49 protein-coding genes and 1 tRNA gene (2 of these 50 running past the window's edge) are annotated in these 57671 nt (G+C 54.5%); 10 read left to right on the plus strand and 40 right to left on the minus strand.

What is annotated here, in order from left to right; all coding sequences use genetic code 11:
- The 3 genes from recJ to Q1A48_RS02520 all read right to left on the minus strand — a co-directional run.
- Positions 1-575: the beginning of a single-stranded-DNA-specific exonuclease RecJ gene (gene recJ, locus Q1A48_RS02510; protein WP_299940734.1), read on the minus strand. The gene continues 1153 nt to the left of window position 1, outside the view; 575 of the gene's 1728 nt are visible here — the first part of the coding sequence; the start codon lies at positions 573-575; its stop codon lies off the left edge, out of view.
- 49 nt (positions 576-624) lie between these two features.
- Positions 625-2025, minus strand: a complete 1401-nt coding sequence (gene thrC / locus Q1A48_RS02515) for a threonine synthase (protein WP_299940737.1) — start codon at positions 2023-2025, stop codon at positions 625-627.
- Between the two features lie 87 nt (positions 2026-2112).
- The gene (locus Q1A48_RS02520; RefSeq protein WP_299940907.1) at positions 2113-3417 is read right to left on the minus strand and encodes a homoserine dehydrogenase; all 1305 of its coding nucleotides are present in this window, start codon (positions 3415-3417) and stop codon (positions 2113-2115) included.
- A 404-nt stretch (positions 3418-3821) separates the two neighbouring features.
- Here Q1A48_RS02520 and Q1A48_RS02525 point away from each other — a divergent pair, with 404 nt between their 5' ends.
- Both Q1A48_RS02525 and aspA read left to right on the plus strand, forming a co-directional pair.
- The gene (locus Q1A48_RS02525) at positions 3822-4838 is read left to right on the plus strand and encodes a type I asparaginase (RefSeq protein ID WP_299940740.1); all 1017 of its coding nucleotides are present in this window, start codon (positions 3822-3824) and stop codon (positions 4836-4838) included.
- 160 nt (positions 4839-4998) lie between these two features.
- Entirely contained in the window at positions 4999-6465 is a 1467-nt protein-coding gene (gene aspA, locus Q1A48_RS02530) for an aspartate ammonia-lyase (RefSeq protein ID WP_299940743.1), read from the plus strand.
- A 44-nt stretch (positions 6466-6509) separates the two neighbouring features.
- Here aspA and Q1A48_RS02535 read toward each other — a convergent pair whose 3' ends face one another.
- The 7 genes from Q1A48_RS02535 to Q1A48_RS02565 form a co-directional block, all read right to left on the minus strand.
- Positions 6510-7262: a DsbC family protein gene (locus tag Q1A48_RS02535; RefSeq protein ID WP_299940746.1), complete on the minus strand. Its 753-nt coding sequence runs from the start codon at positions 7260-7262 to the stop codon at positions 6510-6512.
- Positions 7263-7578: 316 nt separating this feature from the next.
- Positions 7579-8850 carry a patatin-like phospholipase family protein gene (locus Q1A48_RS02540; protein ID WP_299940749.1) on the minus strand — a complete coding sequence of 424 codons (1272 nt, stop codon included), beginning with the start codon at positions 8848-8850 and terminating at the stop codon, positions 7579-7581.
- A 309-nt stretch (positions 8851-9159) separates the two neighbouring features.
- The gene (locus Q1A48_RS02545; protein ID WP_299940751.1) at positions 9160-10173 is read right to left on the minus strand and encodes a YhdH/YhfP family quinone oxidoreductase; all 1014 of its coding nucleotides are present in this window, start codon (positions 10171-10173) and stop codon (positions 9160-9162) included.
- 335 nt (positions 10174-10508) lie between these two features.
- Positions 10509-11660: a protease SohB gene (sohB, locus tag Q1A48_RS02550; protein ID WP_299940754.1), complete on the minus strand. Its 1152-nt coding sequence runs from the start codon at positions 11658-11660 to the stop codon at positions 10509-10511.
- 79 nt (positions 11661-11739) lie between these two features.
- Entirely contained in the window at positions 11740-12390 is a 651-nt protein-coding gene (locus Q1A48_RS02555; protein WP_299940756.1) for a cation/multidrug efflux pump, read from the minus strand.
- Between the two features lie 43 nt (positions 12391-12433).
- On the minus strand, positions 12434-13249 hold the full coding sequence (gene nudC / locus Q1A48_RS02560; RefSeq protein WP_299940758.1) for an NAD(+) diphosphatase: 816 nt from the start codon (positions 13247-13249) through the stop codon (positions 12434-12436).
- Between the two features lie 13 nt (positions 13250-13262).
- Complete coding sequence (locus Q1A48_RS02565; RefSeq protein ID WP_299940760.1) at positions 13263-14960, minus strand: hypothetical protein; 1698 nt, start codon at positions 14958-14960, stop codon at positions 13263-13265.
- Between the two features lie 386 nt (positions 14961-15346).
- Here Q1A48_RS02565 and nhaB point away from each other — a divergent pair, with 386 nt between their 5' ends.
- Positions 15347-16882: a sodium/proton antiporter NhaB gene (gene nhaB, locus Q1A48_RS02570; protein WP_299940762.1), complete on the plus strand. Its 1536-nt coding sequence runs from the start codon at positions 15347-15349 to the stop codon at positions 16880-16882.
- A 282-nt stretch (positions 16883-17164) separates the two neighbouring features.
- Here nhaB and dnaQ read toward each other — a convergent pair whose 3' ends face one another.
- Genes dnaQ through Q1A48_RS02585 form a run of 3 tightly spaced genes read right to left on the minus strand, consistent with a single transcriptional unit; the run spans position 17165 to position 19190 of the window.
- A complete protein-coding gene (gene dnaQ / locus Q1A48_RS02575; RefSeq protein ID WP_299940765.1) occupies positions 17165-17899 on the minus strand; it encodes a DNA polymerase III subunit epsilon in 735 nt (244 codons plus the stop codon).
- Between the two features lie 13 nt (positions 17900-17912).
- Positions 17913-18350, minus strand: coding sequence for a ribonuclease HI (rnhA, locus tag Q1A48_RS02580; RefSeq protein ID WP_299940767.1), 438 nt, complete (start codon positions 18348-18350; stop codon positions 17913-17915).
- Between the two features lie 51 nt (positions 18351-18401).
- Positions 18402-19190 carry a class I SAM-dependent methyltransferase gene (locus Q1A48_RS02585; RefSeq protein WP_299940769.1) on the minus strand — a complete coding sequence of 263 codons (789 nt, stop codon included), beginning with the start codon at positions 19188-19190 and terminating at the stop codon, positions 18402-18404.
- A gap of 216 nt (positions 19191-19406) precedes the next feature.
- On the opposite strand from Q1A48_RS02585, the gene gloB reads away from it, so the two are divergent.
- Both gloB and Q1A48_RS02595 read left to right on the plus strand, forming a co-directional pair.
- Complete coding sequence (gene gloB / locus Q1A48_RS02590; protein WP_299940772.1) at positions 19407-20189, plus strand: hydroxyacylglutathione hydrolase; 783 nt, start codon at positions 19407-19409, stop codon at positions 20187-20189.
- Positions 20190-20559: 370 nt separating this feature from the next.
- Positions 20560-22119, plus strand: coding sequence for a LysM peptidoglycan-binding domain-containing protein (locus tag Q1A48_RS02595; RefSeq protein ID WP_299940775.1), 1560 nt, complete (start codon positions 20560-20562; stop codon positions 22117-22119).
- A 97-nt stretch (positions 22120-22216) separates the two neighbouring features.
- Here Q1A48_RS02595 and Q1A48_RS02600 read toward each other — a convergent pair whose 3' ends face one another.
- From Q1A48_RS02600 to Q1A48_RS02650, 11 genes are all read right to left on the minus strand, one after another.
- Positions 22217-24100, minus strand: coding sequence for a SurA N-terminal domain-containing protein (locus Q1A48_RS02600; protein ID WP_299940778.1), 1884 nt, complete (start codon positions 24098-24100; stop codon positions 22217-22219).
- A gap of 121 nt (positions 24101-24221) precedes the next feature.
- Positions 24222-24494: an HU family DNA-binding protein gene (locus Q1A48_RS02605; protein ID WP_299940781.1), complete on the minus strand. Its 273-nt coding sequence runs from the start codon at positions 24492-24494 to the stop codon at positions 24222-24224.
- A gap of 259 nt (positions 24495-24753) precedes the next feature.
- Complete coding sequence (gene lon, locus Q1A48_RS02610) at positions 24754-27159, minus strand: endopeptidase La (RefSeq protein WP_299940783.1); 2406 nt, start codon at positions 27157-27159, stop codon at positions 24754-24756.
- 275 nt (positions 27160-27434) lie between these two features.
- Positions 27435-28724 (minus strand): ATP-dependent Clp protease ATP-binding subunit ClpX, encoded by a 1290-nt coding sequence (gene clpX, locus Q1A48_RS02615; protein ID WP_299940786.1) that lies wholly within the window; start codon positions 28722-28724, stop codon positions 27435-27437.
- 165 nt (positions 28725-28889) lie between these two features.
- Positions 28890-29531 carry an ATP-dependent Clp endopeptidase proteolytic subunit ClpP gene (clpP, locus tag Q1A48_RS02620; protein ID WP_299940789.1) on the minus strand — a complete coding sequence of 214 codons (642 nt, stop codon included), beginning with the start codon at positions 29529-29531 and terminating at the stop codon, positions 28890-28892.
- Between the two features lie 188 nt (positions 29532-29719).
- Entirely contained in the window at positions 29720-31030 is a 1311-nt protein-coding gene (tig, locus tag Q1A48_RS02625; RefSeq protein ID WP_299940791.1) for a trigger factor, read from the minus strand.
- Positions 31031-31221: 191 nt separating this feature from the next.
- A tRNA-Leu gene (locus Q1A48_RS02630) sits at positions 31222-31306 on the minus strand.
- Between the two features lie 179 nt (positions 31307-31485).
- Positions 31486-32661, minus strand: a complete 1176-nt coding sequence (fadA, locus tag Q1A48_RS02635) for an acetyl-CoA C-acyltransferase FadA (RefSeq protein ID WP_299940794.1) — start codon at positions 32659-32661, stop codon at positions 31486-31488.
- A gap of 11 nt (positions 32662-32672) precedes the next feature.
- Positions 32673-34829: a fatty acid oxidation complex subunit alpha FadB gene (fadB, locus tag Q1A48_RS02640; protein WP_299940796.1), complete on the minus strand. Its 2157-nt coding sequence runs from the start codon at positions 34827-34829 to the stop codon at positions 32673-32675.
- A 255-nt stretch (positions 34830-35084) separates the two neighbouring features.
- Positions 35085-35735, minus strand: a complete 651-nt coding sequence (locus Q1A48_RS02645) for a helix-turn-helix domain-containing protein (RefSeq protein WP_299940798.1) — start codon at positions 35733-35735, stop codon at positions 35085-35087.
- 87 nt (positions 35736-35822) lie between these two features.
- Complete coding sequence (locus Q1A48_RS02650; protein ID WP_299940801.1) at positions 35823-37679, minus strand: beta-ketoacyl synthase; 1857 nt, start codon at positions 37677-37679, stop codon at positions 35823-35825.
- Positions 37680-37819: 140 nt separating this feature from the next.
- Between Q1A48_RS02650 and Q1A48_RS02655 the strand changes: the two genes are divergently transcribed.
- Entirely contained in the window at positions 37820-38806 is a 987-nt protein-coding gene (locus Q1A48_RS02655; protein ID WP_299940805.1) for a helix-turn-helix domain-containing protein, read from the plus strand.
- Here the strand turns inward: Q1A48_RS02655 and Q1A48_RS02660 are convergent.
- Positions 38786-39439, minus strand: coding sequence for a class I SAM-dependent methyltransferase (locus tag Q1A48_RS02660; RefSeq protein WP_299940807.1), 654 nt, complete (start codon positions 39437-39439; stop codon positions 38786-38788). The genes Q1A48_RS02655 and Q1A48_RS02660 overlap by 21 nt on opposite strands.
- A gap of 9 nt (positions 39440-39448) precedes the next feature.
- Positions 39449-39916 (minus strand): Hsp20 family protein, encoded by a 468-nt coding sequence (locus Q1A48_RS02665; RefSeq protein WP_299940810.1) that lies wholly within the window; start codon positions 39914-39916, stop codon positions 39449-39451.
- A gap of 171 nt (positions 39917-40087) precedes the next feature.
- Between Q1A48_RS02665 and thpR the strand changes: the two genes are divergently transcribed.
- The gene (gene thpR, locus Q1A48_RS02670; protein WP_299940813.1) at positions 40088-40657 is read left to right on the plus strand and encodes an RNA 2',3'-cyclic phosphodiesterase; all 570 of its coding nucleotides are present in this window, start codon (positions 40088-40090) and stop codon (positions 40655-40657) included.
- A gap of 16 nt (positions 40658-40673) precedes the next feature.
- Here the strand turns inward: thpR and Q1A48_RS02675 are convergent, their stop codons facing one another.
- A complete protein-coding gene (locus tag Q1A48_RS02675) occupies positions 40674-41663 on the minus strand; it encodes a hypothetical protein (RefSeq protein ID WP_299940816.1) in 990 nt (329 codons plus the stop codon).
- Positions 41664-42140: 477 nt separating this feature from the next.
- On the opposite strand from Q1A48_RS02675, the gene Q1A48_RS02680 reads away from it, so the two are divergent.
- Positions 42141-42491: an HPF/RaiA family ribosome-associated protein gene (locus Q1A48_RS02680; RefSeq protein WP_299940819.1), complete on the plus strand. Its 351-nt coding sequence runs from the start codon at positions 42141-42143 to the stop codon at positions 42489-42491.
- A gap of 284 nt (positions 42492-42775) precedes the next feature.
- Here the strand turns inward: Q1A48_RS02680 and gorA are convergent, their stop codons facing one another.
- Entirely contained in the window at positions 42776-44134 is a 1359-nt protein-coding gene (gene gorA / locus Q1A48_RS02685; protein ID WP_299940821.1) for a glutathione-disulfide reductase, read from the minus strand.
- 248 nt (positions 44135-44382) lie between these two features.
- Here gorA and Q1A48_RS02690 point away from each other — a divergent pair, with 248 nt between their 5' ends.
- Positions 44383-44883 (plus strand): hypothetical protein, encoded by a 501-nt coding sequence (locus Q1A48_RS02690; RefSeq protein WP_299940823.1) that lies wholly within the window; start codon positions 44383-44385, stop codon positions 44881-44883.
- 147 nt (positions 44884-45030) lie between these two features.
- Here Q1A48_RS02690 and Q1A48_RS02695 read toward each other — a convergent pair whose 3' ends face one another.
- The 4 genes from Q1A48_RS02695 to Q1A48_RS02710 form a co-directional block, all read right to left on the minus strand.
- The gene (locus Q1A48_RS02695) at positions 45031-46182 is read right to left on the minus strand and encodes a YcjF family protein (protein ID WP_299940825.1); all 1152 of its coding nucleotides are present in this window, start codon (positions 46180-46182) and stop codon (positions 45031-45033) included.
- Positions 46179-47609, minus strand: a complete 1431-nt coding sequence (locus tag Q1A48_RS02700; protein WP_299940827.1) for a YcjX family protein — start codon at positions 47607-47609, stop codon at positions 46179-46181. The genes Q1A48_RS02695 and Q1A48_RS02700 overlap by 4 nt, the downstream gene beginning before the upstream one ends.
- Before the next feature lie 143 nt (positions 47610-47752).
- Positions 47753-48565 (minus strand): DUF2807 domain-containing protein, encoded by an 813-nt coding sequence (locus Q1A48_RS02705; RefSeq protein WP_299940829.1) that lies wholly within the window; start codon positions 48563-48565, stop codon positions 47753-47755.
- Between the two features lie 311 nt (positions 48566-48876).
- Positions 48877-49299 carry an HIT family protein gene (locus tag Q1A48_RS02710; RefSeq protein WP_299940832.1) on the minus strand — a complete coding sequence of 141 codons (423 nt, stop codon included), beginning with the start codon at positions 49297-49299 and terminating at the stop codon, positions 48877-48879.
- 336 nt (positions 49300-49635) lie between these two features.
- On the opposite strand from Q1A48_RS02710, the gene Q1A48_RS02715 reads away from it, so the two are divergent.
- Entirely contained in the window at positions 49636-49995 is a 360-nt protein-coding gene (locus Q1A48_RS02715) for a hypothetical protein (RefSeq protein ID WP_299940834.1), read from the plus strand.
- A 92-nt stretch (positions 49996-50087) separates the two neighbouring features.
- Here the strand turns inward: Q1A48_RS02715 and Q1A48_RS02720 are convergent, their stop codons facing one another.
- The 8 genes from Q1A48_RS02720 to Q1A48_RS02755 form a co-directional block, all read right to left on the minus strand.
- The gene (locus tag Q1A48_RS02720) at positions 50088-50996 is read right to left on the minus strand and encodes a DegV family protein (RefSeq protein WP_299940836.1); all 909 of its coding nucleotides are present in this window, start codon (positions 50994-50996) and stop codon (positions 50088-50090) included.
- Between the two features lie 695 nt (positions 50997-51691).
- The gene (locus tag Q1A48_RS02725) at positions 51692-53050 is read right to left on the minus strand and encodes an ATP-binding protein (RefSeq protein ID WP_299940838.1); all 1359 of its coding nucleotides are present in this window, start codon (positions 53048-53050) and stop codon (positions 51692-51694) included.
- A 6-nt stretch (positions 53051-53056) separates the two neighbouring features.
- Positions 53057-53731 carry a response regulator transcription factor gene (locus Q1A48_RS02730; protein WP_299940839.1) on the minus strand — a complete coding sequence of 225 codons (675 nt, stop codon included), beginning with the start codon at positions 53729-53731 and terminating at the stop codon, positions 53057-53059.
- A gap of 46 nt (positions 53732-53777) precedes the next feature.
- On the minus strand, positions 53778-54095 hold the full coding sequence (locus tag Q1A48_RS02735) for a PepSY domain-containing protein (protein ID WP_299940841.1): 318 nt from the start codon (positions 54093-54095) through the stop codon (positions 53778-53780).
- A gap of 64 nt (positions 54096-54159) precedes the next feature.
- The gene (locus Q1A48_RS02740; protein ID WP_299940842.1) at positions 54160-54717 is read right to left on the minus strand and encodes a glycine zipper 2TM domain-containing protein; all 558 of its coding nucleotides are present in this window, start codon (positions 54715-54717) and stop codon (positions 54160-54162) included.
- Positions 54718-54908: 191 nt separating this feature from the next.
- The gene (locus Q1A48_RS02745; RefSeq protein WP_299940845.1) at positions 54909-56273 is read right to left on the minus strand and encodes a cation:dicarboxylase symporter family transporter; all 1365 of its coding nucleotides are present in this window, start codon (positions 56271-56273) and stop codon (positions 54909-54911) included.
- Positions 56274-56390: 117 nt separating this feature from the next.
- A complete protein-coding gene (locus tag Q1A48_RS02750) occupies positions 56391-56753 on the minus strand; it encodes a TlpA disulfide reductase family protein (protein ID WP_299940847.1) in 363 nt (120 codons plus the stop codon).
- A gap of 13 nt (positions 56754-56766) precedes the next feature.
- Positions 56767-57671, minus strand: the 3' portion of a protein-coding gene (locus tag Q1A48_RS02755; protein ID WP_299940850.1) for a YihY family inner membrane protein. It continues 484 nt past the right edge of the window; only the last 905 of its 1389 coding nucleotides appear in the window; the start codon falls outside the window, past its right edge — the gene reads right to left on this strand; it ends in the stop codon at positions 56767-56769.

A 57671-nucleotide genomic window follows, 5' to 3' on the forward strand; every position in this document is an offset into this window, starting at 1 on the left:
CCGACGCCGGCCAGGTTTTTACTGGGAAAATCGCAACCCGGCTGGTTCGGATTGACGATGGCATCGGCTTCCGGCAGCTCGCTACCCGGCAGATGGTGATCGGTCACTATGACCGTTATACCCGCCGCCTTGGCCGCCGCCACCCCGTCGATACTGCTGATACCGTTGTCCACGGTAATCAGCATATCCGGGGCATAGTCTTTGGCCACCTCGACAATTTCCGGGGTCAGACCGTAACCAAAATCGAAGCGGTTGGGCACCAGAAACTCCACACCCTGCGCGCCCATGGCACCGAGCGCGAGCATCGCGACCGTGCAACTGGTGGCCCCATCGGCATCGAAGTCCCCCACAATCACAATCTTCTGCTGGGCCCGGACGGCCTCCATCAGCAGTGTCACGGCGACATTCAGGCCGCGCATTGTCTCGGGTTTCTGTAATCTGGAGAGGCTGTGATCCAGGGCCTCTTCGCTGGCGATGCCGCGACCGAGCAGTACTCTCTGCAGGATTTTCGGTGTACCAGAAGCAAAACGGCCAGTGGAAAAATCCACTGGCCGGCGCTGAATTTTTGTACTCATTGTTTCTCAGCTACATTCAAATCCAGCAAACAGGGCCGGAGTCCGGTGACTAATTCCCGCCGGACAGCATGGCCGCCATATAGCCCTGCACCTGGGACAGGTTGTTGGGCAGCACCTCGAGTCGCTCCTCGCGCTGCCACAGGTCCTGCATATGGGCCGGCAGGGGAATTGCGGTTTGTGGCAGCGCCTGCGCCACCGCATCGGGGAATTTTGCCGGGTGCGCGGTGGATAAGCAAACCATGGGCTGTTCGGCGGAGTGACGCACCCGCCGCGCAGCCTCGACACCGATTGCAGTGTGGGGATCGAGCAGGTACCCACTGGCCGCAAACTGCTCGCGGATCACCGCCATTGTGCGCGCATCGTCGACCCGATGGCTGGAAAACACCTGCCGCGCTCGTGCCAGGGCCTGCTCACTCAAATGCAGAGGGGCACTGCGATCCGCCAGCAGCGCCGCCACAGTGGCGCCATCGTGCGCGTACAGATCGAACAGCAAACGCTCAAAATTGCTCGACACCATGATATCCATACTGGGTGACAAACTGTGTACCAGCGGCTTGAGTGTGTGGTCATTACCACTGAGGCAGCGGTGCAGAATATCGTTGGCATTTGTGGCGATCACCAGTTGATCAATAGGCAGTCCCATCTGTCGCGCCAGGTAGCCCGCAAAAATATCGCCGAAATTCCCGGTGGGCACGGAAAAATTCACCGTTGTGTGCGGCGCGCCCAGGCGCAGTGCCGCATAAAAGTAGTAAACGATCTGCGCCATAATGCGCGCCCAGTTGATGGAGTTCACCGCGACCAGGCGGCGTCCGTCGGGCAGGAAGGACTGGCTGGCAAAGCTGGACTTCACCATGTTCTGGCAATCGTCGAAATTGCCCTCCAGGGCAATATTGAACACATTGTCCGACAGTACCGTGGTCATCTGTCGGCGCTGCACTTCGGAAACCCGGTTGTGGGGGTGCAGGATAAAAATATCGATATTGTCGCAGTGACGGCAGCCCTCAATCGCCGCCGAGCCGGTATCCCCCGAGGTGGCCCCCATCACCACCACGCGCTCACCGCGCTTCTTTAGCAGATAGTCGAACAGCTGACCGAGGAACTGCAGGGCAAAATCCTTGAAGGCCAGTGTCGGACCGTGGAAAAGCTCCAGTATCCACTCATTGGTATCCGTCTGCACCAGCGGCGCTACCGCTCGGTGACGAAACGGCCGGTAAGCGCGCCCGATGATCTCCCGCAGCACTCGGTCACTGAGATCCCCGCTCACAAAAGGCTGGACAATACGAAATGCCAACTGTTGATAGTCCAACATCGCCATAGCGGCAATATCTGCGCGGGAAAACTGCGGCAACGCTTCGGGCATATAGAGACCGCCGTCAGTGGCGAGGCCCGTGAGCACGGTATCAACAAAAGAAAGCGACGGCGCGCGGCCGCGGGTGCTGACATATTTCACAATCGTATTTAGCCCCAGAAGCTAGCGGGAATTACACAACACATGCCATCCTCAAGGGCTGGCGTGACTTGGCCATACTAGCCGGGATCAGCCGAGACTTTCCACACGGATTCGCACCACCTCTCCATGGACGGTATCCAGGGCCTGAATCTGTGCGACCGCCCCACACAGGCTGGCCTCCCTGGCGCGACTGGTAAGAATGACCACGGGCACAAGCCGTTCTCCCTCTTCCGGTTCATGCTGGATCAAGGCTTCGATACTGATGCCCCAGTCACTGCAGATGGTAGCGAGTTCCGACATGACACCGGGCTTGTCGTACGCGGAAATCCGCAGGTAGTAGCTGGTGACCACCTCTTCGGGTGGCAATACCCGGGTACCTGCCTGTGCTGTGAGCGCAACACCGGCCGCCGGCACCCGCTGGTCCGGCCTGACTTCAAGCGCGCGCGCCACATCCACAATATCGGCAATCACTGCAGAGGCCGTCGCTTCGCCACCCGCACCGGCACCGTAATAGAGGGTGGGCCCAACCGCATCGCCACTCACCAGGACGGCATTCATAACACCGTTCACATTGGCGATGAGCCGGCGCTGCGGAATCAGGGTCGGGTGCACCCGCAGCTCCACCCCCTGACCCCTGCGCCGGGCGATCCCCAGATGCTTGATGCGATAACCCAATTCATCCGCGTAGCGAATATCTTCCCTGGAAATCCGGCTGATGCCCTCGGTATAGACCTTGTCAAAAGTCAGCGGCATGGCAAATGCCAGGGAGGCCATAATGACCAGTTTATGCGCAGCGTCTATACCCTCAACATCAAAGGTGGGGTCTGCTTCCGCGTAGCCCAGGGCCTGTGCCTGGCCCAAGGCCTCGGTAAAACTGCGCCCTTTTTCGCGCATTTCGGTGAGGATATAGTTGCCGGTACCATTGATAATTCCAGCGATCCACTGAACCCGGTTGCCCACAAGGCCCTCGCGCAGGGACTTGATAATGGGTACCCCCCCCGCCACAGCGGCCTCATAGGCGATCGTCACCCCTTTTCGGGCAGCAAGCGCAAACAGCGCATCGCCGTGCTCAGCAATCAGTGCCTTGTTGGCGGTGACGACATGCTTGCCATTATCAATCGCAGTCAATACCAGTTCCCGCGCCACGCCTGTGCCGCCAATCAGCTCCACCAGAATATCCACGTCGGGATTGTTGGCAACGGCAAAGATATCCGGGGTGATTTTCAGCCGGCTGGTATCACAATCGGGGTTATTGCGGCGCGCACCGACCTGTTCAACGATCACCGCACGTCCACAGCGTGCGGCGATCTCTTCCCCATTGCGCGCCAGGACATTGATGGTAGCCCCCCCCACAGTGCCCAGACCGCACACGCCGATACGCACCGCGCGCAGGGGCTTCCCCGCAATCTCTTGGCCTCCCGCCTGTGCAGCTTTTTCAACTGTTGCGCTCACAAATTTCCTCCCGTGCTCACGATCCCGACACACTGCAATCACACCCCAAATACCCTGTCAGCGGTCGGTGCAATAAATGCCACTAAAACCTACAGAATATCGTCCACCTTACCGAGCGAAAAGAGAAAAAGTCAATAAAATTGCGTGTCCATACAGCCGGACAGGGGGAGGGCCTGCCGAGATTTTTATCATTTTAAAACCCCTCTTGAAACAGGTACCATCCTCTGCAGATGCTATAAAAGCATCTCCTGGCACCAGATACCAACAACCAGCGAAATTGCATCCACCGCGCCTGTTTCTGAAAATGGGCGCACCTGGCATGAAACCCTGATAGCGGCCGAGTGATGAAGAAAACCCTTATCCTGTATACTGGCGGAACCCTGGGAATGCGCCGCAGCGCCTCCGGTTATGTGCCCGATGCCGACTTGGGGAGCGCATTGCAACGCCTCCTGGAGGACGCCGTTGACAGGCTCCCGCGCTATCATTTTCAAACCCTCGAACCGCTGCTGGACAGCGCCGATATGCAACCGCAGGACTGGTACCGCATCGCTACCCAAATATGCGACAACTATAGCCAGTATACCGGTTTTGTCGTGCTGCACGGCACGGATACCATGGCCTACACCGCTTCCGCATTGTCTTTTGCCCTGCAGGGGCTGGACAAGCCGGTATTGGTAACCGGCTCACAAATTCCCCTGAGGGAGATGCGCAGCGATGCCTACAACAATCTGATCGCGGCCCTGTTGCTGAGCGGTTCGGAAGATATCAAGGAAGTCTGCCTCTACTTCAGCGGCAAATTACTGCGTGGCAACCGCGCTGTAAAAGTGAGTGCCGGCTCACTGGATGCTTTCGCCAGCCCCAACTATCCCAGCTTGGGAGAGGTGGGTATTCAGGTCAACGTTGACCCCAATGTGCTATTGAACCCCGGCGACAGCCCGCAATTTCAAATGCCCGAGTTTGCCGATGGCGGCGTGGCTCTTGTGAAATTGTTTCCGGGTATCTCTCCCTTTTTCCTCAGTAAAATTCTCGAGTATCACCCCCGCGGGCTGGTGATCGAAACCTACGGGACTGGCAATGCCCCGACTAATAACGCCGCCTTTACCGCGCAACTGGAAAAGGCGGCAGAAGCCGGCATTATTTGTGTGGCTGTTTCCCAATGCCTGGAAAACCAGGTGGATCTGGGCAAGTATGCGACGGGCTCCGCCCTGCTGCGCAGCGGTGTTGTCAGTGGTCTGGATATGACCAGCATCGCCTGCTATGCGAAACTCAATCACCTGTTGGCCATGCACTACAGCGCAGCTGAAATCAAGGTGCTAGTGGGAACCTCACTGTGTGGGGAGTGCACTCCCCTGCACCGCTAAATCGGCAGCGGACTTTTCTGGTGGGCGACAATTGTATCCCATACCACACAATCCTCCGGCCTGTTTGGTTGTCAGGTTTTAAAATAACCCTCCTATTTATGCATCTTTTATACATCTATGAACATGTCCGTGTGCAATCGCAGAAAAGACAGGAAGCCGCATGAAAAATAATTTCCACACCCTAAAATCCACACCCATATTTAGCACTGACAGCGAGATGCGCCGGGAGCGGGATTTACTGGGGGAGCGCAATGTACCTGCCGATGTGTACTTCGGCATTCAGACCCTGCGCGCACTGGAAAACTTCCAGATCACCGGGATCACCCTCAACCACTTCCCCTGCCTGGTCAAAGCTCTGGCGATGGTCAAAAAAGCGGCCGCTCTGGCCAATGGTACATTGGGCTACCTGGAGCCCGCTGTGCAAGATGCCATTGCCGGAGCCTGCGATGAGATTATCGAAGGCAAGCTGCATGACCAGTTTCTGGTGGACATGATTCAGGGCGGCGCGGGCACCTCCACCAATATGAATGCCAATGAAGTCGTCGCCAATCGCGCCCTGGAATTGCTCGGCCATCAAAAGGGCACATACAAAGTGGTCCACCCCAACAACCACGTCAACCTGTCGCAGTCTACCAACGATGTCTATCCCACCTCTATCAATTTGGCCATATTGCTCAGCTACAACGGTCTGGTGCAGTCCATGGAAGCGCTCTGTATTGAGTTCGATAAGAAGGCCGAGGCTTTCACCCGAATCATAAAGATGGGGCGTACCCAACTGCAGGATGCCGTTCCCATGACACTGGGACAAGAGTTCGCCGCCTTTGCCGCCACCATTCGCGAAGATGTTGCCAGAGTCAAAGAACTGGTAACACTCTTTAAGGAAATCAATATGGGCGGCACCGCAATAGGCACGGGTATCAATACCGATCCGCGCTATCGCCAGCTTGTCGTCAAGGCGCTATCGGACATATCCTCGATCGACTTTGTTTGTGCGGAGAACCTGGTTGAAGCCACTTCCGACACCGGTGCCTTTGTCATATTTTCTGGCGTGATGAAACGTATCGCGGTAAAAATTTCAAAAATCTGTAACGACCTGCGCCTACTGTCCAGCGGTCCCCGCGCCGGCCTGAACGAAATAAACCTGCCACCCATGCAGCCCGGCTCGTCGATTATGCCCGGCAAAGTGAACCCGGTGATCCCCGAAGTGGTCAACCAGGTGGCCTATCAGGTCATCGGCAACGACCTGACCATCACCATGGCAGCGGAATCCGGCCAGCTACAACTGAATGTGATGGAACCTGTGATCGCCTTCAATCTGCTCCAGTCGATACGCCTGATGACACAGGCCATGCATACCCTCGCCCAGCGCTGTGTCAGCGACATTAGCGCAAATGAGGAGCACTGCCGGCAGATGGTGGAAAACAGTATCGGCCTGATCACGGCCGTCAATCCGTTTATCGGTTATGAAAATGCCACTCGTATCGCCAGGCAGGCACTGATGACCGGCGCGAGCGTCAAGCAGCTGATTCTTGAAGAAGGGTTGCTCAGTGAAGAGGAACTCAGTGATATCCTCGCACCGGAGAAAATGACCCAGCCGAGAAAGGTATCCTCTACAAGCCAGGCCTGAGTGAGACTGCCGACAGCCCCAAGGCTGTCGGCGCTTTAGACAATCTAGATACCCATCTCTTTCACCAAAGTTGCCGGGGGCAGGTAACCGGGCGCCACTCTGCCATCTTCCAACACGATAGTGGGTGTACCGCGCACACCAAAGGTCTCGTTACCCAGTTTGAATTGCGCCGCAACCGGATTGTCTTTGCACACATTCAGGGGCACATTTTCGCGATTTTTCAACGCCGTCAGGGTTTTGTTACTATCATCCGCACACCAGGCTGTGGCCAGCTTGCGGTAACCCAGAGATTGCAGGCCCGCGCGGGGAAAGGCCAGGTATCGCACTTCAATGCCGCGCCTGTTCAGCTCGGGCATATCCTGGTGCAGCTTGCGGCAGTAACCACAATCCACATCGGTAAAGACATAGATACGCGCCTTTGTCTTCCCTTTCGGCGAAAAGACGATCATATCCTCGACGTTTTGGGCACCCAGGGCTTCTACCCGGTGGGAAGCTCTGCGCGCCTCGGATAGATTGGTGAACTCTCCGTCACTTTTCACCTGAATCAAGTCCCCACCAAAAATGAAATGACTGCCATCTGCGGTGACAAACAGGCTGTTGTTGTTACCATCAACAACTTCATAAAGGCCTTTGATTGGGCTCTCGCGCACTTCACCGTAAGAGGACATGGGATTGCCAGCCTGGAGACGAGCCTTGATGGTTTTTGCAACCTCCGCATCTACCTCTGCCAGGGCTGCGGACCCCAGCAGGCTGAGCAGCGCACCAGCGAGGGCCAGTGGCTTCTTGATAAGCATCATTACCGATTGCTCCTTACATTCTCAATGGGCTTCGACTCACAGGTCGGCATTCAGTTCCAGCCAGTATGGCAGCTCTCTAGCACAACCGGCCTAGATGACGCTTTTTTAACATATTCAAGCGCAGGGAACCACGCTCAGGTACACCCGTTGTGCGGTGGGCAGAACAATTTTGCGACAGGGCAGCCACAAGCTTCCCCAAGCCCGATGGATTTCCTGTCTGGTAGGTTGATACAACCCCATCGTGCTGCCTGTGGACAGAGGGCCCACCCCGGTCGTCGCCGGCGTCCCTCAGAAGCACTGCCGGGGCATGCCACCGTCACGGGTCAACAGGCCCGGAGCCGCTATCAGAGGCCTCTTCAGAGGTCCTCCCACGGACCCCAAACAACCCTTTTCGCTCCTCTGGCGCCTCAGGCAAAGGTTGCAGGAAATGGCGCAGCTTATCCTTCTCCCACATGGCATCCTGATATCCAAGTTCAATCAACTCTTCGATGTAGGGTTTTTCAAAAAGCAGATAACTGGCCGCAGAAACGCCCCCGCCAGCATTTGTTGCGCCGGTGGAGCGGAATAACCAACGCAGCGCGGAAGGCAAGTATCGAAGCTTTCGGCCACTCAGTCGACCGAGACTTTGCGAGGGTTCTATCACCACTGACTCAACCGGACGCAGGGGCGCCAACTGGGTATAGTGCTCCTTATCAACAGAACCCAGCAGTGTGTTTACCCGGTCCAGGTGTTCCAAGTCCCCCTCCAGGCTATCAATAAATGCGGCATTGAACAATTGAGCGACTATTTGCGCCATCGAGGGGGAGTGCTGCTGGACACTGCTGCGGCGACTGCCCCAGTGTACTGGTGAGCGATTGTCTGATACGCCGACGATGAATACGCGCCCAGCGCCAAGGTGTAACGCGGAGCTGATCGGCGCCATCTGACGGATAGCACCATCGCAAAAATAAACATCGTCAATTTTCACTGCGGGGAAGATTGCGGGAATAGCAGCCGATGCCAACAGGTGGTCTGTTGTCAGCCGGGTTGGGATCCCAAAGCGTCGAAAACGCTGCCAGCCCTCTACCCCTTCTGCGGCTTGAAAAAAGCTGACAGATTCGCCTTCGCTGTAGGAGAGGGCATTCACACAAGCCGCGTGCAAGTGACCAGCATCAATATTTTTTTGGATATTCCCAAGGGCAATCTCCTCCTCAAGCAATTTGCGCAATGGCGTGTTGTCGAGGAGTGCCAGAGGCTTCTGCCGCCCCACGCCTTGGTTAAACAGCGAGCGGCTGATCGAAATCAAATTACCCAGTAGACTGTGCCAACTGGTTCGGTAAACCCGCTCCACACATAAATCCATCCAAAGCGCACACATTGAGTCAACCGCCTCTTTGAATGACCCTTGGTGGGAAGCGAGCATCATCGCATTCATGGCGCCAGCAGAGGTTCCACAAATGATTTTAAATGGCCTTGGGTTATCCTCGGGCACGAGTTCTGCCAGAGCTTTGAGCACCCCGGCCTGGTAAGCTGCGCGGGCGCCCCCACCGGAAAGTACCAGTGCACTGTTCTGACCGGGAGATATTGATTCGCTGTTACCTTTAGACAATGGACTCTTCCGGGAAAAACAGGCTGCAAGCAGCAATACCTGCTACAGGGCTATTGAAAAAAAAACGCACAGACAAACACCGTCTTTAACTTTGGTTGTTGTACCTCTTGCGCCAAACAGATCCCTGGGGCAGTACGGTGCAGCCAAGAACTCCAGCCAGCCGGTACAGCGCCTTGAAATACAAACAGCTCTGCGTTGTTTCAGCGGCGCCGGTAGATCAGCTCGTGATAGAGGCATTCTGCCACCGGGAAATAATCAATACGAGACTCAGAGAGCGTATAGTATATTCCAAAACATTCCGTCGCCTCGTTAGAGAGCCATATCCACAACATAGCGACCAATGCCATGTCCCCTGTGAAGACGCGCCAGATATTCCGGCACCTGCGCCAAAGAAATATCTTCGGCAATACGATTCAACTGGTCACCGATATACCATTGGTCCGCGAACAAGTGCCAGACATCGGCCTTCTTCTCAATAGGCAACGCTACACTGTCCACACCGAGAAGGCTGATACCGCGCCGGATAAATGGAAAAACGCTGGCATGAAACTGGGCACCGGAGACCATACCGCAGGCGGCGACGCCGCCGCCATAAGCCAGGGACTTGATAACATTAAAGAGGGTCTCCCCGCCCACTGTATCCACCGCCCAAGCCCAAGCTGGCTTTGTCATGGCTTTGCTGGCAAATGGGGCCAAAGCCTCTCGATCAATGACCTTCCAGGCACCCAGTGTGGCAAGAAAGTCAGCCGACTCCAGCTTACCGGTCACGGCGGCGACCCGAAAACCGAGCTTGGCCAGAAGCGCAACAGCAATTGACCCTACCCCGCCTGTGGCCCCAGTCACCAACACTTCACCATCCGGCGGAGTGGCACCGGAGTCGAGAAGCTTCTCCACACACAGTGCAGCAGTTAAACCCGCTGTGCCCAGAGCCATAGCCTCTCTGGTATTCAGCCCCTGTGGCAAAGCCAAGGCCCAGCCCAGGGGGATCGCGATCCGTTCAGCTAGGCCTCCGGGTGTATGCATCCCCAGGCCGTAGCCGGTTACCAATAGCTCATCCCCAGGGGTAAAGGTACCACTGTGGTCTACAACCACTTTGCCGATAGCATCTATTCCAGGCGTATGGGGATATTCGCAGCCAAAGCTACTGTTGCCAAATGCACAAAGCGCATCTTTGTAGTTCAGCGAAGAGTGGGAAACCGCCAAAATCAGAGGGTTGTCCGGTAGGTCAGAAAGATGCCGCTGGACCAGCAACTGGTCAAATTTACCAGCCGCAACTTCCTCGATCTGAATGGCCCTGAACACCGCATCTGCGCTATTTTCCATGTACCGGTCTCCATACCTTCTCTATTTTATGCCCAAAAAGCACCCTTCCGGGACAGGCTGAGCAAAAATCCCGGGAGGCTCGAAAACGGCATCTGTGCCTTATCGGTCTGTAAGACGGGCGTCTTCTTTTCTGTCACCCCATGCGCAGCCAGCAATCAGACATGTCTTCCAGGACTCCCGTCTTTGAAATACTGCCGCACACTTGTAGCGTCACTAGTGGTTCAAGGATTCACACCCGGCAGCATCCTCCGATCACACGTATCAGGCAACTTGCCTGGTGACCGGAATGAAGATTGAACAATCCGTGTGCCATCCCCTCCGGCGCCATGCACGTTCTACTGCGCTTGATGACGCCATGCGGCCAATTTGGAAAAAAGGCGGGTCAGTGCAGACTCCATTCCTGCCTCCGCTGCCAATCCCATTTTCTTGGCAAAGTTTTTCTTCTCCTTGTACTCCACTTGATAGAGGTCGGCACTCTCGGCACAGTGGGTCAGGTATTCGTCAGAGGTTTTCAACGCATCCACAAGCCCCAGGGAGAGGGCATTCTGACCAAACCAGACTTCACCGGTAGCCACCTTGGTAATATCCAGTTTCGGGCGATATTCGCTCACGAAATGCTGAAACAGCACATGAATATCCTCCAGATCGCTCTGAAATTTCTCCCGTCCTTCCGGGGTATTCTCCCCAAACATGGTTACCGTGCGCTTGTATTCACCCGCAGTAAACAGCTCGAAATCCACATCGTGGCGCTTGAGCAGCCGGTTAAAGTTGGGAAGCTGAGCCAGCACACCAATAGAACCCAGCATTGCAAATGGCGCCGCAAGGATACGGTCGGCCACACAAGCCATCATATAACCACCGCTGGCGGCCACCTTGTCCACTGCGACAGTGAGCTGTATCCCCGCACTGCGCACCCGTGCCAGCTGGCTTGCCGCGAGACCGTAATTGGCCACCATTCCGCCGGGGCTCTCCAGACAGAGCAGGACTTCATCACCGGATTCTGCCACCTGCAAAATCGCCGTGACCTCTTCGCGTAACCGGGAGAGCGCACTCGCTTTGATATCTCCACTAAAGTGCGTGACAAATATGCGTCTGCGCTCACAGGCTAATTCGGAAGAGGCTTTCTGTCCGCCCAGTGAATCCATTTCAGATTTCTCAGACACCACTTTGTCAGTATCCGCCTTATCCGCAGCCTTCTTTTTGGATTCAGCCTTGTGCTTTTTGGCCAGGGCTTTTTCCTGGGCTTTTTTCTCTTTGATAATTTGTTTTTTACGCCGGGAAAACTCGTGCTTTTCCATGACCGCTTCGAGCAGCGTTTCTTTAAACTGCTCATAGCGGTCATTCAAATGAGTAACACTGATATGTCCTTGAAGGCGCTCCCTAAGCTGCTCCCGGTTGGCAAAGACAAAGCCAATTAACACCATGAGGGCCACAATAACAGTGATGATTTTTGCCAGAAACAGGCCGTATTCAATTAGAAATTCCACTTAAGCTCCAGGTTGCTGCTTTGCGATTGAGAGGTGTATGGGCCGGCAATCAACATTACCGGGTCAGCAGCGCTTCATTCTACTGCCAATGATCCAGCGCAGAAACTGCCCGCTGGTTCAGCGGCCGCGCAAGCAGTCCGCTATGACTGATGCGAACATCAAACACCGCGCCATCCTCCATGGGTAGAAAGGTTGCGCTTCCATAGACCGCATCGACAAATGGAAGGCGGTTGTTCAGGCCACGTACAAAGTGCCACACATCGATCCCATAATGACTGCCGCTGATCTGGTGTACCGAACGCGCCTGGGTCCGCTCATCCCGCAGGGTCAGATAGCGGCCACTGAGGCGGTCCAGCCGGTAGGCCGGCTGTACACCCCAGCGGGCCAGGGAGTCCTGCCATTTCAGCACACGCGCATCCAGTTGCCACTGGTCTCCATGGAGTTCAAACGTTTGCGCAATACCATCCGCATCGGAAAATTTGACTTCAAACTGCTGCTCCGCAATTTTCCGAAACGATACCGTGCCGACGCTGTGTTCCCGCGCAAGATTGCGGTAACTGAACACATCGGCTGCCACCAACATAGTCCCCAGGGCCAACCCCAAAAAGGACAATCCAACCAAACCCCGGATAAACCCCGGCAGCCAACGACCACTGAGCAATACCCGCCCACCCCAAAATACCAGCAGCAATGCCAATATGATGGTAAAGAGGGCCAGTGCAATAGACATATTTGTCAACTCCTTGTATTCCATCCAGCACCGCTTCGGGAATCTAGGGGTGCTCCCCGACAGCTACCTGCTTTGTAAAAGTGCGGATCAGCTGCCCAGACAGGGTTTGTTCCGGTGGTATGCCCGGCAGTGATCGATAGTGAAACCACTGTGCCTCCTCTATCTCCCTGGGGTCGGGGCAGACTTTCCCCCCCGCCCACTCGGCCAGATAGCCCAGCATCAACTGCCCGGGAAATGGCCAGGGCTGGCTGCCGGCATAGTGCATATTGCCCACCTCGAGTCCCACTTCCTCGCGGACTCCACGCACCAGCGCCTGCTCGGCACTTTCCCCCGGCTCGATAAATCCCGCCAGTGCCGTGTAAGTACTATTGTGCCGATTGGCATGGCGAGCGAGCAAACATTGATCACCGCGGGTAACGAGCATAATGACACAGGGACTAATGCGCGGATACATTGTCAGCTGACAGTTTGGGCAAGTCCGCGCACGCTCACTTGGATGATACTGGGTAGCCTTGCCACAGCGGCCACAATAGCGATGGTCTCGATCCCAGTGCGCGACTTGCAGGGCGCGTCCGGCCAGCGCAAAAAGCGGTTCTTCCGCAGATGTCAGCAAACTGCGCAGATTGCGCCAGTCGTACCCGCTAATCTTCAGCTGACTGGGCAACACATGCACACCACAGCTGCGCCCCCCCAACTCACCCAGATAGTGACTCGAAATGACCGCCCCGGCCAGGCACAGATCGGTTGTGTGAACAAAACGGTTGCCACAACACAGTATCAATCCCTCCGCAACGACAATACACCGGGAAAATTCCGGCACTGCCCACACATTGGCCGCGGGCGCAAAGGTTTCAACCAAAAAAATCTCCTGTTTATGCCGCCTCAACGGGATAGCCAAGTGCTGCCAGACTCTCAACTGCGAGATTCAATGACTGGGCATCAGCTTGGCGGTGCAGTTTTACCTCGTTGAGATAATACTCGAGACTGATAATGGCATCCGCAAAAGTATCCAGCAGTTGCTCAACATCCGGGGGGGCACTGTGCCGGTCGACCACGGTTTCAACAAAGTTGAGCAGGCCCTCCACAACCCCAGCCGCGCGTCTGAGGTTGAGCACTATCAGCCCGCCGCGCACAGCGTTGAGTGTGGTGGACACATTGCGGATATGGCCGTGATCGAAGTCCGAACCGGCATAAGCGGCGAGCGCCCGCTTGATCAGCGCGAGCCCCGCCTCAGCCTCTTTCAGCACGGCAACCTCGGCCTCGGCCAGCTGACTGTGCTCGAAGGCAATATCCGCGTGGCCGTATTCATCCAGATCAATAGAGCCACTCTGCTTCAGGGCACGCACCGTGTTATCTACCATTAGTACCTGGCCGGTCAACTTTTGCAGGGCAGAATACGCAACCGAACCGCCGGCACCCGCGGCACTCTGGTATTCAGCTAAGGCGGTGCGCAAGCTTTCACCCACGCGCTTGAAGTTGAGCAGTTGCAGGGTTCCCGCGACTCTTTGCAAGGTGACGGCCAGGCCATTATTCTCGTCGACTGTGGAATCACCAATCACTTCAATATCATCCAGCATCCTGCGCACACCGGAAAGTTCTTCATCCAGGGCACTGGCCACCGCTGAAATCGCGGTGGCGGCCGGGCCGCCCAGGCTCACACGCTCCCGCTCAAGCTCCTCTTCTGTGTATTCAAGCGGTTCTGTTGCAAAGGCTTTAAGAAGCTTTGCACCGCTACCCTCAGGCTTCGAGAGTGCGAGCCAGTAAATACATTCTTTCAACAGAATCGGGGGCGCGGGTTGGTCCAGGGCGGTGTCGGACTCTTTTTGCAGGGCGCGCAACCAGCGGTCGAACAAACTGAACACCATCACCCGGGAACGGCTAAAACGCATTTCGCGGGCCGCCATACCGGTGAGAGCCGCCCCTGCCACCAGCCACAAGCGCCCGTTGGGGCGCCCCATGGTAATACTCGCAATGCGTTCCAGTGCGCGGGCCATCATAGTATAAGCCGGGCCGCGGGGCTTGCCGCGCAACAGCGCCAGTAAACCAACCTGGTACATATGGCGAAACCGGCGTACAAAGCTGCGTAAGTCCTCCGACATTACCGCCGAGGTATCCATACCCGGTACTGGCGCATTCACCTTGCAGCGAAAGAAATGACTTTCGGGCACAGGAGGCTGCGAGCGCGCCGCACGCAATTGATTAATATAAGGAATCAGTAGCTCCTGCCGGGCTATAGCACGATTCTGTACAAAGTCGAGATACCGATTCAGAACATAGAAACCGGTACCCAGGGCTTCCATCAACTCCTCGTTGGCCTGTCGGCGCCCTTCGAGAACCTCCGACAGGGCGGTAATTTGCTCCTGAGCCAGCAGCTCCCCGGCGCGCAGCTGTACCATCTGCAGCACACCGCTCACCTGTTTAAGGTCGGCAAGACACTGCTCCAGTGGCAACTTCCGGGTGGTATCTGCTACAAATTTGTCCAGGTGGGAAGCGGCGTTATCAAGCGCAACAGCCAGTTCCTCTTTGACCACATTGACAGAAGTGATATTGATCGTATGCAATTCAGTCATTGCCACACCGCTGAATTTTTCCTGTAACCGAATAAAAAACCACCAAACCACACAGGATTTGGCTTGGTAAAAAGCAATTTATACCAATAGCAGAAAGAGTCCACCTTTCCACAGACAATTTCCATCGAATGCTCGACAAATCCTCCGACACGACCGCGTCCCGTCTAAATAACTTGAATTTTCCCGCAAACCCGTTAGCGTTTGCTACTTTCCAGTTTGCCGCGGTACGTCTATCCTTGCGTTTATGTGCAAAAAGTGACCAATTCGTGCGGTTTGAATGCAGGGCGTGTGAACGACGTGGCTGAGGTCTCGCCCCTTGCTACGCGGGCAAAATACCCAGCACTCCAATTTTTCTCATACCCATGGGTTTACCAGGGAAGCCATTGATGAACACATACAACAATACACTCACCGCCTCCGGCAACGGGTTTGGCCGGGCTTTTGCCAGTAACTTTCTCGGTGAAGCGCCGGACTGGTACAAGCTGACCATCGCCCTCTTTCTTCTTTTAAACCCCCTGGTGCTCTATGTCAGCGGCCCCTTTATCACCGGTTGGGTACTGATTGGCGAATTTATTTTTACCCTGGCCATGGCCCTGAAATGCTATCCATTGCAGCCGGGGGGGCTGCTCGCCATCGAGGCAGTCCTGATGGGGATGACCACCACCGATGCGGTTTATAACGAGGTGATAGAAAACATCGAGGTGATTCTCCTGCTGATGTTTATGGTGGCCGGCATTTATTTTATGAAAAGCCTGCTGCTGTTTGTTTTCACCAAGATCTTAATCCATGTGAAATCAAAGACAATCCTGTCGTTGCTATTTTGTGCAGTGTCTGCGGTGCTGTCTGCGTTTCTCGATGCCCTGACGGTCACTGCGGTTTTAATCGCGGTAGCAGTCGGATTCTACGCAGTCTATCACAGGGTCGCATCCCAACAGCCACACCATCACCACGACCACGACCACTCCAATGACGAACACGTAGTCGAGTATCACCGGGAGGATCTCGACCAGTTCCGCGCATACCTGCGCAGCCTGATTATGCACGGTGCCGTGGGTACGGCCCTGGGGGGAGTATGCACCCTGGTGGGCGAGCCCCAGAATCTGCTGATCGCAGAGAAAGCTGGCTGGGAGTTTGTGCAGTTTTTCCTGAAAATGGCACCGATCACTATTCCCACTTTTTTTGCCGGATTAATGACCTGTGTTCTTCTGGAAAAAACCAAGCGGTTTGGATACGGTGCCCAGTTGCCTCAGGCCGTGCGGGAGGTGATAGTGCAATTCTCCCAGGAAGAGGAAAAAAAACGCACCTCTTTTCAGGTGGCTGAACTCTGGGCACAAGGTAGCGTGGCGGTATTGCTGGTGCTGGCACTGGCGTTTCACGTAGCCGAGGTCGGCATTATCGGCCTGATGATTATCGTGCTCCTAACCTCGTTTAACGGCATTGTGCAAGAGGCGCGTATCGGCCACGCGTTTGAGGAAGCACTGCCTTTTACCGCCCTCTTGGTGGTCTTTTTTGCCATCGTGGCAGTTATTCACCAGCAACACCTGTTCGAGCCCGTAACGCATTTTGTCCTATCGCAGAAACCCGAACAACAGCCTGCATTGCTGTTTCTTGCCAACGGCCTGCTGTCAATGATCAGTGACAATGTTTTCGTGGCAACGGTATACATCAACGAAGTGAAAGCGGCCCTTACGGCAGGCGATATCACCCGAGAGCACTTTGACAAACTGACTATCGCCATCAACACAGGCACCAACCTACCCAGTGTCGCGACCCCCAACGGCCAGGCGGCATTCCTGTTCCTTCTGACATCCGCTCTGGCGCCACTAATCCGGCTTTCCTATGGCCGCATGGTATTGATGGCGCTGCCCTACACCATTGTACTCAGCACTGTGGCACTGCTTGCTGTGATATACGTTCTCTAACAGGCTGTTGAAATTCGAAGAATTTCGACGCCTGGTACCGAGATATGGATATTTCGGCAAAATCGGCGAAGCCTAAGTCGTTGATTTTGGAAGAAAAGTGAAAATCACATTTTTCGCTTTTCGTGTTTTGAAAAAGGCAGGATGCCTTTTTCAACAACCTGCTAAGAGAAGGCTTGAGTGGAGGAGAATCGGATTAAGTACGGGCAGTGGGCTTGCTGCCCGTAGTGAGGGGGATAAAAGAACATCGGCGATCACAGGGAGGCCCTTTCATCAGCCTCCCATTTACCAGAAGTGTTTGCCGGCAGCCTTTTGCAACAACGCCAGCATGGCTTGGTGGGCCTCAACCTCCTGAGCCGTAGCCTGGACCACGGAAAGTGACACCCGATCCCGCGGTAACCTGCGGATGGCAGGGGAAGGCGCATCGCTCTGCCCCCGCTTCCTTTCTTCGGCATCGGGGTTGCGGGCATCGCCCCCCTGGGCCAGAACCAGGTCCGTCTGGCCGCCGGTCATCAGTAGGTAAACATCGGCGAGAATCTCTGCATCCAGCAGAGCACCGTGCAGATCCCGTTGGGAGTTATCGACAAAATAGCGTTTGCACAATGCATCCAGATTATTTTTCTGGCCAGGATGCTTTTCCCGGGCCAACGCCAGAGTATCCAGTACACTGCAGTGAGCACTCACATTCTGCCAGCGCGGGTTGCCCAGCAGAGCCAGTTCGGCGTCAATAAACCCTACATCAAAGGGTGCGTTATGAATAACCAGTTGGGCGCCTTCACAAAAACCCATAAACTCATCGGCAACCTGTGCAAAGACTGGTTTGTCCACGAGAAACTCATTGGTGATCCCGTGGACTTCAACAGCCCCATCATCCACCCGCCGCTGCGGGTTGATATATTGATGGTAGTGACGCCCTGTAAGTTTGCGGTTAACCAACTCCACGCAGCCAATCTCAATGATTCGATGACCGCTTTTGGGATCAAGACCAGTAGTTTCGGTATCCAGGACAACCTGACGCATTTCCTATTCCTTATCAGGATTTCAGTTTATCGGCACCGCGATTGGCCAACTGGTCCGCCCGCTCATTACCGGGATGACCTGCATGGCCTTTCACCCAGTGCCACCGCACTTGGTGCCGGGACACCCGTGCATCCAACTGCTGCCAGAGATCGGCATTCTTGACAGGCTTCTTACTGGCGGTTTTCCAGCCGTTTTTCTTCCAGTTGTTGATCCAGTCGGTAATGCCCTGGCGCAAATATTGGGAGTCGGTATGAAGATCGACCTTACAGGGTTGTTTCAACGCCTCTAGAGCCTTGATTGCAGCCAGTAACTCCATTCGATTATTGGTCGTATGGGCATCTCCGCCAAACAGCTCTTTTTCCCGCTCCCCATAAACCAGCAGCGCACCCCAGCCACCAGGCCCCGGATTACCGCGACAGGCACCATCGGTATAGATCGTAATTTGTTTCAAAATCAATGCCAAAACAGGAATGCGACCGAGTTGCAGGGCAATCCCGCAAGCTCAGTGCTTTTGATGTTTTCCTCGCGCCGCGACGCGGGGGCTTGTCGGTGTCGCCGCCAGTGTGGGCTTTCGTTTTGTATGCCAGTTCATCTTTATAGTGCGCACACGGGCCACTTCTCTGCGCGCGACTATGATGTAAAAGCCGCCCCAAGGCAAGCGCCAACGGGAGCCCAGATGTTCCATCCAGGCCGTTTTGTCAAGGAGGTCACGCTGCTGAAGGGGGAGCCGAAAAAAGCCCCTTTCGACCCGCTCTGCCTGCAGATCGAGCAAATTCATCCAGTCGGCCACCCGCGCCGCACGCAACCGATTACCCTGCTGATAAGCCCCGCGGGAGAACAACAGGCGGGACAGACCCAACAGAGAGAAAGGGTTAAAACCCATTAGCAGCATGCGTCCACCGGGTATCAATACCCGAGCGGCTTCGCGCAGTACCTGGTGGGGATGATGAGAGAAGTCCAGCAGGTGGTGCAGTAGAACTATATCAATGGATTCTGAGGGAAGGGGCAACTGCTCAAACTCCACCAGGGCGGCGCCGGACTGCTCCGGGCAAGTAGCCAGACGAAAGCGGTGATTGATGCGGCTGCATGCAGCAAAATCCACTGCATCAGTGACACCCGCCTGCATCAGATGGTAGCCGAACAGCCCCTCCACCAGTGGCTGCGTCAGAGCCAGCTGCTGGGACAGGATTTCCTGCCCCAGCGCACTGGAAAACCAGTGGGACAGCGCTGGGCAGCTATTGGCCAGTGACGCCAACTCCGACTGGCTGCGCGGCCTCGATTCCTCTGTCATTGAGCCTCCTTTTGAACCTCGACAGGACCTGCGCTTGTGCCACTCCCGCTGCCGATCCCACTACCCAATCGGGCACCATTGAGTGTAACCCTTAGACTATTCTCGATCATCTGGTAACAACATATTCATTTTCATCCCCTACCGGTGTCTTAATTGTGCGCCAATCCCTATCCTACATGGTATCGTTTCACTATCCACTTGGCAGGCAGGGCCGAAATGCTCTCAATATCCCCTATACCCGCATTCAGCGACAACTATATATGGCATCTCCAACAAGGCGATGAACACTGGGTTGTGGACCCCGGAGAGGCCGATCCGGTTATTAAAGCCCTCCAGGGCGCTTCGCTAAACGGTATTCTCATTACCCATCATCACCCGGATCATACCGGCGGTATTGCCCCACTGGTTAAAAAGTATCAATGCCCGGTCCTTGGCCCCGCATCCATTGCGGGAGTGACAACCCCACTGACAGGAGGCGGTGTAGTAACCGTGCTGGGCATGCCCCTTGGAGTCTGCGATATACCGGGCCACACTTTGGACCACCTGGCACTGATCCTGCGGGAACCTGTATCCGGCAGCTCTGTGCAGACCCATCTGTTTTGCGGTGATACACTGTTTGCCGCTGGTTGTGGCCGCCTGTTTGAAGGCACCCCGGAACAGATGTTCCATTCCCTGGCGAAACTGAGTGCGCTGGACGCCACTACCCGGGTCTACTGCGCTCATGAATACACACTGGACAATCTGCATTTCGCCAATACCGTCGAGCCGGGAAACACAGCCATAGCTCAGCGGCTCGCCAGCTGCCAGGCGCTCAGGGATGCGAACGAGCCCACACTCCCCTCCACCATCGCCCTGGAACTGGCGACCAACCCCTTTCTGCGCTGTAAAGTGCCCGAGGTAATGAAAAGCGCAGCGCGCCACGCGGGGCACCCTAATCCCTCAACTCTGGATCAAGTCGCCCTATTTGCACTCTTGCGCGAATGGAAAGACCACTTCTAGAGAAATAGTCATCGGCTAGACTTTTATCGCTCATTCTACTTCTAGGCGAAGCTTTCAATTGCCGGGGGAACACGGCTCAGAAAGGCTCATCATCGGCGTAATCGGGTATAAACCCCAGCAATACAGCTCCGCACACGGACACTGATACTTCAAGGACGACCATCAAATGGCCATTTCAATACCCGCTTACTTGTCAGTTAGAAAGTACCACAAAGCACCTGTATATTTTATGGTCACCCTCATTGACCGAAACTATTTAGGCTATTTAGAATCACATGGATATGATCAAATGCTCAGTATCACCAAAAAATAAGTGCCCCGGCGCAATCTTGGCGGGGAATTAAAAGCAGTACGCACGGATATACCAAACATGGTTCACAAGAATTTTGCCATGGCATTGCTGGCAGCCACGGTCGGGGCCTGTTCGCAAATACCAAATAAAGATACCCCTCCCGAACGCGAAAGCATTCCGGCACAAGAAACCTCTAATGCACTGAACACGGATACGCCCACCTTGGTAGCCACTGAAGAGCCACTGCCACTGGAGGATATGTGGGATCGCCTGCGTAGGGGATTTCAGCTCAACCACCATACTGGCGACCCCAAGGTACAGGACTACATCGCTTATTTTTCCCGCAACGAAGGCTATATGGCGCGTGTTACCCAACGCGCCCGCCGTTATATTTTCCATGTTACCGAGGCATTGGATCAGGCAAATATGCCGCTGGAACTGGCTCTGTTGCCAATCGTTGAGAGCGCCTACGATCCCTTTGCCTATTCCCACGCCCGAGCCTCCGGTATGTGGCAGTTTATTCCCTCTACCGGCCGTTCGTTGGGCCTGCAACAGAACTGGTGGTACGACGGGCGCCGCGATATCCACGAATCCACCCACGCTGCGGTCAAATACTTTAATTACCTGTCCGAGCGTTTCGACGGCGATTGGGAGTTGGTTTTGGCGGCCTACAATTCCGGCGAGGGCACTGTGCGCAGGGCCATTGAACGCAACCGGCGCAAGGGGCTGGGTACCAGCTTCTGGGAACTCAAACTGCCGCGGGAAACCAGGCACTATATCCCCCAGCTTCTGGCCCTGGCAGAGGTTGTATCGCGCCCGGAGCATTATAAGGTGCCATTGCACGACGTAGCAGACCAACCCTACTATGCCCGTGTAGATGTCGGCAGCCAGATCGACCTGGCCCAGGCTGCGGATCTGGCCGAGATCGAAATCGAGGAGTTGTACCTGCTCAATCCCGGCTACAATCGCTGGGCAACAGACCCCAACGGCAATCACCAGTTACTGATTCCCATCGACAAACAGGAGCAGTTTGAAAGCGCCCTGAAGCTGCTGCCGGAGGATCAACGGGTAACCTGGCAACAGTACACCATCGTTCGGGGCGATACGCTCTCCACCATTGCACGGGATTACCAGACGACCGTATCGGCGATTCGCGAGGCCAACAAGCTTCGCAACAACAAGATCCGTGCTGGCAAAACCCTGCTGATCCCCAGCGCATCCGGCCCTGCCGGGCACTATGCCTATGCCCTTGACCAGCGTGTGAGGCACCGCCAGTCCCAGGGGCACGGACAAAAGACCCACTATACTGTTAAACCCGGCGACAGTCTCTGGGCCATTGCCCGCAGGTTGAAGGTAAGCGTAAAAACACTGGCCAGTTGGAACAACATGGCCCCCAGCGATACCCTGCGTCCCGGGCGCGTACTGGTTTCTTATGACAGCACTCCGGACAAGAACAACCGCACCACCCGCAAGGTCTCCTATAAAGTGAGAAGCGGTGACTCCCTCTATCGGATAGCCAGCAAATTCAGCCTGCGAATCGATGATATTTTGCGCTGGAACAAGCTGACCAAATCAAAATATTTGCAACCCGGCCAGCGATTGACCCTGTTTGTGGATAGCGCCGGTCAAACGCGCTGAAAACCTTTCTGAGCCAACCGCTTGAATGGTTTAGGCGGCTCCTGATAACAAAAAACCCGACAAAATGCCGGGTTTTTTACTGCCTATTACAACCCGGTTACTCACCGCTATCGAAAAGCTCGACCTTGGCCTGATCCGAAAGGTAGCGCTGCACTGCCGCCAATTCAGCACCGCCATTGACCGAGGCCAACTGCTGCATCAGTGCCTGACGCTGCTCTTTGTTTTGCTGTGACAAACTGCCTGGGCGGACAGCGCGCAGCTTGAGAACCACCTGGTCTCCATTGTCGGTGGCAAATACCGCTAAGGCACCCTCGCCCGCCGAAGGTGCTGAGAGTGAGAAGGCTTTGTTGTTAATTTCGCCGCGCTCACCGAAGCCCCCGCGGCGGGTCTTATCACTGGTCTCAAAGGTCAGCTCCTGCTCTTGGGCAAGCTTTGCAAAGTCTTCTCCCCCGCTCAGCTTTTCTTTCAGCACTTGTGCCTGCTGCACAAGCTGCGCGCTGGCTTTGTCGCGCTTCAGGCGCTCAACGATTTGCTCGCGAACTTCTTCCAGCGGGTAAGTACCGGCTGCCTTGGACTCGGTCACACGCAGCACTAACGAGTGCTCATTGGTCAGGTTCAGCACATCGGAGGTATTGCCGTCTTCCTTCACCTCAGGAGAGAAAGCGGCATCGATCACTTGGCTGTTTGCCAGTACACCGGTGCCGCCGGTGCGGGAAAAGAGATCACTGCTTTGTAAGGACACACCCAACTCCTCGGCCGGGCCAGAGAGTTCGTCGGCGTTATAGACCAGATCGGCCAACCGGCTCAGGGCATCAACAAACTCCCGCTCTGCAGCGGCACTGCGCAGTTGGCTTTCAATCGCACCTTTACGCTCTACAAAAGTAGGGGGTTCGCTCTCTTCAACTTCCAGCAGCTTGATAAAGTGGGTGCCGCTATCGGTAGTTACCGGAGACGATACCTGCCCCACTTCCAGAGAGGCTAGTGCCTCCTCGAAAGTCTTGGGAAAGACATCGCCGGTGGTGAAACCGAGATCACCGCCCTCTTCCCGGGAACCGATATCATCGGAATAAGCCTTTGCCAACTGGGCAAAGTCCTCACCGGCGTTCAGCTTGCCCTGGATCTCAGCTATTTTCTCCTGGCTGGCATCTTCCAGCAGGATATGGGCAGCATGGCGGCGACGCTCAGCGCCAAAACTGGCTACCTCCTGATCATATTGAGCACGCACATCCTCTTCGGAGATATCGATATTGGCGGCAAATACGCTAGGCGTCAGCTCGATATACTCAACAGCCACCTGCTCGGGACGCTGGTACTGACCCTGATTCTCCTGATAGTACTGCGCCACCTCCCCGTCACTGATCTCAATCCCAGTCAACAGCGCTTGTACAGGCATCACCACGTAATCGAAGTCGCGCTCCTCCATAGAAGCCGCAACAATTTGCTTGGCATCCGCCTCTGTAGTAAAAGCGCTTCCGGTGACGCTGTCTGCATACTGCTGCAAGGCCAGATCGCTTTCGATAACCTGGGGGAAGTTCGCCGTGCTATAACCCATGCGGCGCAAAGCGTCACGATAGAGTTGCGGGTCAAAATTACCGTTCACCTGAAACGCAGGGATATCTGTAATGGCTTTGTTCACAGCTGTCGTGCTCATCACCATGCCGCTACTCTGGGCAGCTTGGCGCAGTACAGCGCTGGAAACCAATTGGCGCAACACAGGTTCGCGCAACTGTTGATCGCTAATAAGATCCGCAGGCACATTTTCGCCATATTGGCTCATGATCATATTACGGCGATTTTGGATTGCGCGTTGCAAATCCAGATTGGTAATCTTCTCGCCATTGACCTCGGCAACCGCATCGGCAGCACCGCCACTGGCCCCGGCGAAAAAGTCGATGCCACCAATAACCATAATAAAACCGAAAAAGGCCGCAAGGATAATTGCCGCTGTACCTTTCAGGTTGTCGCGCATGGACTGAAGCATGCTCAGCTCCAAAAGTTGAGTCTGTTATTTGACTGTGCAGATAGAAAAAAGGCGCATCCGAGCTGACACGCCTGTTGGAAGCTCCGATGCTTTTACAAAGCCCGGAAGATCACTGACACACTCAGTTTACGGCGTCCTTCAGGGCTTTACCGGCCTTGAAGCTGGGAATTTTTGCCGCAGCAATTTCAATTGGATCCCCCGTGCGCGGATTGCGACCGGTACGGGCCGCGCGCTCTTTAACCGCGAAGGTACCAAAGCCCACCAAGGCAACCTGATCGCCCTTCTTAAGCGCATCAGTAATGCTATCGACCATTGCCTCCAAAGCACGACCTGCAGCTGCTTTTGGAATATCTGCAGATGCGGCAATTGCTTCAATCAATTCGGACTTGTTCACGCTTAATCCCTCTGTTCTTTTCAATATGCTTCGGATACCCTCAGGTTGGGCACCCTTAGTTGTAACTTTTTGACCACCAACCACTCACATGTCGGGCAGCAAGCCTTGTTTTATACCAACTGCCCGGTAACGGGTCAAGGAACCATGGGGGTTTCCAGTTGACCGGGTAATCCCCAGCCAGCTGAATCTCACTTACCGGTTATATTTTGGTCTTAAAAATTGTTTCGAGGTGACAAAAGCCACCCCGCACAACAGTGGTTTAGTGGGTCTGGAATGAGCGCTGAGAGCGCTCCTCAGCCTGCTTTTGTAAGGCAGAGTATTCCTCATCCGATAGGGATTCCGGTTTGTGCTCAAGTGCCAGCTCGAGTACCCGATCGATCCATTTAACGGGTTTCACCACCAGATCCTGAAGGATATTGTCGGGAATATCTTTTAGGTCCCGCTCGTTATCCGCAGGAATCAGTACAGTTTTGATACCGCCTCTGTGTGCCGCCAACAACTTTTCCTTGAGACCACCGATGCGCAGCACCTCTCCGCGCAAAGTGATTTCACCCGTCATCGCAACCTCTGAGCGTACCGGGATATTAGTCAGCACAGAAACCAGTGCAGTGCACATGGCAATACCTGCCGATGGGCCGTCTTTAGGCGTAGCGCCTTCCGGTACATGGATATGGATATCCCGTGTCTCGTGGAAGTCGGGCCCTATTCCAAGTGCCTGAGCACGCGAGCGAACCACCGTCAGAGCGGCCTGGATCGACTCCTGCATCACATCGCCAAGGGAACCGGTTTTGATCATGCGCCCCTTACCGGGTACCGCGGATGCCTCAATATTGAGTAGCTCACCACCCACCTCGGTCCAGGCAAGGCCGGTAACAATACCGATTTTGTTTTCCTCTTCTGCACGACCAAAGTCAAACTTGCGCACACCCAGTAACTCTTCCAGTTCCTTGGGTTTCACCACCGCCTTTCTATCCGACGGATTGCGCACATGTTCAGTGACAATCTTGCGGCAAATCTTGGCGATTTCCCGATCCAACCCGCGCACTCCTGCTTCACGGGTGTAGTAGCGGACTATGTCTCGGATCGTATCATCGGACAGTGCCAGCTCATCCTCTTTGAGGCCATTCGCTTTGCGCTGCTTGGGTACCAGATAGCGCTGGGCAATATTGAGCTTTTCATCTTCGGTGTAACCGGGTAAACGTATTACCTCCATGCGGTCGAGCAGGGGACCCGGAATATGCATGGAGTTTGAGGTACACACAAACATCACATCGGAGAGGTCATAGTCCACCTCCAGATAATGGTCGTTAAAGCTCTTGTTCTGTTCCGGGTCCAGCACTTCCAGCAGTGCCGATGCGGGATCTCCGCGCTGGTCCATACCCATTTTGTCTACTTCATCGAGCAGAAACAGGGGGTTCTTCACACCAGCTTTGGAGATTTTCTGTATCAGCTTACCCGGTAGTGAGCCAATGTAAGTGCGACGGTGTCCACGAATTTCTGCCTCGTCACGCACCCCGCCCAAGGCCATACGCACATACCGGCGGTTGGTGGCGCGGGCGATAGATTGTCCCAGGGAGGTTTTACCAACCCCGGGCGGACCCACCAGACACAGGATCGGGCCTTTCACTTTTTTAACGCGCTTCTGCACCGCAAGATATTCGAGTATGCGTTCTTTAACTTCCTCCAGTCCGTAGTGATCTCTCTCCAGGATCTCTTCGGCCTTCTTCAGGTCATGCCGTACCCGACTGCCTTTTTTCCAGGGCAGGCTCAGCATCCAATCGATATAGCTGCGCAGCACCGATGCCTCCGCAGACATCGGCGACATCATTTTCATTTTGGCCAACTCTGCGCGGGTTTTCTTTTCCGCTTCAGCGCTCATGCCAGCATCGCTGATTTTATTTTCCAGCTCTTCAATTTCATTGGGCTCTTCACTAATTTCACCCAACTCTTTTTGAATGGCTTTCATCTGCTCATTCAGATAATACTCGCGCTGGCTTTTCTCCATCTGTTTTTTCACGCGGCCACGAATTCGCTTCTCAACCTGAATCAAGTCAATTTCAGAATCCATCAAACCGAGCAAGTGTTCAAGGCGCTCTTTGACACTGGCCGTTTCCAAAAGCTCCTGCTTCTGCGCGAGCTCCAGAGACATATGGGCTGAAATGGTGTCCGCCAGCCGACCCGGCTCATCAATCCCCGCCAGCGATGTAATCACCTCATTGGGTACTTTCTTGCTGACAGAAACGTACTGCTCAAACTGAGCCATCACCGAGCGCACCAGGGCTTCCGCTTCTCCCTCCGGCAGTTCCAGCGTCTCCATGGGCTCTATGCGAGCCTCAAAGTGGTTTTCAAGCGTCTCAACACCGAGGATATTGACTCTCTCCCCTCCCTCCACGAGCACTTTTACAGTGCCGTCGGGAAGTTTGAGAAGCTGTAGAACACTGGCGATTGTGCCTATCCGGTAGATGTCCTCAGCGCCGGGATCATCTTCCGATGCCTTTCTCTGCGCTACGAGCAGCACTTGCTTATCCCTGCGCATAGCCTCTTCAAGGGCTTTTATGGACTTCTCCCGGCCGACAAACAGCGGGATTACCATATGCGGGTAAACAACGACATCCCGCAATGGCAACAATGGATATGCAAGTGTAGTGTCGGATGACTGATCCATAGAACTCCTCTCAGCCCTATCACTGGGTATTTGCCACAGCACCATGCTGCTGCAAAGAATGGCAGCTTGAGTTGGAGTGCCGCCTTTCAGTTACAAGAAATGGGGGGGAATCGCCCCGAATACAAGTCTAATCTCGCCTTCAATCTGTGCCGACTTCAAATGCACCGCAGAAAACTATTCTCTATATGCTTTGAAAAAAGGGCTACAATCCTGTCATTGATAAAAAATAGCTATAAAAAAACCCCGCTATGGGGTTTTACCTGGCACATTGAGCGCTATTCTTCCGGCACCGCCTTTTGTTGCGGCTTGGTTTCGTTCTCGTAAACCAGCAGGGGCGCCGACTCCCCTCTGATGACCGGCTCATCAATAACCACCTTGGCGACGTTATCCGCAGAGGGAATATCGTACATGGTTTCCAGCAATACCGATTCCATGATAGAGCGCAATCCGCGCGCACCGGTCTTGCGCTCCATGGCCTTGGTCGCCACTGCATCCAAGGCGTCCGGACGGAAGTCCAACTCCACATTTTCCATCTCGAAGAGCTTTGCGTACTGTTTGGTCAATGCATTGCGGGGCTCGGTGAGAATCTGCACCAGAGCCTCCCGATCGAGTTCTTCAAGTGTGGCCGTCACCGGCAGGCGGCCTACAAACTCGGGGATCAAACCGTAACGAACCAGATCTTCCGGCTCCAGGCCCTTTACTATTTCCCCAAAATTACTCTTGTCATCGCTTGACTTCACTTCGGCACTGAATCCGATTCCGCCCTTCTCTGAACGATCACGGATCACCTTGTCCAGACCCGCAAAGGCACCGCCACAAATGAACAGGATGTTGGCGGTGTCCACCTGGAGAAATTCCTGCTGGGGATGCTTGCGCCCGCCCTGGGGGGGCACTGAAGCCACGGTTCCCTCAATCAACTTCAGCAGTGCCTGTTGCACGCCTTCACCGGATACGTCACGGGTGATAGAGGGGTTGTCAGATTTACGGGAAATCTTGTCGATTTCATCAATATAAACGATACCCTGCTGGGCCTTTTCGACATCGTAGTCGCATTTCTGCAACAGTTTCTGGATAATATTTTCGACATCTTCACCCACATAGCCAGCTTCAGTGAGCGTAGTCGCATCCGCGATGGTAAAAGGCACGTTGAGCAGCCGCGCGAGCGTCTCGGCCAATAGGGTTTTACCACTGCCAGTGGGACCTACCAGCAGGATATTCGACTTGCTGAGTTCGACTTCATCCTTGCCCTTCACACCAGTTTTGCTGCGCAGGCGCTTATAATGATTGTAAACTGCCACCGCCAACACGCGTTTGGCCCTCTCCTGCCCTACCACATACTGATCAAGGATTTCGGTGATTTCACGTGGAGTGGGCAGGCGCCCTTCCGGGCCTTCCGCAGTTTCCTGGACCTCTTCGCGAATAATGTCAGTGCACAGTTCGACACATTCATCACAGATAAAGACGGACGGCCCGGCGATTAATTTCCGCACTTCCTGTTGGCTCTTGCCACAGAAGGAGCAGTACAACAACTTGCCACTGTCTTCACCGCTGCTTTTGTCGGTCATCAAAATACTCCGTGGTCACTGCCCGGCCAGGGCCCTCTCAGATATAAGTATTCCAGCAAGGTGCTCCCTTTTGGCGTCATTTTCAAGCCCTTTTACCGAGGTATACGACTCGAAAGAATGCACCAATGAAAGATAACGCCTCTGACAAATTTCCAGTTGCAATCACTATTTATCCAGTGCCTGACGACGTGACAATACTTCGTCTACCAGGCCATACTCTCTGGCTTCATCAGCGCTGAGGAAATGATCGCGCTCCGTATCCCGTTCAATATCGCTGACTGGGCGTCCCGAATGATGTGCCATCAACTCATTCAAACGGTGGCGAATTTTCAGGATTTCCTGGGCTTGAATATGAATATCACTGGCCTGCCCCTGAGCACCGCCACTCGGCTGGTGAATCATCACGCGAGAATTAGGAGTCACAAATCGCTTGCCAACAGCCCCGGAGGTCAAGAGAAAAGCTCCCATGCTACAGGCTTGGCCAATACACATGGTGCTCACATCCGGCTTGATAAACTGCATTGTATCGTAAATTGACATACCCGCAGTCACAGAACCACCGGGAGAATTAATATAGAGATGGATATCCTTGTCAGGATTTTCAGCCTCCAGGAACAACAGCTGAGCAACCACCAGATTGGCCATATGGTCTTCAACCGGCCCAACGAGGAAAATAACCCGCTCCTTGAGCAAGCGGGAGTAGATGTCAAACGATCGCTCCCCCCTGGCAGTTTGCTCCACCACTACGGGCACCAAACCAGTTGCTGAAGGGTCAATAGAGGCTTGGGGAAAATCAATTCGTGCCATAGGTACCATTGCTTCCTTTTGTGGCGTATTCCACGGGTCAGCATACAGGTGACTGTCACCGATGCTGAAAAATTCGGTTTTCAGAGCTTAACCGGTCAGGCGGGATAAAGCCAGCCGGCACAAGGGGAAGGAGATGCAACAGTGCCCCACCGAAGCAGGGCCGCGTATCCCTGTGGAGGAGTTAAAATTTAGCTCTTTTGCGGCTTGATGACCTCATCGTAGCTACTTTCAACATCCTCCAGTTTGGCAGAAACCAGTATGAAATCGACTACCTGGTCTTCCAAAGCGACAGACTCTACACCCGTCAACAGTTCGCGGTTGCTGTAATAGTAGTCAACCACCTCTTCCGGCTGCTGGTAAGTGGAGGCCAATTCCTCGACTTTCGCTTTCACGCGCTCTGCGTCCACAGTCAGGTCATTTTGCTTGACAATCTCACCCACCACGAGCCCAAGGACCACCCGACGCCTGGCCTGTTCTTCAAACATGGTGTCCGGCAACATACGCTCAGCATCCTCGACCTTAACCTGACCACCGAATTGCTGGATCATTTGGGCGCGGAGGGTTTTGATTTCACCAGTCACCAACGCGGCAGGCAGCTCTAGTTGATGTTTTTCGAACAACTGATCCATGACCTGGGTCTTCACTTTGTTCAATGCAGCGTTCTTAAGCTCCCGCTCCATATTGCTGCACACTTCCTCACGGAACTTCTCTTCCCCGCCGCCCTCCACGCCGTACGCTTCGAAAAACGCATCATCCAATTCAGGCAATTCAGGCAATTCAGCGGAGTTCACTTTGATGTGAAACGTTACCGCAGCACTGCGCAGCGCTTCATCCTGGTAGTCTGCGGGAAAGGTCAAATCGACATCCCTCTCTTCCCCCGGCTTCATTCCCAGGATGCCATCTTCAAAACCTGGGATCATCTGCCCTGAACCCAACACCAACTGCTCACCTTTGGCTTCACCACCCTCAAACACTTCACCGTCCTTTCGACCAATGAAATCGATGCTGACACGGTCTCCCATTTGGGCTTTACGCTTGGTATCTTTCCAGGTGGACTGTTGCTTTCGCAATACGTCAATCATATTGTCGATGTCAGCGCTGGAAACTGCTGCAATCGGCCGCTCAATGCTAATCTCAGCGAGGTCGGTCAAGGCTACTTGGGGATAAACCTCAAAAGTGGCAACATATTCGAGATTTTTCCCCGCGGCAGTTTCCTTTGCCTCAATACTCGGCTGACCGGCAGGCTTCAATTGTTCTTTCTCAACAGCCTCCTGGAAAGAGCGACTCATCACCTCGCCTAGCACCTCCTGGCGAACACCGGCGCCAAAGCGCTGGCGCACCAGCTTCAAAGGCACCTTGCCTTTGCGAAAACCGTTTACGCGAACAGTTTTGGCGGCCTGCTGGAGACGCTTGTCCACCTCTCTATCGACGATTTCCGCCGGTAAATTAACCGTTAAACGGCGCTCCAGACCAGAAGTAGTTTCGATGGAAACCTGCATGTTTATCCTCGTGAGACTCTCTCTTTATATCGCGCCACAGCGCCAACGAATACCGGGCGCCGGAGACTCAACCGGCCACCTCGCATGGCATCTCCAGTGAACTTACAAAGCAAATTCCCACCCATGCCAGATGCAAGAAGCCCGCACCCACCCATTCGGAGCAGATCCGGCGGACTTCAGGACTCTTGATTTGGTGGGGACGGGGAGACTCGAACTCCCACACCTCTCGGCACCAGAACCTAAATCTGGCGTGTCTACCAATTTCACCACGTCCCCGGAATAGCTTCGTTGCTAACCCTTTGATATTTATAAACTTTCGCACTAAAACAAAAGGCTAACGCAGCAAGGAGCGAGATTGTGCCACAGCGGTTTAAAGGCTTCAACAACTTGCCGGATACTAAGCCCACAAAATTAAAAAAGGCGTCTTGACGACGCCTTTTCAGAGCAGAAGGGGTTTATACCCGCTCTAGAATCGTGGTAATACCCTGTCCCAGCCCGATACACATGGTTGAAACACCGAGGTTTCCACCCTCGTTCTGCAAAACGGATAGCAGGGTGCCGGTGATACGCACGCCGGAACAGCCAAAAGGGTGGCCCAGAGCGATAGCACCGCCGTACAGATTGACCTTTTCGTCCATTTTTTTGAGCAGGCCAAGATCCTTCAACACCGGCAGCGCCTGGGCTGCAAATGCCTCATTCAGCTCAACCTTGTCGATATCATTGATACTGAGGCCAGCACGCTTCAGTGCCTTGTTGGTGGAAGGCACAGGGCCATACCCCATGATGGAAGGGTCAACGCCAGCCAGGGCCATCTCCTTCACACGGGCAATCGGGATCATACCCAGAGCCTCCGCACGCTCTGCCGACATGACCAGCATTACGGAGGCGCCGTCGGTGATCTGGGACGAAGTCCCCGCTGTCACCTGGCCGTGCTTGGGATCGAACGCCGGCTTCAACTGTGCGAGACCTTCCACGGTGGTGTCCGGCCGAATGGTCTGATCGGTCTCCACCATAGAAGGTACGCCGTCATCGTCATGACCTTCAATGGCAATAATCTCGCGATTGAACTTGCCGGCTCGGGTCGCTTCTGCGGCACGCTGATGAGAGCGGGCACCGAACTCATCCATTTGCCGACGTTGGATGCCGTGCATCATTGCCAGGTATTCAGCGGTCATGCCCATGGAACCTGCTGCCTTGGCCATATAGCGACCCAGCATCGGGTTGGGGCTGACATGCTCCATCATATTCAGGTGGCCCATGTGCTCTACCCCCCCCACCACATACACATCGCCTACACCCGCCTGGATATTGGCCGCGGCAGTGTGCAGCGAGGACATGGAGGAGCCACACAGGCGGTTGACTGTCTGCGCCGGTATGGTATGGGGCAGTCCGGCGCGCAGCAGGATAAAGCGTGCCACGTTGAAGCCCTGCTCGTCCCGCTGCATCACACAACCCCAGATCAAATCATCAATCTCCGCAGGATCCAGTTTGTCGTTGCGTTGCAGGAACTTCTTCAGCAGTTCCGCGGACATATCGTCGGCGCGCACATGGCGATAGACGCCATTTTTCGAACGCCCCATGGCCGTACGCGCATAGTCAACAATTACGGCATCTCTAGGATTTAAACCCATCGCTATTCTCCTTACTTGTTGCCGTAGTAGGTTTCGCCACTTGCGGCCATTTCACGCATGCGCTCGGTGGGTTTGTACAGCTCGCCCAGCTCTGCATACTTATCGGCTATTTTCACGAACTCATCCAAACCGATCGTGTCCAGCCAGGCAAAAATACCACCGCGGAAAGGCGGGAAACCGACACCGTAAATAAGTGCCATATCCGCTTCAGCCGGGGAGCTGACAATACCTTCCTCAAGGCAGCGGGCCAGCTCAGTCGCCATAGGCACCATCATGCGTTCAACAATCTCATCGCGCTCGAATTCACGACACTCGGCGACATGGGGCTTAAGCAGATCGTAAGATTCTCTGGTAGCCACTTTCTTGGGCCTGCCCTTCTTATCCTGTTCATAATTATAAAAGCCCTTTTCATTCTTCTGGCCGTAGCGACCGGCCTGGTACATCACATCGGAAGCGGCAGTGAAGGTTTTACCCATCCGATCCGGGAAGCCCTCCGCCATAACACTTTCCGCATGCACACCGGTATCAATACCCACAACATCCATCAGATAAGCCGGACCCATCGGCCACCCCCAGCGTTCCATCACCTTGTCGATGGACTGGAAGTCGGCACCGTCGCGCACCAGCAATGAAAAACCCGCAAAATACGGAAAAAGCACGCGGTTTACGAGGAATCCAGGGCAGTCGCGTACAACGATGGCTTTTTTACCCATCTTATTCGCGTAAGCAACCACCCGTGCAACCGCCTCATCAGAAGTCTTGTCTGCGCGAATAACCTCCACCAGCGGCATCTTGTGTACCGGGTTAAAGAAGTGCATGCCCAAGAAGTTTTCCGGACGGGATAATGGCTCAGCCAAGTGGTTGATGGAGATTGTGGAAGTGTTAGATGCAATCACGGTATCTTCGCCGACTTTGGTCTCCACTTCCTTTAAAACCGAGTGCTTTACTTTCGGGTTTTCAACAACCGCTTCTACCACTACATCGACATTGTCAAACCCATCGTAACTCAAAGTCGGCTCGATGCGATTGAGGACCTCACCCATTTTTTCCGCAGTGAGACGCTTGCGTTCAACCAGTTTGGACAGCAGTTTATTGGCTTCATTCAGGCCGAGGTCGATACCTGCCTGATCGATGTCTTTCATCTTGATGGGCGTGCCTCTGTAGGCAGATTGGTAGGCAATACCTCCACCCATGATACCCGCACCCAGGACTGCCGCGCGCTCGACTGGCTTATCCGCCTTCTTCTCCCAGCGCTTGGCTGCTTTGCTAACTGCCTGGTCGTTCAGGAAGAGGCCTACCAGTGACTTGGCAGTGCCCGTTTGGGCACAGAAGATAAACTTTTCCTGCTCGATTTTCAGCGCTTCGTCGCGGGTTAACTTGTAGCCCTGCTCTATGGATTCAACCGCAGCAACCGGAGACGGGTAGTTTTTACCCGCCTGCTGACCAATAAATGCCTTGGTGGTATAGAAAGCCATCAGAGCTTCGGTGTCATTCAGCGGAATTGGAGATTTTTTAACCTCACGACCGGCTTTGTACTCCAGTGTTCCGTCAATCGCGCGCTCGAGCAGTTTAAGTGCTGCGCTTTTTAATTTGTCGGTCGGCACCACTGCATCCACGGCATGAACTTCAAGCGCCGCAGCGGGCTTTTGGTCTTTCCCTGCAGCAATCCACTCGGCCGCCACATCGACACCCAAAAGGCGGGGCAATCGCACGGTGCCACCCCACCCGGGGATCAGACCCAGCTTGACTTCAGGCAGGCCAACCTTGGCCTCTTCACCCATTACACGGAAATCACAACCGAGGCATACCTCAAACCCCCCACCCAGTGCATACCCATTGATCGCGACTGCGGTGGGTACCGGCAAATCTTCCAGGCGGTTGATGTTTTCATGATTCTGGCTCATCAGATCAGCAACACCCTCTGCACCGGCGGAGAAGGCACTGCCAAATTCGGTGATATCGGCACCGACGATGAAGACACTCTTGCCACTGGTAAGCAGCACTCCCTTAACGCCTTCCGCTGCCTCGATAGCATCCAGCGCTTGGGAAAACTCAGAAACCGTCTGACGATTAAACTTGTTGACGGATTCGCCTTGCAGGTCGAACTTAAGCTCAACGATGCCGTTGTCCAGCATCTGCACCGTAAGCGCTTTGCCATTAAATAACATTGATTGACCTCTTTTATTCTGGGCCGCAATCCTGGGCCCGGGGTCGAAATTTTATGCAACCTTGGGCCCCGCCGCTGGGTGCGGTGACACTTGGACCCAATACGGTCAGCCGTAGTATATCCAGATTCAAACAATTGTTTGAATACTATTTCTTACAAATGGAGTGGCGTCAACAGCGCCCAAACACAGAAAGCGGCCAGCTCAAAACACCAGCCGGGAATCAAAACCGCGAGCGCTTATCCCGGATTTGCCCGATTAATCAGCAGGTTGGCACAATTTATCCCCTATGCGCTCAGCCTCCAGCCCTGGGAAGGGGCTGTATAGGCGGGGAGGCATGGGGATCGTGGCGCTGACGACGATGCAGTCATTTTGCCCCCGATTGCGGAATCGATGCGGCCGCCTGCCACTGAAATAGTAACCGTCCCCCACTCTCAGTAGCGCCGAGTCAACGCCGATAGTGACCTCCAACTCGCCAGCAACCACGATACCCCCCACTTCGCCATCAGCGATAGACAGGCTGGATGCAGAGTCCTGGCCAACCGGAAATACCTTGCGCAGTATGGACATTGAACGCCCCGCTCGGTGCCCGCCGAGAAGCTGGCAGCGGACCCGCCCGGTGCCAATATCCGGCATTTCACGGGCACGAAAGAAAACCTGGCCAGGCTCGCCGAGTTGCAGAGAAAAAAATTCGGCCAGTGACATGGGGACACTGCCCAATATTTTTTCAAGGGAGCCAATGGATGGGCTGACACGCCCCTGCTCAATAAAGGATATAGCGGCGTTGGTCACACCCGCCCGCCGCGCCAATTCTCTTTGGGATAGACCGTAGATTTTGCGCACCAGTTTTAGGCGCACACCCACATCACTACTATCCTTCGACTCATGGCATACTTCCGTATCCACCATTTTACTTCCTGTAAATAAGGGGGTTATCAATCCCTGCTGCAGCCCGACACCTCAAACTGCTTAAAACACGGGGCGACCACCTCTTCCCTACACCATATCCTCAAAAGGATTACTCTTGGGAAGTTTTACCGTTGGGAAGCCCGGCAGGGTTACCGCATCGGTCGATAAGCGTATCTCGCGCTCGTCCACAAGCGCCTCGCCAAACTTGTAAATAGTGTCCAACTCTCCACGGCAGGCACGATTATCGTAGGCAGCAGCCTTCTCAACAACCGCATCATTACTTTTTCTGTAAGCTTCAACAAGCCTCGTGCCGTGGCGTCGCTCAATCATGGAACGTGTCAGGTGAGGCGATAAAACAAGCGCAGTAGCATTATTGCCGCCAAAGCCCTTAGAGTTGAGCAGTGCCAGATCAAGGGTGCTCGGATCTCGTTCGACATGCGCCAGGGAAATATTGAGATTCTTACAATGAACATCGTCAGCCAACCGGTCTACAGTGACAATCCCCGGCAAGATACCCCTCTGAAAGATACCCAGTGCAGTAATCAACTGATCACCGCTAGCTGCGGCAACAGTATGCCCGACATAGGCTTTGACTGCGCACACCGGCCAGCGATCAATACCGAAAGTGGCGGCTAACCGGTCGAGAATAGCCGACTCTGTCACACGGTTTTGCGGCGTACTTGAACCATGGGCCTGCACAAAACTGCGCCTTTGCAGACTTTCCTTGCCGGCAATGGCCTCAGCTTGCGCCAATGCCTTTGCCACAGTCAAGTAGTTGCCTGGGCCCGGGGCTGAAATGGATTTCTTATTACCATCGGCATTGGTAAAGACCCCGGCGACTGAACCGTGGATATTCGCACCCAACTCCAGTGCCAGAGAATCGTCCATCAGGATAGCCCACTGGGTCCCCTCTCCCAGCGTAAATCCACAATTTTCCCCAAAGGGACGACTGGTACGCCGAAGGTCCAGCGCCCCGGGAAACAACCTGCGCAGGTTGTCGATCGTCGCCAGAGCCCCCATGGTCGAATAGCCATCCACCACCTCTGGCACGAAAGGCGCCTCAGCGGCACCGATAATGGCGACTCTGGCGCGCCCATAGCGAATATCCTCCACCCCGGCACGCAAGTTATACAGGTAGCTGGCGCAGGCACCAGCCACGGCGCCAGTGGATCCCACATTACCCAACACATAAGCATTGACAAAATCCGCCGGCATACTGTTCAGACCGAGCGCTAACTGCTTGGAGGTGACCCGTGATCCACGCAAGCGGGACTGTAATAGTCCCCCATTCCCAAAAGGATCCAATTGACTCATTGCCGAAGAGGCGTAGACCGAAATATTGTCCGGCCCCGCCGCAGCCACTACCCTTTCCCAATCGACCCCCATAGACTGCACCGCATCGGAAGCCCCGAGCACTGCCAGTTGTAAGCCACGGGGATGAAAGCGCGAATTGTACTGCTCACCAGGCTCGAAGCCGGTGGGCAACTGGCCACCCGAGGCAACGGGAATTTCCCGATAACTATCCAGCATTACCGAGAGGCTCGCGGTGGTCACCCGCACCTTGCCCCCCCCGGCAGCCTCCACTTGCCACCCATCCGGCAAAGGGTGCGGTAACTGCCGTGCTGACATTTCAAACGTCAGGCCACTGGCATCGCTCAAATTCGCTGCCTGATGGAAATGGCAATTGCGGTAATCGTAAAAGCGCTCCTCGAGTTCCCGTACCAGGGTGCCTTGCAATACGCGGCGCTCAAGATCGGGCCCTAAAGGACCACTGGCAGCGGTACCGGTGCGCAATCCCATCAACGCAGCCAAATCGGACAGCGTCTCGATGCGCTCCTTCCGGCTAAGCCTGTCCAGCACTAGGCGGGCGTAACCCCGGTGAAAGGAGCTACGCCCCGCAGGGTTAAAGCCGCCAAATGCGGTAATTACGGGAAGGCGCTGCATCCTGACCTCCAGCCAAATGTTAAAAACTACAAGAATTGATAGCGGGAAGTGTAGGGGGTGGCGATTCTGCCCAGTTATGGGCATACTGGCCAAAAAAATTGAGTGTTTTGGCCAATGGCGCAAGTACGTTTAGATTTCTAATGCGAACAGTTACCTTTATCCTAATCGATCAGATGCTGGCAACCAGCACGGTTCTTCCCCTCGAAATGCTACGTGGCGCCGAGAGTCGCGCCCGCCTGGAAAGCAAGAGTGCACCCCTGCGCCTGGTTACCGCCAGTCTTGATGGAAGCCCGGTAAATACCCGCTGCGGCTTCGCTTTGAAGCCCGATGTCGCCCTGTGCGATGCACCGGACAGCGACCTTATCTATATTCCAGCCCTGTGGCGAAATCCACGACCCACACTAAAGCGTAGCGAACAACTCTTGAAATGGCTTCGGGCCCAGGCGGCATCGGGGGCTGTGATCAACGCAGTGGGCACCGGCGTTTGCTTTCTTGCGGAAGCAGGCCTACTGAACGGTAAACCAGCCACGACGCACTGGCACTATTTTGAACAGTTCAGCTCGGATTACCCGGAGGTCAAACTCAAGCGACAGTATTTTATTACTCAGGCGAACAGACTTTTCTGCGCCGCGAGTATTAATGCCCTGGCGGATATCACAGTGCATATGATTCGCCAGCTCTATGGGCCCACCGTGGCCAGCCATGTAGAACGCAACTTTTCCCACGAGATCCGGCGCCCCTTCAAGGAGATTGCCTACTCGGAAGGGGCTGTGCAACTGCATCCAGACGAAGACATTGTGCAAGCACAGGCATGGCTGAAAGAGCACTGCAATACAGAAGTACGCCTGAGCGATGTCGCGAAAATATTTGATATGAGCGTACGCTCGTTTAACCGACGCTTCAAGCTGGCTGCCGGACAGACACCTCTGCAGTATTTGCAGAATGTTCGTGTGGATATGGCCCGGGAGCTTTTGCAGTCAAGCAATTTGTCCGTCAATGAGGTTGCGGAAAAAGTTGGCTATCAGGACATGGGGCACTTTACAGCACTTTTTAAAAAATTCCTCGCTACCACCCCGAGCGAATACCGCACCACAGTCAGGGCGAAATTATTCCGTGTAAACACCTGACTTGCGCAGGAAAAACACATCGCTGTCAACAAACTGCAGGTCGGCCTCTAACGTCTGCGCCAACCACCGGAATGTTCTGGCACTGAAAAAGCCGATGTGTGTCGGGTCCCGGATATAGTGCCACTTGGCAAAACGCTCTGCAGAGATAACGGGCTTTGTCATTAACGCCATGATGCCACCGCCTCGCAGCCTCTGCCACAAATTCAGTAGTTCGGCGCCCGGCTCGGCAAGATGCTCCACAACTTCTGTGGCTACAATAAAATCATATTCCTTTGCCAACGCATCGGTCGCAGGAAGATAAAAACGGTCATACAACTCAACCCTATGTCCACCCTCGGCCAACATGTTAGCCAGCAACGGTGCTGGGCCACACCCAAAATCCAATCCTTTGCTTTTAGCCTGCAGGGCGCTTAAAAGAGGAACAGCACAGCGGCTGAGGAAACGACGATACCCATTGTCCTCCATGGAGTTTTCATGCAGGTTATAATAGGCCAGCTCCCCAGCGGGAGAAAGGTGGAATTCAGGCGGGACAAATACCAGTGCGCAGCGATTACATTGGTAATAGCTGCGAAATGTATCGCGGTGGTAAAACTGTACCGTCGTGTGGCGGCACAGTGAACATTGATAGAGCAAATCAGGCGGCTATTGTGCCGGATTTTTTTCGCTTTCTGCATGCTGAAGCAGACTGCTGTCGCCAATTTCAATTTTGCGCGGCTTCATCGCCTCGGGAATTTCCCGCATCAATTCAATATGCAACAACCCATTCTCAAGCTTCGCATCGGTTACCTTGACATGATCGGCCAACTGAAAGCGACGCTCAAAATTTCGCGCGGCGATTCCGCGATGCAAAAAATTCCTTTGTGCAGTTTCTTCCGGTTTTTTGCCGCTCACAACAAGGCGGTTTTGCTCGACGTGAATGTCCAGTTCTGACTGCTCAAAACCGGCTACAGCCATGCTGATTCTGTAACTGTCCTCGCCCGTTAGCTCAATATCGTAAGGGGGATAAGCCGGCTGCTTCTGCTCACCGGAAGTCATGGCATCCAGCAGACTGGCCATGCGGTCAAAGCCAATTGCAGAACGATACAGAGGGGTAAAATCAAAGTTACGCATTGTTATATCCTCAATTCAGAGCAATATTAAATTCCGCTCGCCTATGAGCCCGAGCGTCTACGCGGATGGCACTTTCAGCAGTCAGCTACCATCCACAATGAGAATATATGGGCACAAAAATGGGATTCAAGGGCCAGGGCGGGAAATAACATGTCAAAAATGAGGATCAGGATGGACAAAGCAACCACCCGGCTGTTTATAGGCATTCGCCCCTGCTGTCCGTCACAGGTTTTTTTTGATGAATTGGTCCGCCATTGCAGGACCGGAATCTGGCACAAGCAACCCGATCAAACTCACTGGACCAGCCCGCGTGATCGGCACTTGACACTCGCATTTCTGGGAGACACGCCAGACCATGTGATCCCCTTTATAGAGGAGGGCCTGGCGAATATTGCACGAACCGCATGCAGCGCTACGGGGCACCTCTTTTCCCTGAGCCCCTTCCCGGCACAAAACGCCAACGCATTGGCAGTAGAACTTATAGGCGACCCGAACCTGCAAAAACTCCATGAACGCTGCCGACAACTCATTATTGACTTGGGCATGGCGCCGGAACGGCGCAGTTATCGACCGCATATCACCTTGGCGCGGCGCAAAGGAGGGTTTCGCGGGCTTGTGCCGCTACACCTGGATTATTCAATGCTTCTGGATAATATCACCCTATACAAAAGCGTTCCGGTACCGGGCTGTCGCCACTACCACCGGCTATTTGAAACCCTCCTGCGCGGGATACCGTTATAGTAAGGCTTATCTACACCTAGTTCAGCGTTGCGAGGGCATATTCGGGGTACATGACCAGCCGGGGTCGGGAGAGCCGACGCGCATCAAAAATAAACACATAGCGGGTATTGTCATCTTCCGCCGGAACGGTCCGGCGAAACTTCCAGGAATTGATTTTATAGGTTTGCCTGCCTGCATCGACAATCATCACCAAGCGGTATTGATCTTTCCCCAGGAACTCAAACGGCAGGCGTTTACCACCGGAGGATTTCAATTCCAGGCTGTTGAACGTCTGCTTGTTCTCACCGCTCTTATCCGCCAGCAATTTGCGCAAGCGCTCTTGCTCGCGCTGTACGTAAGCCAGTAATTCCGAATCCACTTCGCGCTCAGCCGCAACCGGTACAGGGTCAGGCATAATCTCTGGTTTTGGTGCTTCCTGAAGGGCCGCGGTCTTGAGTTCGGGCTTATCCAACCGGGCAGCATTTTTCGCCAGGGCAGCCCTCCGCTCGGATTCTTCGGCCTGGGCGAGCATGGCATTCACCACTTGGTTTACGGTTTCTTGCTGTGCCGAAATCCTGGCCCTGGTCTGCGTGATGGCATGCTCCTCCTCTGCCAGCTTAGCCCGCATCGCCCCGTGGTTTACCTGAATAAATTTGAGACGACGGGTACGGCTGTCAACGCCTCGCTCGGCCATGTCAAAACTGTGTTTTGCCTTGGCCAGCTGGCGTTGTGTATCCAGATTGGGGCTGGAATCGTGATTCCGTTGCGCCTTATCCAATTCCTGGCGGCTTTCTTCGTACTTCTGGTGGAGGCTGTCGAGAGACTCCCTGGCGCGCTCTAGCTTGTATTCATAGGAGAGAAGCTCGTTTTCAATATCCTCCTGTGCCACCAGCTTGTTCTCGAGAGACTGCTCCAGTCGCGCCAGTCGGTTCTTTTCCACCATCAGGGTTGGCTGTGACTGAGCCGCAGCTCCGTCAAAAACTACCAAGCCCGCCAAAAATAGCAGACAGTATCGCTTTACCGCCATTTATCAGAACCTATTTACCGATTTCATATTACTTGTAAGATAAAAGCGCAGAGCTTGTTTTTTGTACAAAACCCCGAAACTACTGCGCGATACTGACAATCTTACGCGGGCCTCAGCTTGTGGGCAATGACCTTGCATCCACTTGGTGTACCGATTTGGTCAATGCGTCCGATTGAGTGCGGCAAATCAAGAAAAAGGTACGTTATTAAAGTTTAAGTGACAATTTCCTGCGATAGCGCTTGATTTTTTTTTAGCGGAAGCATTATGAGTATCAGGGAGAAGATCGCTGGACTCAGCGGAAACCCGACCCGGACGTAAAACACCCTGGCTGCTCCATCAGCAACTTTTCGTTACGCTCCTGACGGCTCGGTGCTTCAACTGCTGCAGACTCGACCCCTCCCACCAGGGCGCCCTTCCTTCTCGTAGCAATCCGCAAAAGCGGCCTGCATGGTTTCTTTTAACCGGAGGTAATTGCCCATGAAATCAGCGCCTAACGATAACATTGTGTTCCGCGATATCGACAGATCAGCCACCCTGGCTAGCACGGTATCCAAAAAGTTACATAAGCTGGAACGTTATTGTGGCGACATCATACATAGTCGCGTAGTGCTTGAAGCCCCCCACCAACACAAGAGCAAAGGCAAACAATTCAAAGCTTCCCTTGAGCTTGCCATTAGTGGCAATCCCGTAACGATCAGCAGTGAAAGCGAATCCATTCACCGGGCAGTCAACGACACATTTGCTTCCGCAGAGCGCTGCCTAAAAGAACGCGGCGAACGCAAGAAAGCGCGGCGCCATCAACCCCTTCACGAAGCTGCTGAAGAGTAGTAAAAAGGAAGAAAGCGAGCATTTAAATGAGGCCGTGCAGATGTATGCCTCTTCTTCAGTATCAATGACCAGCCGCAGGCGGGCCACCAACCATCTCCGGCTCAGTTACTAGTCAGGCAGGAGGGAAGAATATCCCTCTGCCAGGATTGCATGAGGCATGAATGCCGATTACGAGCGTACAGGGATGTATGCGCAGCGCGTCCTGGGAGAGGGGCATTCTTTCCTTTCGCCCCGGCAGTAAATTTACAAAGGGGTGAACAACTCCAGCTCACGGGTCGCTTCACTTAGCCACTGACCGGGGAACGCATAGTGACGAATTCTTCGGCTGCAGTGGGGTGAATCCCGATCGTCTCATCGAAGATTTTTTTTGTCGCACCCGCCTTAAGGGCCACCGCCATACCCTGAATGATCTCACCGGCATCTTCGCCCACCATGTGCACACCAATGACCCTATCGGTACTGGTGTTCACAACGAGCTTCATTAGCGTTCGCTCAACATTACCGCTCATCGTATGGCGCATTGGCCGAAATTCGGACTTGTAAATAGTTACCGGAATACCCGAATCCCTGGCCTCCTCTTCTGAAAGCCCCACGGTTCCAATATTTGGCTGGCAGAAAACAGCCGTTGGAATATTATTGTAATCAATCTCAGCCGTGTTACCGGTTTGCCAGTGCTTGACCAGGGCCATGGCTTCCGCTAGTGCCACCGGTGTCAGCTGGGGCTCACCCGTGACATCGCCCAGGGCATAGATGGAATCTACACTCGTGCGAAAGTTATCATCCACTGAAATGTTACCATCCCTGTGCAAGACAACGCCCTGCTCCTCCAGGCCCAGTCCAGCCGTATTGGCCATCCGTCCGGTGGCATAGAGAACCATATCGACATTCAGGCCAGATCCATCTGCAGCATGTACGAGAAGACTGCCATCCTGCAGTTTTTCAATCGCACTGACATTGTGATTGAATTTCAGGTCCACATCTTTTTTAAAGATCTCATCGCGTACAAAATTGCGAATGTCACGATCAAAACCGCGCAGGAACAAGTCCCGGCGGTAAGAGAGGTGCGTATCCGCTCCCAGGCCCGAAAAAATGCCAGCAAACTCCACGGCGATGTAACCACCTCCAACCACAAGCACTCGCCTGGGAAACTCTGCCATGGAAAAAACTTCATTGGAGGTCAGCACAAGTTCCCGGCCTGGTATCTCCGGTACAAATGGCCACCCACCTGTCGCCACTAAAATACGTTTTGTTGTGAACGCCCACTCGTTGACAACAACGCGATAGGGATCAACGATACTTGCGCGGCCATCAAACACAGTGACGCCGGAATTTTCCAGCAGACTGCGATAGATCCCGTTGAGCCGGGCAATTTCCTTTGCGTTATTATCCCTCAACGTCGGCCAATCGAGCTCTGCGCCAGGATTTTCCCAACCGTAGGCCCTGGCATCGACAAAATCCTGGCTGTAACCACTGGCATAAACAAACAGCTTTTTGGGGACGCAACCCACATTGACACAAGTTCCACCCATGTAGCGGTCTTCCGCCACCGCCACTTTCATGCCCTGATCCGCGGCCATTCTCGCAGCGCGTACGCCACCGGAGCCTGCCCCGATTACAAAAAGATCAAATTCGTATTCTGCCAAAACAAACCTCTACCATTCGTTCAAATATTCTGCAGCTTTGTGAGCGGCAGCCGAAAAAATCTGTACTTTCAAACCAACCTGGAACAAGAATGACTTTCTATACTTAATAACCATTGACAGTCTTTCGCACTTTAGATATTCATGTGAAGACTGTCACAAAAAACAGCCCGAAAGCAAAGCCACAAATCAGACAGCCTGTTTAGCGGATAGAATAACCATCATTAAAAAAACAACTCCTGGGCAAGATCATGAACTTTCCTATTAGAGCGATTCAGCAAACCCTTGGACTATTGATCCTGTTTATTGCCAGCAGCCAGAGCTACGCCAACACCCACCCCGCCTACTTGACCAAAGACTACTGTAACAGTGTCGTGGAACAATTTATCGACTCGGGTATGCGCAGCCTGGACAAGTATATCAACGAGCACTTCAATCTTGAGTACAAAGGTGGTATCCGTAATACCGTACGGTTTCTGGAGCAGAGACTGGAATGGCTGACCGAGTGCAATGACTACCTGATGGACACCTCGAAAACCCATGTGTTCCACAGTCAGGATGACACACAGAGCATCTTCACCGCTATCAATGCCTTAGCCCAGGAGCTGCAGCATGTCCGCTCTGGTGTTGAATACCAGGACGATGCCGGAAACAACAATCCAACCCCCTTCATAAAACGTCGTTATAAAGACCTGGCCCAACTGTTAGACCGCCATCATACACGCATGTTGATGCAGAGGCAGTTTCGGTAAAGCTCCGCGGCCTGACCCCCCCAAAACCCGACCATTGTCGGGTTCATCGCCAGCGCGGATGCTTATATAGAAGCACAAGGGGGAGTTCCCACCAGTGGTGTATTCACCCTACCGAGGGGTTAGGGTTTTCCGGCGCTTCCCGGTAGCCTAACTGAGATCAAGGCCCGTTCGGGGCTCTTTCGCCGGCGCCTCGGGCACAGATTGCGCCCCATAACGGCCACGAGTAACTACCGAAAAAACCCCCGGCATGCGCTCTTTCAGGCCAGCACCAATGCTTGCTATCACCGTCGCCAATCGGGGGCCCTGCTTTCCCAAAAAAGGAACGGGCCTGCAGCCATGCAGGGTTGCCAAGCCAATACGGGCCACAAACAGGCTGGCCCCAACCCCCTGCCCCAAGCGCACGGAAATGGTTGAGAGCATACTGTCTCCAACCAGCTCGGGCCACATCTCAGAAATTGCATACTCGCTGGCGCCGCTGTAAGCCACCAGTGCCAGCACCTTTTTGAACAGGCGCCAACGCACCACCATTGATGGCCGTATACCGTAGATTTGCGCCACATCATCAATCATGCGCAGAGACTGACGCAAGGCAACAAGGATATCGACACTGGCAAAAGGGCTTAATCCAACCAGGGCCCCTGTCGTGGTAGAATGACGCACCACGCGTCTCAGCGCCTCTTGATCAAGGGCATCGAGAAAATTGGCCTCAAGATACTGCAACAATTCACTACTGTCGTAATAATCAGGGGCCTCATCCAACACCCGGTCGAGCAAAACCCCCTGGGGCTTGCCGACAAAATGCTCCCGTAACTGGCGCCGAAAAAGCTCTGCCTCTTCATGACTACGACAGTCACGCATCTGCGCGGCCATCGCTCGGCTTTTCTCAAGTTTGCGCAAGGGCCGCCCGGCTCGAAAGAATTCCCATACCGAACTGACAATGGTGGATGCGAAGGCGACGATCACCAAAGCGGCAAGAACCCCGAGGGCCCAGTGTTTGTCCACCGCCCAAGTGTACAGCTGGCGCAACTCCCAGGCCAAGGCTGCCAGCGCCAGTCCGAATGCCGACAACAACGCCGGCTTCAGCCATCTCAGGCGAAACACCGGCAGACGCAATTCGGAAAAGGCGATGCGATCCGGCAGGGATTCCCCTGTGGTAATTGATCTGGGGATCTCCTCAGACTCCTCACGCAATGCTTCCACCCGCGTTGTATCCCGCTGAGGGGTTTCCACTCCCAGTTCTTCCAATGGCTCAATTCGCGTTGTGCATCGCAGCGGCTCTTTGTTCTCGCCTTTTATCATACCTTGTCTCCCAACAGCAGATTTAGCAACGCATCCACACGAATATGCGGGATATGACCAGACGCCATACCCTGGGGTGGACGCAACTGCGGTGGCGCAGCCCCGGTATAGTGCCCCCAATCCGCCTGGTCCGCTGGCAATTGGGAAAATATTTCTGCGTTCTCAAAGCCGAGATAGCGCCCCTGCAGGTCGTGCCCTACCAGCATGCGCCGGCCACTGCGCTGATCCTCCCGGGAACAGCGCACAGCAGCAATTGCCTCACTGAAAATGGGCAGGCCGCGGTGGCGGGCTCCGCTAAAGGTCTGCTGCAGCTGCTGCCCCAGCAACTGGCGCAATGCATCGTGATCCGCTGCGAGTACCTGATCCACCTTGGTGGCTGCAAACAGCAACCGATCCACTTTTGGCCGCCACAGCCTGTTGAATCGCCCGGACTTCCCGTAGCGGAAAGTATCGGCAATCTGTGCGAACGCCAGACACATGTCGTCCAGGGCCTGCTCCCCTGCGAACAGCGTACCGATCATATCCACCAGTATCAATTGCCTGTCCAGATGACGGAAATGGCTCTCTGCGAAAGGGGCGACCTGTTCCTGCACATAGTCTTTGTAGCGTCGACGCAGGACCTGGTAATTGCTGTTGTCCGGCATTGCCGCCAACGCCTCTGCACTCAAACCACGCAGGTCGAGCAGGGGCAGCAGCCCGTAGTCCTTTTTCTCAAGCAATGCACGGCCCGGCTGCAGATAACTGAGCTTGCTTTGCGTGCGACATTTCAACAAAAATTGGCGATATTCCTCCCAGAGCACCGCCAATTGGGCCTCCTGCGCCGGGGCCTGAGGGCAGAGGGCTGCCAGCCTTGATATCAGTTGTGGCGCCAACCTGGCTCGCGAGTCGGCATTGACAATATGTGCCTGATGGCGACACCACTCCCGGTAGTCCATGCGCAGCAGTGGCAGGTCCATCAACCATTCACCGGGATAGTCACGCAGCTCCAAAATCAGGGTTTTGGTGCCCGCACCTCGAAAGCGGTGGTGGTTGCGCAGATGGATGTGCAGCTCCATTGCCGACACACCGCGGGTGCTTTGCGGCCAACGGGGTGGTTGTGACATCAAAGCATTGAGGCAACCGCCATAGTCAAACGGCGGCAGACCGGAGTCGAGGGCGGGCTTTAATTCCGCGCCGAGCAAATCACCCGTAAGCGCAGGGGCAAATCCCGGCAACTGGGCCTTTTGAGGGTGGCTGAGTTGGTAGATGAGACTGGTGAGCAAGGTTGACTTACCGGCCCCACTGAAGCCGGTAACACCAACGCAAATCCGGCGATCCATCAGCCGCTCCGCCACCCAGTGGGACTTTTCCTGCGCGCCCTGCCTCCAGCGACGCCACTTTTCCTTGAAGCGCTTGCTGCGCTTACTATCTTGATCAGCAGAGTCCACAGGATTCTCATGTGTGGACTCAGTTATCTGCAATTCCATCGGGGTGACAACTTCCCAAATCAAAACTAAAGATCTTACGTGGGTAACTCCCGCAAGAGGAGCATCGCCCCAATGGCAGCGCTTTATCGCTTGCAGGGGAGGGGTCAATCTATCAGTGCAACATCCCCGGAGCCCATAACGGAAAAGGCGTCTCGGCGCGGACGTTTCAAGACAATATCCCCAGAGCCCATCACCGAGCCGCCAGCACTGTCCGCGAGCAGACTGCGGCCAACAAAATCCCCAGACCCCATGATGCGAATAGTCACATCGGCAACCCGGCCATTGATTTGCATATCACCAGACCCTTTGATCTCGGCGGAAAGCTGCTCACCGGCGATACTGCCAATATGCAAATCACCAGAGCCGGTTAGGGAGACTTCACCGTTGATCGCCAGGGCCCTGTCCAGAATCAGGTCGCCAGAGCCAGTGACAAATGCACTCAGGGTTTCCGCTGCCGCCTTGCGGACATACACTTTGCCAGAGCCACTGACCCCCAGGTCAAGATTTTCGCCCTCAATCCTCTCTGCGCTGGCTTCACCGGAGCCGGAAACCTGTATCCCCTCAACCCGGGGCATGGTCACCGAGAACTTCACTTCCTGGTCCTGCTCCCAGGTGACAGTAACCACACCGAACCACTTCTGCCTGTTGTCCTCTACAGACAACTCCAGGGTATCCCCCTTCACCACAGCTTTAGCATAAGGCATCGCCACAGTCGGGCCTGTGGCACTCACGGCAAAATTCTCCCCCTGAATTACCTCCACATGGGAGCTGCCTTTGAGTGAAACACGGGTAAATCCATCGACATCGAAGTGCTTGGAATCCATTGCCTGGGCCTGGGCGAGAGCACTACTAAAGGCTAAATATACTGCCAACAGCGCAAACAGTGGGGCCTGCAAAGCTTTAGTCACAGTTGTCATTGCGGAGATCTCATCATTATCTGTATTACATTCTATAGACTACCCGGAAAGCCGGTTTGGATGCAGCGCCCTCTGAGCGGTATTGGAGATACTCTGACCCCGACAATCAGGAGGCTGTCAGGTTAACGCCGCACAGATACCATATCTGCCAGATGCGGATAGTGGCAGGCCCGAGCAAAACAAACCGCTCCAAACTGCTGCACTATTGCATGGGTGACAATCCTACCCCAGCTAAAAAGCCTATCGGAACCCCAGGCCCGCCGTATAGTGAGACCATCTGGTCAAAAAAGAGGAAATCGCCGAAAGCCCCACTATGCACACCCCGCCTCTGCGCAACCCAGCTCAAGCAACGCTGCGCGGATTTTCCCGGCCTCGGAAGCCAGCTGCTCGGGGGTAGCGGGCTCTTGTAAAGAGAAATCAAGATCCGCCAGTTGATCAACAGGAATCAGATGCAAATGAGTATGGGGTACCTCCAGTCCGGCAATCATCATTCCCACCCGCTTGGGCGAGTAAACGGCCTTCTGGCCTTTGGCGACTTTTTGTGCGACCAATATCAAGTGCGCGGCAAGATCGGCCGGCATATCATCCCAATGATCAATTTCCTCCACCGGAATCACCAAACAATGCCCGGGTTTAATCGGGGAAATGGTCATAATTGCAACAGCTCTATCATCGCGCCAGAGGAAATGTCCCGGTAAATCCCCATTGATAATTTGAGTAAAAATACTTGCCATCAATCATTCCACCCCGTTGAAAATGTGTAATTGGTTCAATCGTGCAGTCTAATCATGAGAGAATAAAACACAATGTAAAGTGACAGAAAATCTACAAGTAAACACCGATACTCTATTTGGCGTGCTTAAAAACAAAATCCGGAACAACCTGTCGAACAGAATGACAATTTTCTTTAGGCAAGTTGGCATACCCGGGGAATATGTCTTAGGCTCCTCACCAATTACAACCTTACTGCCAATGAGCCGGCGTACTTTGTGCACGAATCGTTACCACGCTCTTTTTTGGCTCAGTACAAATTTATATTTCAGTACTAAATGCTCGCCGGGGGGGGAGACATGGACAGCCTGTTGGATCAGGTCGGTGGTGCTCAATTTGTCAACCACACAGTCAGTGAATTCTACCAGGCCATAGGCCGCCAGCTTACCAGCTACGAGATCGGCGAACACCGCAAACAGCTGAACCGGCAAGCCCGGTTCCTCAGCCACGCGCTCTCTATCCAGCCCGAGCCAGATCGCAGCAGCCGTGCAAGCTTCCTCGCCAAGGGGCTGAATCCCGCACTGTTTGATGCGCTATTGGAGTACCTCGAAGCGCGCTTGCTGGAACTGGGATTTTCCTGGCAACTGAGTAGCCACCTTGTTGAGACTGCCAGCCGTTTATACGGCGGTTGCGAGCAGGACCTTTCTATCGCCTGTTGACTGTTCGGGCACGCAATAGGAATTGCCACCTGCACGCTCGCGCTATCTCTATAGGCAGCGCGATTTTTTGCAAAAGTACGTTTGCGCTTAAGTCAGGGATTCTCGGCAGCCAACGCCATAGCCACAGTGCCCGGCCCGAGATTGATACCGCCGGAAAGACTCATCATGGATTTATACACCTTGACCTTGTGCTCCGCGGCAACCTTCAGCAGAGCTTCAAAGCCTTGAATTCTATCAAGATCCTGTAGCTTGCCAGCAATACTCACCATCAGAGTCGGAACGACCAACTCTCCTGCACGGATTTTGTTAACTGCGATCTGAAACAAAGTTTCGGTGCAGCGCGCATAGCCCTGCACTATATCTGTGACGGTACTGCCCTCGTGATGAATAGAGAGGATGGGATGCAGTTTGAGCAATCCGGAAACCTTGGCCTTAAGCCAACTGATGTTGTTTTCATTTTTACTGCGCGCACGCTCACGCACATAGTAGACATCCCTGATTGCCGCATAACCGTGAACTTTGCGGCGAAAGCGCTCCACCTGTACCCGCACCTGCTCGCCAGTTAGCCCGCGCTTGATGAGCGACAGTGTATAGAGTGCCAGCAACCCCTGTCCGCTAAAGAGCGTATGAGAATCGATGGTATGTACCCGCACATCCTCGTTGCCGGGGAGACCGCACAACGTATCTGCAGCGGCAACCGCATTCTGGTAGGTTGGGCTGTTAGCGCTATTAATGGTTTGCACCACAATATCGCGGTGCCCATCCCGCACCAGACCATTCAAGAGCCGCTCAATCTCAGCAAAAGGTGCTGGTCCCGTGATAATCTGGTGCGAGCGGTCCACCAGTGACAAGGTATAGAAGTGGGCCATCTGGGCCGGGTTGCGTCGATCATCAAATGTGTCTTTGCCAACACTCACGGTATGGGGCAATACCGGAATGGAAAACTTACGCAAAAAATCATCTGGCAGGTCGCAGCCAGAATCTATGACTAACTGAACCATAAAATGCTCTGCAAGAAAATGTTTGTTATCTTTTGCCTGTTATGGCTGCCAACTTGAACACCAGCCGGCCGGAACAGGATAAACTGATCCGGATATACTGCAAAATCACCAACTACAGTGGGTGTCTCCACCCCGCAAGCCAACAGCCTAACGCCAGCCTTTTGACTTGTCACCCTTGCCTTTAAAAAATGACTGGCGCAACAATGTGAAGCTGCCTGTATTTCAAGGGTTCGCACCAGAGTTCCAATTGCGCCCGCTACGAAGGAAAGTGTCAAAGACAATATACAAACCTAAATGGTACCCGTGGCCCAGGTATCAAAACGCATCCCCTTTGAACTACACCCTGCGCATTCAATAGCGGGCATCAGTAAGACCTGCTGACAGTACCCGCTTAAGCGCCGTACCTAAACATTTTGGATCGCAGATGGGTAGCCCCGAACAATAAGCAGCCAAGTAGTTTATTCGCCACAGGTGATCTCTTTGTATCTGTTACTCCCGGGCCGGAAGAATACCCTCTCCCAGGACGCGCTGAGAATACAATCCTGTACGCTCGCAATCGGCATCCATGCCTAATACGATCCTGGGAGAACGGTATTCTTCTCTCCTGCCTTACTGGTATGGTAGGGAAACCGCACAGAAGCTGAAACACCATCCTGGTGCCACGGCACAGTGCACATTTTTATTTTGCGTGGATGCTAAAGTGTTATGGTAATTTCTGTACCTCCGCAAGAAAGTGGCTCTACACTGATGTGCCCCTGGTAGCTTTCAGCAATGTCCACCACCACGGCAAGGCCGATCCCCTGTCCAGGCTGCTGCTGATCGGCACGCACGCCGCGCTGGGTAACTGCCTGCCAGGTTTCGCGATCAAGCCCAGGTCCATTATCAGCGACACGGATCATCAGGTTGCGTCCGCCGGGCATCTGTTCGACATGTACGTCAACCCGGCCATTGCCGTACTTGTAGGCGTTATCAAGCAGGTTGCCGAGCAACTCCATGAGATCCCCCTCATCACCGTAAAACAGCGCCTCCTCGCTGCAGTGACTGCGTACCTCACTGGGTTTGTTGCGGTATACTTTTTCCAGCGCATCCAGAATTTTGTGCATCAGTGGTGCTACCGGGATACCGCGCAAAATAGACTTCGGTGAACTGGTCACCGCGCGCTGCAGTTGGTAGTTGATAATACTGTCCATACGGTGCACTTGATCGGTCAAGGTATTGAATGCGGGCTGTGAATCGCCACTTAAGCGCAATCCTTTCAATACCGCCAATGGGGTTTTCAAACTGTGTGCCAGATCCGCCAGGGTGTGACGGGTTTTTTCCCGCTGGCGACGCTCATTTTCAATCAACAGGTTTAGATTATCGGTGAGAGGGCGCAATTCCCGCGGGAAGTTGCCCTCCAGTCGGTCGCTGCCACCGCGCTGTATTTCCCGCAGTGCATGCGCAACTACCCGCAACGGTGCAAACCCCCAGCGCAGCACAAGCCACTGGGCCAGAGTCAATAGCAATGCACACACGCCCAGCCAGCGCCAAATGATAGAGCGGAACTGGTCGACCTGCGCCTGCAGAGGCCCGGCATCTTCCAGTACAACAAAGGTAAACGGGTACTCATTTTCCAGTCCCCAGGCCACACCCTGGCGAAAGCTGCTGTAATTTGCAACATCGCCGGGCAGAGCAACTGTCATATAAGACTGCTGCCCCTGAGATAGGGGGTAGAATTTCAGCTCCGGCATCGCCAGGGCCGATTCAGAACGCCAAACAATCTGCCCTTCGCCATCGACTACCGCGCCTACCAAACCGGAATCCGGCTGGTTAAAGCGCTGCTCGGGCAGCTCCGGAGGCAACAGCAGGCTGTCGCCCTCCGGTTCCGCTAACGCCAGTAACGTGTAGATATAGAGCTGCAATTCCCGCTGCTTCGCTTCATCCAGAGAAGTGCGGTAGGCGTGCTCCAGTACCCCGGAGATCAACAGTACAAAGCCCACCAGTACCAGGCTGGTGACCAGCGCCAGGCGGCCCTTGAGGGAATTCGACCAGGGAGCAATCACGCGTATCGGCATCCGGACTTATCGGGGCACAACAAAGCGATAGCCGCGCCCGCGCAGAGTTTCAATGGGCTTGCACTGGGCTGTAGCAGCTATTTTCTTGCGCAAGCGTCCAATAAACACCTCGATCACATTGCTGTCACGATCGCAATCCTGCTCGTAAATATGTTCGGTCAGGGTGGTTTTGGAAACCACCTCATCAGGGTGCAGTATCAGGTATTCAAGCACCTTGTACTCAAAAGAGGTCAACTCCAGCTCCACACCGTTGGCCACCACTCGCTGGGAACTGGTGTCCAGACTTATAGGACCGGCTTTGATGGTGGGGGAGGAAAAACCCGCTGAACGACGTACCAGCGCATTGAGACGGGCCAACAGCTCTTCTGTATGAAAGGGCTTTACCAGGTAGTCATCGCCGCCGGCCTCCAGCCCGGCCACCCGCTCCTGCCAGTGGCCACGGGCGGTTAGAATCAATATGGGGAAGTGCTTCTCTTCACTGCGCAAGCTCTGTATCACCTGGATACCGTCCATTTTCGGCAGGCCCAGGTCCATCACCGCAATATCATAGGGATACTCACGGCCCAGATAGAGCGCCTCCTCTCCATCGGGGGCCTCATCCACGGTGTAGCCCGCATCGCGCAGCGATTGCGCCAGTTGCTGTCTGAGCAGTGCTTCGTCTTCGACTAAAAGTGCGCGCATTTGCTTTCCCTTTGTGCTGCTGGTCTGAAGTGGTTGCTGAAGGCGTTTATCGGGAGATACGCCCGCTTTGCTTGTCCACATAGACCACATAAACCTGACTCTTATCCGACAACCCCTTTACACGGTACACCGCCTGTCCATTTTTACGGGTTTCAGAGATTGCCAGTATTTTGCCGCCATAGCGCCGTTTCACCAGGGAGGCGGCCGCCTCGCGGGAGATCTCCCCCCCCTGTACATAACGGTATTCAGGTTTGTACGCTTCCCTTTCAGAAATCGGCAAACCGCGCACAGAGGCGGAACACAACCCGGGAAACAGGGCAAAAATAAGAAAAAAAGTGCGTAAAAAAGCGCTGCTAGGTTTCACGATGCGGCTCCTGTGGATATCCAGATTTCCACCTTTGGCTGTCTGCGGCCGCTCTCGCTTTGACTCAAGGCGCCGGCGAGACAACGACACGAACCCGGATTCTATCTCCGGGGTGGTGATCGGTGCGGGTCAGATACGCCCGGTCATTATACCGATAGCGCACATCGTATCCGACCAGTTCCCTACGCGTCGTGAATTCATCCACAACCCCGCAGCGGGATTCCGTAGTGTAGTAAACCGGGGCGCTGGTACGACTGATCTGGTTGCCAACCAAAGCGCCCACCACTGCCCCCGCCACTGTGGCACCGCCGCGGTGGTGATAACGACCCTGGCGGCGGCCGCCCAGATTGTTGCCAATGGCCGCGCCGATCAAACCGCCGACAAGGGTACCGGCGGGGGACACGGGCTCACGGTAGGCTACCTGTTCCTCGCGGCATTGGGTGCGCGGTGTGCGTACCTGAATATCGGTATAGATGGGGATGACTTCTGTAACCGGTGCAAAATCGTAGATATCGGCATCATAGGAACCCGCATAGCCCCCCGGCCCCGCTTTGACAGAAATACTGAAACTCAATAGTGTCACAATGGCCGCACCGGCCATAAGCTGTTTAAAGCATTGCACAATCAATCTCCCGCTGTTCATCAACGGGGGCCAGATTAAGCAAATCGGCCTGAATAGACGCTGAATTACACCGGGGCAGGCAACGAATATCCAGCTTTCCAAAATCCCCGCGCACCAGATACCGAATTAGCTGTTGGAACAGCCTTCTCAACAATCGGTTGACCACCCAGCCGATGTGCTGCACGGATCAGTTACCCTTCCACCACCTCTGCTCCGGGCACCTCATCCCCCAGCCAACGCTGGGTCAGTGTGCCCGCTGTGATCGCGCCATTTACATTGAGTGCCGTTCGCGCCATATCGATCAGGGGCTCCACGGATATCAACAGCGCGGCGATGGTCACCGGTAAACCCATTGCAGGCAGAACCACCAGAGCGGCAAAAGTGGCACCGCCGCCCACTCCGGCAATACCAAAGGAGCTGATTACCACCACGGCAATGAGCGTGCCCAACCACAGGGGATTCCAGACATCGATCCCCAGTGGTACGGCTACCATGGCAGCCAGCATCGCCGGATAAATTCCCGCGCAGCCGTTCTGACCTATGGTCGCGCCAAAGGATGCGGAGAAATTGGCGATTGCAGGGGAGTTGCGCAACTGATCCACCTGGGTTTCCACATTGAGCGGGATAGTGGCGGCACTGGAGCGAGAGCTGAAAGCGAATACCAGCACCGGCCACACTTTGGCAAAGTAGTGCAGCGGGTTAACACCGTTGATCCATAACAACAAGCCATGCACCAGGAACATCAAGCCGATCGCGCAGAAGGAAGCCAGTACAAAGCCGAGCAAGTTGACAATATCGCCCCAACTGGATTTGGCAATCAGCCCGGCCACCAGGGCCATTACACCATAGGGTGTGAGGGCCATGACCAGGCGCACCAGTTTCATCACCCAAACCTGTGCGACATGCGCAAAGCCCTCTATGGCCGCCCCTTCTCGCGGGAACTCGCGGCGCACCGCCAGCGCAGCAAGCCCCAGTAGCACCGCAAAAATAACCACCGCAATCACCGAAGTGGAACGGGCTCCGGTCAAGTCCTGAAAAATATTTCGCGGGATAAACGAGGCGATAATCTCCGGGATTGAGAGGTCACTCACCCGCCCGAAGCGCTCATTGAGTACCTCAACCCGCGCAGCCTCACGACTGCCCTCAACCAGACCGGCTGCGGACAATCCGAACAGCTCAGCCATAGCCACGCCAATCAACCCTGCCACCGCCGTTGTGCCCAGCAACACCGCCAGCACGGAAACACTGATTTTGCCCAATGCCTGGGTGTGACTCACCTTCACCACTGCCACCAGAATAGAGGTAAGCACCAGGGGCATCACCAGCATATACAGCAAATTCACATAACCGTCTCCCAACATCTCTATCCAGGGCAGAACCTCCCCGGGCACGGCTCCCCAACCCCGTGACAACTGCAGCGTTGCTCCGAACACTGCACCGAGGAGCAGCCCGGCAAAGACCGCCGGTGCGAGAGAACTTGTTCCCCTGTGCCAACGGTGCAAGGCGTATAACAAAACCGCAAAGAAAAACAGCAGAGCGAAGGAGCTGATATGCATGATCTATGAATCCCACCCCGGGCAAACTGGAAAGTGGCGGCATGCTATCAGTGATGCGCCAAAGCCCTATAGTTGTATTAGTTATAGTTATATACAGTGTATCGTGGACCGGACCGATTACCGCAGTGCCATCCTGAAATCTACAGCGGCCTGAGGGCCCACCAATGTTTTTTTCCAACTGCCATCGGCATTGATGATCAGGGTTGTCGGCAACACATCGGGCCGGGGCTGCCCCCAGCGCCCGGCTGGCTCAGAGGACAGGACTGGAAATTCAATTCCCAGCTTAGCCGCCTGTCCGGTAACGACAGGAATCGGCAAATTATCAAAATTCACCCCCACCACCACAATATTTTCCTGGCTTTGTGCAAGCTGATTGAGTATCGGCACCTCTTCACGGCAGGGCTTGCACCACTGCGCCCAGTAATTGACCAGTAGAATCTTCCCCTCCGTCTCAATCGGTTCTCCGCCGATGGTTTTCAAAGCCCTGCCTGTATCACAGGCGCTTATTGCGCCGAGCGAGCACAGAAAAGCTGCCCCCAGGGTGCTCTTCAGCTTTTCTTTTATCATTGTCAGGAACATCGCTCCCCCCTTCATGCAGGGCTGTTTCACCCTTATTATTGTTATCCTCGCCCGCAGGCGCTGCGCCGTGCTGCGCCGCATCTTCGCGATCACAGGCAGCCTTGAACAATGCCCCAATAGTAACCTTGAGTTGTTCTCTGGCAAAATCCCGCGTATTGGCAAGACGCCGCTCCACCTCGCTGTACCATCGCAGCCCCGGCAGGTCTTCTGGAATACCACCGGGTATCCACTGGGGGCTGAGCCAGGCCGTCAGTTCCATCAGTGGAACAGTGTTCAGGTCGCGCATCAGGACATAATCATTCCTGTCGGTCCGGGTGAGAACCCCGTGATCCTGCAGTACCTTGCTCAGTCGCCGCCACTGGCCGAATTTGATGCCCATCAGGGCGATATCCCGCTCGCGCAAAGGCTGCCCATGCCGGCCGCCGGTATAGAGCTGCCACAGCACAATCAGGGTTGCCACCAGGTCCGCGTGCCGGCGCCCCTGAGTCGCCGACTGATACATTGAAAGGGTGCGCACAAGCACACAGCCCGCCAGTACCAGCATCCACATCAGGTAGATCCACAGGAGAAACAGCGGCACAAAGGCAAAGGCCCCGTAAATCGCCTGCACCGAACTGCGCGCGACAATGACTCCGAACAGGTATTTCATGACCTCAAAGGCGATTGAGGTAATGACACCACCTTCAATCCCGTGGCGTAAGGGCACGTAACAGTTGGGTACTGCGGTAAACAACAGCGTGAAGATGGCACTGGTAAAAATAAAAGGCAGCAGCCTCAACGCAACCGCCATCAAACCCAAACCATCCTCTCCGCCCAGAA

The sequence above is a fragment of the uncultured Microbulbifer sp. genome (genome assembly GCF_947489355.1).
Taxonomy (GTDB): Bacteria; Pseudomonadota; Gammaproteobacteria; order Pseudomonadales; family Cellvibrionaceae; genus Microbulbifer.

What these genes read in the sequence shown, in the direction of transcription:
- Q1A48_RS02525 (WP_299940740.1), top strand. Translation starts at nt 3,822, where the DNA reads ATGAAGAAAACCCTTATCCTGTATACTGGCGGAACCCTGGGAATGCGC.
- thpR (WP_299940813.1), top strand. Translation starts at nt 40,088, where the DNA reads ATGGACAAAGCAACCACCCGGCTGTTTATAGGCATTCGCCCCTGCTGT.
- Q1A48_RS02585 (WP_299940769.1), bottom strand. Translation starts at nt 19,190, where the DNA reads ATGACAGAGGAATCGAGGCCGCGCAGCCAGTCGGAGTTGGCGTCACTG.
- Q1A48_RS02695 (WP_299940825.1), bottom strand. Translation starts at nt 46,182, where the DNA reads ATGATAAAAGGCGAGAACAAAGAGCCGCTGCGATGCACAACGCGAATT.
- Q1A48_RS02730 (WP_299940839.1), bottom strand. Translation starts at nt 53,731, where the DNA reads ATGCGCGCACTTTTAGTCGAAGACGAAGCACTGCTCAGACAGCAACTG.
- Q1A48_RS02600 (WP_299940778.1), bottom strand. Translation starts at nt 24,100, where the DNA reads ATGCTTCAGTCCATGCGCGACAACCTGAAAGGTACAGCGGCAATTATC.
- dnaQ (WP_299940765.1), bottom strand. Translation starts at nt 17,899, where the DNA reads ATGCGTCAGGTTGTCCTGGATACCGAAACTACTGGTCTTGATCCCAAA.
- Q1A48_RS02715 (WP_299940834.1), top strand. Translation starts at nt 49,636, where the DNA reads ATGGACAGCCTGTTGGATCAGGTCGGTGGTGCTCAATTTGTCAACCAC.
- Q1A48_RS02650 (WP_299940801.1), bottom strand. Translation starts at nt 37,679, where the DNA reads ATGCAGCGCCTTCCCGTAATTACCGCATTTGGCGGCTTTAACCCTGCG.
- Q1A48_RS02710 (WP_299940832.1), bottom strand. Translation starts at nt 49,299, where the DNA reads ATGGCAAGTATTTTTACTCAAATTATCAATGGGGATTTACCGGGACAT.
- Q1A48_RS02535 (WP_299940746.1), bottom strand. Translation starts at nt 7,262, where the DNA reads ATGATGCTTATCAAGAAGCCACTGGCCCTCGCTGGTGCGCTGCTCAGC.
- Q1A48_RS02690 (WP_299940823.1), top strand. Translation starts at nt 44,383, where the DNA reads ATGAACTTTCCTATTAGAGCGATTCAGCAAACCCTTGGACTATTGATC.
- gloB (WP_299940772.1), top strand. Translation starts at nt 19,407, where the DNA reads ATGCTCTCAATATCCCCTATACCCGCATTCAGCGACAACTATATATGG.
- aspA (WP_299940743.1), top strand. Translation starts at nt 4,999, where the DNA reads ATGAAAAATAATTTCCACACCCTAAAATCCACACCCATATTTAGCACT.
- Q1A48_RS02745 (WP_299940845.1), bottom strand. Translation starts at nt 56,273, where the DNA reads ATGCATATCAGCTCCTTCGCTCTGCTGTTTTTCTTTGCGGTTTTGTTA.
- fadA (WP_299940794.1), bottom strand. Translation starts at nt 32,661, where the DNA reads ATGGGTTTAAATCCTAGAGATGCCGTAATTGTTGACTATGCGCGTACG.
- Q1A48_RS02705 (WP_299940829.1), bottom strand. Translation starts at nt 48,565, where the DNA reads ATGACAACTGTGACTAAAGCTTTGCAGGCCCCACTGTTTGCGCTGTTG.
- Q1A48_RS02595 (WP_299940775.1), top strand. Translation starts at nt 20,560, where the DNA reads ATGGTTCACAAGAATTTTGCCATGGCATTGCTGGCAGCCACGGTCGGG.
- Q1A48_RS02680 (WP_299940819.1), top strand. Translation starts at nt 42,141, where the DNA reads ATGAAATCAGCGCCTAACGATAACATTGTGTTCCGCGATATCGACAGA.
- Q1A48_RS02725 (WP_299940838.1), bottom strand. Translation starts at nt 53,050, where the DNA reads ATGCCGATACGCGTGATTGCTCCCTGGTCGAATTCCCTCAAGGGCCGC.
- fadB (WP_299940796.1), bottom strand. Translation starts at nt 34,829, where the DNA reads ATGTTATTTAATGGCAAAGCGCTTACGGTGCAGATGCTGGACAACGGC.
- clpP (WP_299940789.1), bottom strand. Translation starts at nt 29,531, where the DNA reads ATGGCACGAATTGATTTTCCCCAAGCCTCTATTGACCCTTCAGCAACT.
- clpX (WP_299940786.1), bottom strand. Translation starts at nt 28,724, where the DNA reads ATGACCGACAAAAGCAGCGGTGAAGACAGTGGCAAGTTGTTGTACTGC.
- nhaB (WP_299940762.1), top strand. Translation starts at nt 15,347, where the DNA reads ATGAACACATACAACAATACACTCACCGCCTCCGGCAACGGGTTTGGC.
- tig (WP_299940791.1), bottom strand. Translation starts at nt 31,030, where the DNA reads ATGCAGGTTTCCATCGAAACTACTTCTGGTCTGGAGCGCCGTTTAACG.
- Q1A48_RS02665 (WP_299940810.1), bottom strand. Translation starts at nt 39,916, where the DNA reads ATGCGTAACTTTGATTTTACCCCTCTGTATCGTTCTGCAATTGGCTTT.
- Q1A48_RS02565 (WP_299940760.1), bottom strand. Translation starts at nt 14,960, where the DNA reads ATGACTGAATTGCATACGATCAATATCACTTCTGTCAATGTGGTCAAA.
- Q1A48_RS02545 (WP_299940751.1), bottom strand. Translation starts at nt 10,173, where the DNA reads ATGGAAAATAGCGCAGATGCGGTGTTCAGGGCCATTCAGATCGAGGAA.
- lon (WP_299940783.1), bottom strand. Translation starts at nt 27,159, where the DNA reads ATGGATCAGTCATCCGACACTACACTTGCATATCCATTGTTGCCATTG.
- Q1A48_RS02555 (WP_299940756.1), bottom strand. Translation starts at nt 12,390, where the DNA reads ATGTCTATTGCACTGGCCCTCTTTACCATCATATTGGCATTGCTGCTG.
- Q1A48_RS02645 (WP_299940798.1), bottom strand. Translation starts at nt 35,735, where the DNA reads ATGGTGGATACGGAAGTATGCCATGAGTCGAAGGATAGTAGTGATGTG.
- Q1A48_RS02675 (WP_299940816.1), bottom strand. Translation starts at nt 41,663, where the DNA reads ATGGCGGTAAAGCGATACTGTCTGCTATTTTTGGCGGGCTTGGTAGTT.
- Q1A48_RS02655 (WP_299940805.1), top strand. Translation starts at nt 37,820, where the DNA reads ATGCGAACAGTTACCTTTATCCTAATCGATCAGATGCTGGCAACCAGC.
- Q1A48_RS02720 (WP_299940836.1), bottom strand. Translation starts at nt 50,996, where the DNA reads ATGGTTCAGTTAGTCATAGATTCTGGCTGCGACCTGCCAGATGATTTT.